The organism is Micromonospora wenchangensis, assembly GCF_002210435.1.
In the GTDB taxonomy this organism is placed as follows: domain Bacteria; phylum Actinomycetota; class Actinomycetes; order Mycobacteriales; family Micromonosporaceae; genus Micromonospora; species Micromonospora wenchangensis.
Genome location: NZ_MZMV01000012.1, coordinates 1 through 56,483 on the forward strand (window position 1 = coordinate 1; position 56,483 = coordinate 56,483).

Here is a 56,483-nt window from a genome sequence, read left to right on the forward strand (position 1 = left end):
CACGGACGGTGCGCCGGCTCGGGCTGCCGCCGGAGCGGTCCCGGCGGCCACCGTGCCGGCAGCGGACGACGTCGACCCGCGTTCCACCCCGGTCGACCTGTGGACCCCCGCCGCCGAACGGGCCGCGCAGACCTCCCCGGCAGCACCGAACACCGCCGCGCAGGCCTCCCCGGCGGCACCGACCACCGCAGTGCCGGCCTCCCCGGCGGCACCGGGCCCGACCACCGACCCGGCCCCGACCGGTAGCACGCCGCCCGGAACCCCGTCGACGACCGTCGGTGCGGACACCCCGGCGACCGCCGACGAGCCGTTCCTGCCCGCCAACGAGGTCGAGGAGAACCTGCTGGACGCGGTCGGCGCCGGCAGCACCGACGGTTTCCTTTCCACCCTGCTGCTGGCCCGGGTGCTGCTTCCGGTCAACCCCGATTCGGTGGCCGGCAGCCGCCCCGGCGAGCCCGGTTTCCAGTGGCGTACCGGGACGACCGACGGTGAGACGTACGTGGTGGTCTACACGTCCCCGGAACGGCTGGCCGAGCACGACGTGCCGCCGGTCGAGACGATCGAGGTGCGTTTCGTGCAGCTGATCCGGCGGTGGCCGGACCCGGGCTGGGCGTTCGCCGTCAATCCGGGCAGCCCGGTCGGGGCCAAGCTCCCCGGTGAGCAGATCGTGGCCCTGGCCAGCTGGGCGGCCGAGGTCGGGCTCGGTGACGAGGCGGACGTGGAGCCGGTGGCCGCCGCCGAGGCACCCGCCGAACGCACCCGGTACGCCCCGCCGGTCACCGACCCGTCCCGTCCGGTGGTGATGCAGAAGGCGGTCGCCCCGAGCCAACTCGCCTACTACCTGGAACGCGGCTACGACCGGGTCTCCGGTTTCGTGCACCGGGCCGGCGAGTTGGCCCACCTGACCACCCCGGCGGAACTGCACGACGCCCTGGGGCTGGGCTACCCCGATTCGCCCTTCGCCCGCGACGCCGAGGCCACCTACGTGCTGCGCTGGCCCGCGTACCGGCCGAGTCTCTACCGCATCCCGTACGGCGGGCAGAACGAGGCGGCGATGCGGGCCATGGAGGGCTGGGTGATCGAGCGCGCACCGTTCCGGGGCAACGGCTTCGCCCCCGGCGAGAGCAGCGACGTGGTGGCCGAGTTCAAGGTGGACAGCGCCAGGTTGCCGCACGGCGCACAGCTCTGGCGGATCGGCACGGAGGGCACCGAACGGGTGATCGCCGTCCTGGACACCGACGCGCTGGTCTGGCGACGGGTGGGCGAGCCGTGATGCGTGACGGCTACGTGGCCCGCTGGCAGGGACGGGAGTACCAGGTCAGCCCGGACGGCGACCACGTACGGATCTACCAGCCGGAACCCGCCGACGGCTTCGAGGAGGTACGCCCCGGCCGGTACGTGCGGGTCGTGCCGGCGGGTGAGGTCGAGGACCTGGCGTACGTGCGGACCACCTGCACCTGGCAGGGGCAGCCGTTCATCGTGCTCGGTGAGCACGACGGGTGGCTGCGGGTCGAGTACACGGGTGGTCGCTGGCCGGTGGCGCAGGCGATGGGGCTGGAGGTCTTCGACTTCGGCGTCTACCAGGGCTGGGCACCGGCCGGCGAGGTCGCCGAACTGCGCGAACAGCGCGTCTGACCGCCGACCCCGACCCCGACCCGGAAGACCCGGTCCCTGGCACGAACGGGACCGTCGACAGGGGACCGTCGACCCGGCCGGTCGGGTCAGGACTTGGTCCAGCGCAGGATCTCGCCGAGCACCACGTCGCCGGCCTCGACGTGGGGAAAGTGGCCCACCCCGTCGAGCAGCCGCCACTCGTAGGGGGCGCTGACGTACCGGCCGGAGCCCTGCGCGGTGCGCGGCAGGGACGCGACGTCGGCCGCCCCGTGCAACTGGAGGGTGGGGGTGACCAGGGGTTTCTGCATCAGCCGGACGAACCGGTAGCCGTGCAGCCGCAGCACCGAGCGGAAGGCCCACCGGTAGCCTTCCAGCGCGCAGAAGGCGGCCTGCGGGATGAGCATCGCCTCCCGGCAGCGCTGCGCGTACCCGGCGAAGTCGGGGCCGGCCACCCAGCGGGGGCCACCCCAACGGCTCAGCATCTCCTGCACCTCGGCGGCGTCGTTGCGGGTGAGCACGTGCTCGTACCGGGGGAGCTGGAACTTCAGCGCCGGGGTGGAGGCGGCGAACTGGCCGCGCGGGTCGGCGAAGATGGCCGCGCGCAACCGCAGCGGATGGGGCGCGCCGAGCACCACCAGCCGGCGGACCAGGGTGGGGTGGAACGAGGCGGCTGTCCAGCCGATCAGCCCGCCCGAGCCGGCGCCGACCACGGTGGCCGACCGTTCCCCGAGGGCGCGGATCAGGCCGGCGACGTCGGCGGCGAGGGTGTAACCGTCGTACCCCCGGGGTGGTTTGTCGCTGGCGCCGTAACCGCGCAGGTCCACCGCGACGGCCCGGAAACCGGCGTCGGCGACGGCGGGGAGCATCGTGTGCCAGGCCCACCAGTGCTCCGGGAAGCCGTGCAGGAAGAGCACCATCGGCCCGGTGCCCGCCTCGACGACGTGGAACCGGCTGCCGTTCGCGCCGACGAACCGGTGCGTCCACGGCCCCTCGGTGAGGACGCAGGACTCGTCGGTGGGCCCGCCACGCTGCTCGGTCATGGGCACAGCCTAGGACCTCGGCGCCTGTCGATCGCCCCGCCGACCCGAGCGGACGGCCGCACCCGCGTCGGACCGGAGGCCGGCGGGCTGAGCGGACTCAGCGGACGACGCTGATCCGGACGACGCCGACCGGGGTGCCGGGGCCGCAGGCGGGGGGTGGCGCGGCCGGGTCGACGGTGACCACGACGGTGCTGCCGGTGGCGACGGTGCCCAGGCCGGGGCCGTGCAGCGCGTACTCGTGGCCGTCGTCGGTGACCAGGGCGTAGCACGGGCCGTCGCCGCCCCGGGTGATCCGGCCGGCGAGCCGGTCCGGCCGGCGTCGGTCGGTGGGGTGCCGTGGGGGTGCGGTGGGCCGGCGCGGGGCGGGCGGCGGGGCGACGGAGAGCGGTGCCGGCCGGCCGGCGGCCGGGCCCGGCGTCGCCGCGCGGCCGGCGGGCGGTGCCGGTGGGCGACCGGCAGGCGGGTCGGTGGTCGGGGTCCGGTCGTCGGTCGGGGTCGGGTCGTCGGTCACGGTCGTCTCCGTTCCCGGCGCACCCGCCACGGGTACGCGCAGAGCCAGCGTGCCACGGCGGCGGCGCAGCGGCATCCGGCCGGCCCCGGACGGGCCGATGCCCGGGCAGGAGTCCTGCCCGGGCATCGGGTACAGCAGGTGGTGCGCTGATCAGCGGATCAGGAGAAGCGGACCTTCAGCGAGGTGCCGTTCTGCTCCACGACGCGGATCTTGGTGCCGGTGGCCGGGAGCTTGACGCCGTGGTTCGGCAGCTCCGGGTACCAGTACTGCTTGGTGTCGTCGAACAGCGGCTGCGCGGCCTGGCCGCGGACGTACTGCGGCACGCTGTTGATGTGCAGCGTGAACGAGTCCGCCTTCTTCAGGCTGAACGGCGCGTCGTACACCTGGACGCGGGCCCGCCACGGGGCACCGGTCAGGTTGTACAGCGGCTCCGGGTGCGCGTCGATGATCATGTTCCGACCCTCGCCCGGGTGGTCGAAGGTGTCGTTGTCGGCCCACCGGAGGTTCCAGTAGGAGATCAGCAGACCCTCCTGGTACGCGTAGTGGTCCACGTAGTCCGGGCGGCTGTTCGCGTAACCGAAGTAGTACGGGCCGGTCTTGAGGTACTGGTCGTACGACACGTACGACCGGTTGCCGGCGATGTAGTAGTTGTCGAACTTGCGGATGTAGGTCTCGGCCACGATGCTGAACCCGTTCAGGGTCCAGCCGGCGGCACCGGCCTCCGCACCGTCGGTGAGCACGGTCTGCCCGTCGGCGGTGATGGTGATCGCGTCACCGTAGAAGCCGCCCTCGGAGACGCCACCGTCGGTCTGGTAGCGCAGCCGGAACTGCACCACCTTGCCGGCCGCCGCGTTCATCGGGATGTTGACGTCGACCCACTGGCCGTTGCTGGAGCCGTCCAGGGCGAAGCGCCCGGGGGAGATCTCCTTGAGGGCCTTGCCGTTGGCGGTACCCGGCAGGGTGGCCCAGGTCTGGCCGCCGTCGGTGCTGGCCTCGAAGAAGAGGTAGTCGTAGTCCGCCTCGATCGAGTAACGACCCTTCATGGTGAGCGCGGCGCTGGTCTTCCCGGTGAGGTCGATCGTCCGCGTCATCGTGGTGTTCAGGTCGTCGTCGTTGCCGGAGAAGAACTGCTTCGTCCCCTCGAACGGCTTGCCGTTCTGGAAGCTGTACTCCCGCTGCGGCAGCACGACCACGGCACCCTGCGCCTTGTCGGAGTTGTACTCCTGCGGGCCCAGGTTGAGGGTCTTCTGCTGGCCGGCCACCACGACCTCGTAGTCGAGCCAGCCGAGCTGGAGCTTGTTCCACGCGCCGAGGTCGCCGCCCCGCTCGCCGATGCCACCGTCGTTCTTGGCACCGAGCCGGCTCTGGGCCATCAGGGTCCAGTGCTCGTTGTTGTTGTCACCGCTGTTGATGACGTTGTAGTCGTCCGGCAGACCGAGGTCGTGACCGTACTCGTGGTAGAAGACGCTCCGGCCACCGTTCTCCGGCTGGATGGTGTAGTCGCCGATCCAGACGCCGGTGTTGCCGATCTGGGTGCCGCCGGCCGGGAAGTTCGCCGGGCCGGTGTTGCCCTGGTCGCTGGCGAAGGCGTACCACCGGTGGCTCCAGATGGCGTCCTCACCCTGGATCGGGTCGCCGTCGGCCTGGTCGCCGCCGGAGTGGACGATCTGGAAGTGGTCGATGTAGCCGTCCGGCTCGTTGAAGTCGCCGTCGCCGTCGAAGTCGTACCGGTCCCACTGGTCCATCGCCTTGACGTCGGCGGCGATCTGGGCGTCGGTGCGGCCGGCGGCCTTCTGGTCGGCGACCCACTGGTTGGCGGCGTCCCGGACCAGGGCCCAGGTGTTGTTGCAGACGTTCGAGGCGCAGGGGTAGCCGTTGGAACGGCCGTACCGGGCCTCGTTGTACTTCACCTTGACCCAGTCGGTGACCTCGCCCTCGACGCTGTAGCGACCCGAGGACTGGGCCTCGTAGTACTGCTTCAGCGACTCGTCGCCCTGCCCGGTGCCGAAGTACAGCTTCCGGAAGTGGTCGGCGTTGTAGTCGGCCTGCCAGACGGTGGAGTTGTCCACCGCCCGGTTGGGGGCCGGGATCTCGTTGTGCAGCGGCCCGTCGAACCGGGTCGGGCCGGGGACGGCCGGGGCCGTGTCCTGGTCCGGGTAGCTCGGGTGCCGCTCGTTGCCGAACTCCGCGAGGATCACGAAGATCTTGTCGGTCTGCTCGCGGCCCAGCTCGACGTACTGGTCCTGCGTCTGGGCGACGCCCGAGGCCGTCGTCCGGGCGTTCTTGCCCGCAGCCTGGGTCTTGCCGACCTTGACGACCGTGCTGCCGTTGATCTTCTGCGCCTTGGCCTTGCCGGAAAGGACCTCGCTGAGGCCCTCCTGACGCAGCGCCCGCCGCTTGGTTTCGAGCGGGTTGGGCAGATCGTGGTCCGCGTTAGCGGGCTCCGCGACCGACGGGGCGGCCGTCGGGAGCTTCGGCGTCGGCGCGGCGCTGGCGGACGTACCCGTCACCAGACCTGTCGCCGTCAGCGAGAGCCCGAGCAGACCCACTGCGACTTTGCGCACGTGGTACCTCCGGTGTGAGGGAACCGGCCCAACGGGGGTACGGGCCGGCATGGACGTCCCACTAGTGGGACCCATGGTGAACATAGACACTGCTGGGACGGGTGGGAAGATGTCCGCGTCGATTTGTTGCAAGATTTTGATGGGAACGCTTTTCACCGTCACACACCGGATGTTCACCAACGGTCATGAGCAGCGCGGACGGTCCGGTGGAGAATCGTAGTGATGTATTTCGATTCCGTTGCCGGGATGCGGGAAACAGTGGGCCGCCGGCTTGTCCACCGACGGCCCACCGTTCACCGATCAGTCAGTTACTGACCCTTACCACCGCATCGCCGGGCGTACCCGGCGCGCGACTTCAGTACTTCGCCGGAGTGATCCGGACGACCGCGTACGAGTTGTCCGGCGCGGCCGACTCGATCTTGATGGACACGCCGTTGCGGACCTTCGAGTCCGACGGGTTGCCCGTGCCGAGCACGATCGCCCCACCGCCCAGGGTCACCCCGTAGTAGTCGGTGGCCGGCGTGCCGTCCGGGTTCACCACCCGGGTGGTGTACGGCTTGTTGCCCCGCGACGGGACGACCACCGAGGCGTCGTTGTCCCGGGCGTACGGCGAGCCGTCGCGGATCTCGATGCCCGGGTACCAGCCCTTGGCGTCGTTGAAGCCCGACACCGGGCGCTGCCGCCCGAACTTCGTGCAGTACGCGCTGTACGGCTCGTCCGCCGCCTCCAGGCACTCGGTGAACGGGTACGTCGGGTTCAGCGAGAACGCCGCGTTCGACGACTGCGGCCGGCTCGGCAGGTTGTCCAGCACCGACGGGTCCTTCGCCGCCGCCTCACCGGTACGCCGCAGCGGGTCGTAGTGCGAGTCCACGATCAGCAGCCCGCCCTTGGACCCGTAGCTGGGCAGCGCGGTCATCTGCCCGGTGACGTGGTTGACGTCGCCCAGCATCGTGTCCCGGTACCAGACCAGCATGCCCGGCGCGTTGTACGAGATCCGGTCGACCTTCCACGCCTCGTGCGAGTAGATGGTGTCGTAGGCGTACTTCAGGCCCATGTCGAAGCCGTCGAAGTTGCGCCACTCGGCCAGGTAGTACTGCGCCTTGGTCTGGGTGCCCGGGTCGATGTGCCAGCCCGCGCCGGTGGTGTCGGTGAAGGTGCCGACGGTCTGCGTCCAGCCGTTCGTGCCGCCCTCCACGTCGTCGCTGAACGTGGTGGCCCCGCCGCCGGTGACCGACAGGTCGTCGACGAACCAGCCGCGCTCCTGGAACGCCTCGTCGGTGGCGTACCGCAGCCGCACCTGCACGGTCGTCCCGGCGTACGCCGACAGGTCGACCCAGTCGTGCCGCCAACCGGCGGTGCTGCCGGTCAGGCCGTACTTCTTGTTGCCGAAGTCGACCATGCGGCCGTTCGGGTCGGCGTAACCGTCGTTGGTGGAGACCAGCGCGCCGGCCGCGTCGTAGACCTTCTGCTCGGCCCAGGTGGCCCCGCCGTCGGTGGAGACCTCCACGAAGCCGTAGTCCCAGTCGTCCTCGATGACGTAGTTGTTCCACATCCAGAACTTCGCGTCACCGGCGGCCGGGACGGCCACCTGCCGGCTGAGCCTGACGTCGGCCCAGGCCTGGTCGGCGCCGCTGTACCACATGCCGGTGCCGCTGTGCGGCTGGGCGAGGGTGACCACCTTGTCCGGCAGGTCGATCTTGATGCCGTCCTGGGTGCCTACCGGGGTCCGCGAGGTCTGCCCGAGCGTCGCCGTCCGGGTCCGGGTGCCGGGGGCGATGGTCAGCGGATCGGCCCAGCCCAGCACCCACTTGTCCCAGATGCCCATGTGGGTGGGCAGGGCCTGGAAGATCTCACCGGTGTGCGAGCCGGACGCCATCAGGTCCCAGAAGTCGACGTCCGAGTCGGCGTTGCCCGAGGTGTCGTAGAGGTCCGGCAGGCCCAGGTCGTGACCGAACTCGTGGGCGAAGACGCCGACCCCGGCGTCCTCCGGCTGCACGATGTAGTTCGACACCTTCAGGTTGGTGCCGGGGATGGTGTAACCGCCGGCGACCGTGGAGGAGTGCGCCCAGACCGCGTACACGCCCTGGTCGCCGCCGCCCCGGGACTTGCCCTGACCGGCGTGCACCAGCACCAGGTGGTCGATCACGCCGTCCGGCTCGTTGACGTTGCCGTCGCCGTCCCGGTCGCCCTGGTCCTCGATGTCGTAGTCGGCCCACGGGAAGTTCGGGTCGGCCGCGGCCAGCGCGTCGATCGCGTCGGTGGCGAGCCGCCCCGCGCCCTGCGGGTTGTCCGGGTGGCCGTTCATCGCCTGCTGCCGGCCGGCGACCCAGGCGCCGGTCTCGTCCTGGAAGCAGCGCGAGGCCGCGTACCAGCCCTCCGAGTGCGGCACGCTGATCCACGGGCTGGCCTGCCCGTCCACCGTGTACGCGCCCTTGGACATCTCCAGGTACATGTTGTGCATGGTGCGGCCGGACAGGTCGATGCCCTTCTTGCCGTCCGGTCCCTTGAGGTCCTTACGGACCCGCTCGGTGATGCCCTGCTTGGTGTAGAGCATCTTGTCGAAGTGGGCCGGCGAGAAGTCCGGCACCCACATCGAGTTGTTGTCCTCGTGCGGCAGGGTCGCCGGGTTGGGGATGTTGTTGTGCTTCGGTCCGTTCTGGACGGTGCCGGGCACGCAGGTGCGGTCCTCGAACACCGTCTTGGGGACCATCACCCCGGTGAAGTCGTCGTTGGCCTGGTCGTTGAACTCGACAAGCAGGGTGAGCAGCTTGGCCGTCTGGGTGCTCTTGGCCTTCTTGAACGCGCGCGGGCTCTGCCCGGTGCGGATCGCCCGCGCCTCGTTGCGGGCCAGTTCCCGGGCTGCCAGCGGGTTGCCGCCGGCAAACTTGCGGTCGTACGCGCGCGCCTCGTCCGCCGCCGGGGTACGGATCCCGTCGGCGCCCCGGACCTCCTTACCCGCGGTGTCCGGCTGCACCTCCGGCTCGGCGTAGTTGAGGTAGTGCTCGTCGGCCCCGATCCGGGTCGGTGTGGCCGGCCCGGCAGGTTGGGCCGCCGCACTGCCGGTCACGGTCAGTGACGAGGCGACGAGAGCGAGGGCGGGCAACGCGACGAGGAGCCGTCGACGTGCCCTGGTGGACGGGAGAATGTTCATGCCACTCCGTTTCTCGGGCATGGGAAAGGGATCGCCGGTGAGACCTGCGTCGAGCCCAGTCGATATCGCTGAACCTAAATGAGAAGGGTTCGCACCCGGAAGGGGGTGCCGGTGCCTCTGCCCGTTCAGCCCGAGTCGGCTCGGCCTACCGACCGATTCGTACCCCTAAAAAGACGGTGGGTGCCGGCCCTCGCGGACCGGCACCCACCGTCGGGTACGGCTGTCGTTAGTCCTCGTCGGACTTCCCACCGCTGAGCCCGGAGGAGATCAGCTCCATCACCGAGGAGTCCTGGAGCGTCGTCACGTCACCCAGCGACCGGTTCTCCGCCACGTCCCGCAGCAACCGGCGCATGATCTTGCCGGAACGGGTCTTCGGCAGCTCCGGCACCAGCATGATCTGCCGGGGCTTGGCGATCGGGCCGAGCGTCTTCGCCACGTGGTTGCGCAGCTCGGCGATGAGCTGCTCACCCGCCTCGCCCGCGGTGTCGGCGGTGCCGCGCGGGATGGCGAACGCGACGATCGCCTGCCCGGTGGTCGGGTCGGTCGCGCCGACCACCGCCGCCTCGGCCACCGCCGGGTGCGACACCAGCGCCGACTCCACCTCGGTGGTGGAGATGTTGTGCCCCGACACCAGCATCACGTCGTCGACCCGGCCGAGCAGCCAGATGTGCCCGTCGTCGTCCTTCTTGGCCCCGTCCCCGGCGAAGTACATCCCCTCGAACCGGGACCAGTACGTCTCGATGAACCGGTTGTCGTCGCCCCAGATGGTGCGCAGCATCGACGGCCACGGCTCGCGCAGCACCAGGTAGCCGCCGCCACCGTCGGGCACCGACTGGCCCTGGTCGTCCACCACGTCGGCGACGATGCCCGGCAGCGGGGTCATCGCCGAACCCGGCTTGGCCGCGGTCACCCCCGGCAACGGGGAGATCATGATCGCGCCGGTCTCGGTCTGCCACCAGGTGTCCACGATCGGCAGCTCACCCCGGCCGACGTGCTGGCGGTACCACATCCACGCCTCCGGGTTGATCGGCTCGCCGACGCTGCCCAGCAGGCGCAGCGACGACAGGTCGAAGCCCGCCGGGATGTCCTCGCCCCACTTCATCATGGTGCGGATCAGCGTCGGCGCGGTGTAGAGGATGCTGACCTTGTACCTGTCGACGATCTCCCAGAACCGGCCCTTGTGCGGGGTGTCCGGGGTGCCCTCGTACATCACCTGGGTGGCGCCGTTGGCCAGCGGCCCGTACACGATGTAGGAGTGCCCGGTGACCCAGCCGATGTCGGCGGTGCACCAGTAGACGTCGGTCGCAGGCTTCAGGTCGAACACCGCGTGCGCCGTCCACGCGGCCTGGGTGAGGTAGCCGCCGGTGGTGTGCAGGATGCCCTTCGGACGGGCGGTGGTGCCGCTGGTGTAGAGGATGAACAGCGGGTGCTCGGCGTCGAACGGCTGCGCGACGTGCTCGGCCGACGCCGTCTCGACCGTCTCGTGCCACCAGTGGTCCTTCGCCGACCAGCCGACCTCCTCGCCGGTGCGCCGGACCACCAGCACGTGCTCGATCGACGGGCAGTTCGCCACCGCCTCGTCCACCGTCGGCTTCAGCGCCGACGGCTTGCCCCGCCGGTAGCCGCCATCGGCGGTGATCACCACCTTGGCGCTGGCGTCGGAGATGCGGTTGCTCAGCGCGTCGGCGGAGAAGCCGCCGAAGACCACGCTGTGGGTCGCGCCGATCCGGGCGCAGGCCAGCATCGCCACCGCCGCCTCGGGGATCATCGGCAGGTAGATCGCCACCCGGTCACCGGCGACCACACCCAGGTCGGTCAGCGCGTTCGCCGCCTGGCAGGTCAGCCGGTGCAGGTCGGCGTAGGTGAGGGTGCGGGTGTCGCCCGGCTCGCCCTCCCAGTGGATCGCCACCCGGTCGCCCAGGCCGGCCTCCACGTGCCGGTCCAGGCAGTTGTACGCCACGTTGAGCTGGCCGCCGACGAACCACTTCGCGAACGGCGGGTTCGACCAGTCGAGCACCTCGTCCCACGGCCTGGCCCAGGCCAACCGGCCGGCCTGCCGCTCCCAGAAGGCGAGCCGGTCCGCGCCGGCCTCGTCGTACGCGCCGGCCGTGACGTTGGCCTGGGCGGCGAGTGCGGCCGGCGGCGGGAACTGGCGCGTCTCGTTCAGCAGGTTGGCCAAGGCCTCGCTCATCCGGTGACTCCTTCGTCGGTGACCTGCGTCTCTACCCGGCCGAGGTTAGTCCGGGCAGCTCGGGACCGCGACACCCCCGGTGCCGTCCGGCGCGCTCAGCGGCCGTCCCGGCGCGCTCGACGGCCCGGATTCCCGCCCTGATCAGGAACGGACGCGACCCCCCGGGCGGTGCTGATCTTGGACGTCGGCGGGTCGGTGCCGGGCGGGGTGGCGTACGCCCGGCGGCGGGTGGCGTCCGGCCGGGGTCGTCCGGTCGCTAGCGTGGCGGGGTGACCACCGATCCGCTCGCCCCGCTGCTCGCGCTCGCCGACATCGCCCCCGCCGTCGAGCGGGCCCGTGAGCGGGTCGACCAGGCGATGCGGCACCGCGCGCTGCGCCGCCACGGCGGCCAGGTCGCGGCCGAGGTCGGCCTGCGCAGCGCGGTGGCCAGCGCCGCCCTGGAGGGGTACGACCACGAGCGCGAGGCGGTCCGCGCCGGCACCGTCACCGAGCCGGTGCTCCAGGGGGCGCTGCGGGTGGCCGGTGCGTTGCCCGGGTTGACCGAGCTGTGGCCGAAGGCCCCCCGGCAGGCACTGGCCCGGCTGCACGTCCTCGCCGCCCGGGACGTGGTCGCCGAGGCCGAGCTGGGGCGGCCGGTCGCCGACCCGGTGGTGGCCGCCCGGCTCGACGGGCTGGCCGGCCTGGTCGCCGGCGGGACGACGGTCTCCCCGCTGGTCCTCGCCGCCGTGGTGCACGGTGAACTGCTCAACCTGCGGCCCTTCGCCGGCCCGTCCGGGGTGGTGGCCCGCGCCGCCGCCCGGCTGGTGCTGATGTCCCGGGGGTTCGACCCGCGCGGCCTGGTCGCCGTCGACGTCGGCCACCGGGAGCGGCAACCCGAGTACGTCGGCGCGGCCGGGGCCTTCGCCACCGGCACCCCCGACGGTCTGCGCTCCTGGCTGCGGCACTACCTGACGGCCGTGGAGGTCGGCGCGGACCAGCTCACCGTCGTCGGCGACGAGATCATCGCCGCCGCCTGACCGGGTTCCGTCCGCGCCTTCCGACCGGTGCCGGGTGCGTGGTCAGTCCCGGCGGGCGGCCCGGTTCACCCGGGAACGCAGCGCCCGCCGGGCCACCGGCCCGAGGTCGTCGACGATCTCGATGAGCACGGCGAGCTGGTCGAGCGCCGACATCGCCTGCCGTACGCCCGCCCGGTCCACCCCGTCGTAGAGTTCCAGGCCGACGAACGCGGCGCAGACGGCCCGGGACAGGCCGGGCACGTCCGCGATCTCGGCGAAGGGTGAACCGGCGAGCAGCCGGCGCAGCACCGACTCGATCTCGTCCACCCAGAGTTGGAGCGCGGCGGCGGTGGGCGCGGCGAGCCGCTCGTCGGTCTGCGCCCCGGCCAGCATCTGGGCCAGGAACGAGACGTTGCCCAGCTCGCGCTCCTGCTCGTGCAGCTCCTGCCCGACGGCGAGCAGTTCCCGCAGCGAGCCCACCCCGGCCAGCCGGGCCGACCAGTGCGCGAGCCGGTCGGCCGTGCTGGCCCGGCAGGCCGCCGTCAGGAGGTCGTCGACCGTGCCGAAGTGGTAGAAGACCAGCGCCTGGTTCACCCCGGCGGCCGCGGCGATGGTGCGGGCGGACACACCGGCGATGCCGTGCGTACGGATGGCGGTGATGGCGCCGTCCAGGAGTCGCTGCTTGGTGCCGGACATCGTCCTCCTCGGGGGCCCGCCGGATGCGGCGGTGTGATCATCGCATCGGTCACCAGTTGCGCCAGCCAACCGATCCCGGGCAGCCGCAGGACCCAGCCGACCACCGCCCACCCGAGGTGCAGGTGCCCCAGCGCGGCGGCGACGGCGGCCACCCCCCGTTCCGACCGGCCGTCGCCGTCGGTGTACGCCGCCCGCCACAGCACCCCCTCGGCCTCGGTGGCGGGACGTACCAGCAGGCCCACCGGGTGGCGACGGGCGACGAACCGCCAGGTCGCGGCGCACGGGCCGCAGGTGTCGTCGAGGAACAGGACCGCCGCCGGCCCCACGTGGTACGGCCGCCGACGCGGCCACCAGTTCCGGACCTGCCGCCGGTACGCGCGCCACGCCCCGCCGTGCCGGTCGGCCAGGTCGTGTTCCTCGTGCGGGCGGGCCACCGCCACGCTGAAGGCGACCGCCACCACCGCCGCCAGCACCAGTGCGGAACTGCGGGTGAGCGCGGCGGTGAGCAGCACCAGCGCCACGGCACCGGTCTGCATCGGGTTGGCCAGGTAGGCGTACGGCCCGGTGGTGACCAGCCGTACGGGCGGATCCCACGGGTACGGCGTGCCGTCGCCGTGGGTGACGAACTCGCGGACCGCGGCGAGCGCCGGGGCGGCCAGCACCAGCGCCACCTGGGCGAGGAGCAGCAGGGCGGGCCGGGGCAGTTCGGTCACCGCCGCCCAGGACCCGTCGCCGACCTCGAAGGCCAGGCTGGGGACGAGCCACAGCAGCAGGGCGGTGAAGACCCCGACCTGGAGCAGCGCGCGGGCCGCCAGGTGCCGCCGGTCGGCGCACCAGCGGCCGAGCAGTTGCGTCGGCAGGGCCACCACGAGCAGCCCGACCAGCTCGCCGACCAGCCAGTCCGGGCCGAGCCGGACCAGCGGGTGCAGCGCGGGCATGGCCACCGCGTCGACCCAGAGCAGCAGGCCCAGCGCCACCGGCAACGGCAGGGTCCGGCGCAGCAGCACGGGCAGCGGACCCCAGAGCACGGCCCAGCCGATCCAGAGGTCGACAGGCATGCCCCGGTAGCTTCCCCGGACCGGGATGAACGTGTACCAGCCGGCGCGCCGGGCCACCTCGTCGAGGGCGGCGATGCCGATGCCGGCGGCGAGGAAGGCCAGCAGCGCCGCCGCCCGACCGGCGCGGCTCCGGTCGACCCGGGCGGCGGCGAGCACGGCCAGCAACGGCACCGCCAGGCTGAGGTAGCGGGCGGCGATCATCGCAGCGCCATCATGTCCAGCAGGTGTCCCGTCCCCGCGCCGAGCAGTGCCTGCTGGATCGGCCCGAAGTACCAGGAGGGGTCGAGCCCCCGGGTGTAGTCCACCCGGATGCGTACCTCGGTGTGCCGCTCGTCGACGGCCCGCCAGCTCAGCGTGGCGTGCCGCCAGCGGAACCAGCGCGCGGTGATCGAGCTGTCCTCGACGAACCGGAACCCGACCCGCTGCACCCCCACCGTCTCCACCTCGGCGAGGAGGTGGCCGCCGGGGCCGTGCGCGCTGCCGTGGTAGCCGAACATCCACCTGTCACCCGGGTCGAGCCCGTCCCCGCTGACCTGGCCGGGCGTGGGCACGCCGAGCAGCCGCAGCGGCACCGAGCGCACCGGTACGGGGCGGGGACCGGCGGCGAGTCGGGCGGCCACCTGGTCGGCCGGCAGGGCCACCACCCGGGCCACCTCGACGGACTGGTCGGGTGCCAGCCGGGGAGCCGGTCCGCTGCCCTCCAGCCCCGGCAGGAGCAGCAACGGCACCGCGATGACGGCGTACGGGCGGGAGGCGTCGCGCAGCGCGCGGATCAGGGCGGTGGTCCCGTGCGACACCGCGTAGACCAGTGGGGCGGCGAGGACGACGCAGACCGCCCCCTCGTGCAGCGCGACCGCCGCCAGCAGCAGGGCGATCGTGGTGACCACGAAGACCCGGCCGTGCGCGGTGCGGCCGGGCAGCAGGGCGAGGGTGGCGGCGAGGGCCGTCGGGAGCAGCACGAAGAGCAGGGCGCTGTCGGCCCGCCCGTCGAGCACGGTGGCGACAAACACCACCATGCCGAAGGCCGAGATCAGGCCGGCGAGCACCCAGTTCGCGGCGGTCCGCCGGGGCGGTCGATCCTGCTCGTTCATCTCTACCTCCCGATTTTGAGCACCTGCTCAAAATCGAGCATAGGCTGATTTGAGCGATCGCTCAATCGGGGGTACGCGGGGGTCTTGCCGGGGGGTCCGGGCGGCCGGAAGGGTCTGGGGCGGTCGTGGTGGGTCAGGAGGCCCGAAGGTCAGGAGATGGTCGCGGTGGGGCGGGCGGCCTGAACGGGCGGGGGCGTCAGGCGGCCTGGACGGCGCGGGTGCGGCGGTGCCGGCCGTACCAGGCGATGCCGATCGCCACCCCGACGCCGACGCCGAGCGCCGCCGCGGCCACCGGGACGGCCGGCCGCTCCCGCAGCCGACGGCCCAGCGGGATCGGGTGCCGGAACTCCAGCACCGGCCAGGCGTTCTCCACCGCGAGCCGGCGCAGTGCCCGGTCCGGGTTCACCACGCTCGGATGCCCCACGCACTCCAGCAACGGCCGGTCACTGTACGAGTCGGAGTAGGCGTACGAGTCGGCCAGGTCGTAACCCCGGGCGGCGGCCAGCTCGTTGACCGCCTCGACCTTGCTCGGACCGGCCGCGTAGAACTCCACCTCGCCGCTGTAGCGGCCGTCCTGCACGCTCATCCGGGTGGCGATCACGTCGGTCACCCCGAGCAGCGCGCCGATCGGCCGGACCATCTCCTCACCGGAGGCGGAGACCAGCACGACGTCCCGGCCGGCCGCCTGGTGCTCCTCGATCAGCGCGGCGGCCTCGGCGTACACGTAGGGGTTGATCAGCTCGTGGAGCGTCTCCGCGACGATCTGACGGACCTGTTCCACCCGCCAGCCCTTGCAGAGTGCGGCGAGGTAATCCCTGGTCCTGGCCATGGTCTGCTCGTCGGTGCCGCCCAGCCGGAACATCAGCTGCGCGTACGCCGACTTCACGACGTCCCGTCGCGTGATCAGCCCGTCCCGGTAGAACGGCCGACCGAATGCCAAGGCGCTCGACTTGGCGATGACGGTCTTGTCCAGATCGAAGAAAGCGGCACTTCGGCCCACGGCGGGCAAGTCTAGTCCGACGCCCCAGGGTCGGCGGGTGCCCTGGGGTCAATACCCCCTCGACCTGCGGGAGCATTCCGCCCACGAATGCTCAACGTGATCGCAGTCACACTCTCCGATCATAATTTCGCAATGAGTGGGGTCGACAGCACTCGACGTGAACAGTCCGCTCGGGCAGACTTGTCCCCACGACAACGATTCATGTGCCGGAAAGCTGAGAGACCCTCGGCGGTCGCACCCCCCGTGACCGCCGGGCCGGTTCGGCTCAACCCCCCCGGAGCCGAACCATTCGACGACCCCCGTCTCCCCCCGACGGGGGTCGTCCCTTTCCCATGGAAGCGCTCCCGGCCAGTTCACAGGTCGTCATCTTCCTTGTCGAGGCGGTGTGCCGATGGCGTTTCCTCGGCCGGAGGCAGCAAAAAGGCAGCGGAGCCGTCGAACGCCTCCAGGACGCGCGCTGCATAGTCGCCCGGGGTGTGGGTGTACCGGTTGAGCGTCGTCGACGCCTGTTCGTGCCCCATGACCCGCTGCACCAGATTGATCGGGACACCGTCGGTGACCAGCCAGGTGGCGTAGGCGTGCCGCAGGTCGTGGAAGCGCATCCCGCCGGCGGACCTGGCCGCCACACAGGCGACGGCTTCCCGCTCGGTGGTGAACTCGGCCGACCACTCGACGCCTTCCTGATCGGTCCAGACCGCGCGGTACCGGTGCGGGCCCGTGGCGACGACCTGGCCGAGCAGGCCGGCGCGGACCAGCGACGGCAGCCAGACCCGACGCCGGAAGTTCGACCGCCGCAGTGGCCGTCCCACCCGGTCACGGAAGACCAACGTGCGCGGGTCCGGGTCGTCGGTGGCGGCCCGCAGCTCGCGGAGCGCGGACAGCAGGAAGCCGGGTAGCGGTACGGTCCGGACCCCGGCGCGACTCTTCGGGTACGGACGCAGCACGATCCCGCCGTGGGTCTCCTCGGCCACCTGGACCACGCGCAGCGATGCCCGGTCGAGGTCGACCGACGACCACGTCAGCCCGGCGCACTCACCCCAGCGCAGCCCGGCCCCGGCGGCGGTGGAGACGATCGCCCGGTGGCGGGGTGGCACGGCGGGCAGTAGCCGACCGAGAAAGTCTTCCCGGCTGATCGTGACCGGCTTGACGTCGCGGGACCGGTCGCGTGGCAGCTTCACGCCCTCGGCCGGGTTGGTGGCGATCAGCCGTGCCTGAACCGCCGTCCGAAGGATCATCGAGAGGAGTTGGTAGCACTTGGCCACGGTGGTGGGGGCGAGATCCCGACCGAGGCCGCTCACCCACTCCTGCACCGACATGAAGTCGACTTTGCCGAGTGGCCAGTCACCCCACTTTGGCAGGACGTGCGTGCGGAGCATGGACACGGTCCGCTCGGTGGTGCGCGCCTCGACGGTCCGGGTGGCGAGCCACTGCTGAGCGAAGTCACCGAAGCGGGTACGGCCGGCGTGCGGGTTGACGTAGGTCCCCCGGTTGAGGCTTCCCTCGACCTCGGTGAGGTAGACGTTGGCCTCCCGCTTGGTGCGGAAGCTCTTGGACTTCTGCCCGCCGGCAGGGTCGCGCCAACAGGCGCGGTAGGTGCCGGCCGGAGTCTTGCGGACGAAGCCCATCAGCGCCTCCGCCCGTGCTCGGTGCCGGTGGCGGCGGCCGGTTCCTCGGTGACGCCGTCGAGCCAGGTGTGGAAGCGGGCGCGGGGAATCAGCCAGCGACCACCCAGGCGGGTCGCCGGGATCGTGCCGTCCCGAACGAGGGCGTACGTACTGCCCAGCGAGATGCCCAGCAGCTTGGCGACCTCCCGGACGGTGTAGGTGACCGGCCCGACGACGGTGACCCCGGTACGCGGGACGAGCCGGACGACGGGACTCGGGCGGGCGGTGGTGCTCATGACGGATGACCTCCCCAGGTCTGTTCGGATTGGACGGCAGCCGGCGTGATGCCGGCCGGGGTGGTGCTGAGTTCGTGGGCGAGTTCTTCGCGGCCGGTGGCTTGTCGCTCGCGAGCCATGGCGGCGGCGGTGTTGGCGAGGAGGGCGTCACCGGTGGTGTGCCAGCCGACGCCGGCGAAGGTGAGGGTGCCGACGATCAGGGTGGTGTCGTCGTGCTCGTCGACGAGCTGGCCGCCGGTCGGGTGCGCGTGGTCCTGGCCCTCGTGCTGCCGGTGTTGGCGGCGGGTGTCGCGCAGCAGTTGGAAGGTGACGGAGTACCGGCGGGCTTTAGTGAGGAAGTGGCCGCCGAAGCCGAGCATGTGCGCCCAGCGGCGCAGCCGGGCGTAGGGGTTGGTCGTCGGTCTGTTGGCCGGTTTGGTGTCAAGGGCGGCTTGACGGTCGGCGACGCAGACGGGGCAGGCGGCGTACCGGGTGTGGGTGCCGCAGTCGGGGCACTCCCAGCGATCGACGAAGCCGGGCCGGGGCCGGTGGTCGCGGGGCCGTTGCCAGAGGGGCACGGGGGTGCCGGTGGGTTGGCCGATGCGCCAGCAGGCGTCGACGAGGCGGGCGGTGTGGTCGCCGTCGGGGTCGGCGTGGTCGCCGATGGTGTCGGCGGTGAGCCTGACGGAGCGGTGCCCGGTTACCTCGGTGCTCTTGGTGGCGTACTTGGCAAGGTAGCCGGCAACCATGCTGTCGGTGACCTCGCCGTGGCCGTTCAGCGTGATGGGTCGGATGTCGAGCTGCTCGCCCCAGGCGATCGGCCAGCCGTCGGGCCGGTCGGGGTGGGTGGGGGTGGCGAACGCGACCTGCGCGGCGGCGTGGCGGAGCGCGTCGACGAGGTCGGCGGTGGTGAACGCGGCCGGTGGTGGGACGACGGCGGCCGGGTCGTCGGGGTCGACGCCGTCGAGGCGGACGAGGGCGTGGAAGTGGACCGCGCCGCGTGCCTGGAACTCGGCGGCCTTGCCATGGGACAGCCGGACCGGTGGGACGGTGCGGGTGTTGCCGGCGGCGGTGACGACCTGGACGCGGGGAATGCCGCGGTGGCGGGCGAGTTTGGCGAGGTGTCGTTCCGCGGCCTGCTTGGTGCGGTGCCACAGCTCGCCCGAGAAGAGGTTCCAGACGACCTGGTGATCGTGGTCGTAGCAGTCCAGGCACAGCGGTTGACCGAGTGTGGCGTCTCCGGGTTCGTGCCTGGCCCAGCAGACGGCGGGGCGGCCGTGGGGGCAGCGGCCGGCGGCCGGGTCGGTGGCACGGCGGGCGTGGCAGGGGTCGGGACGGCAGTCGCAGCGCTTACGGTTCCGGCAGGTGTGCTTGCGGACCGCCCGGACGTGGACCGGTCCGAACGACGGTGCGGTGAAGGTGGGGAACACCGCCGGGTGTTGGTTGACGGTGTCCGGTACGCCCTTGCCGCCGACGAGGCCGGCGCGTAGGAGTTGGTAGGCGTCGCGTTGGTAGGTGTGGGCGCAGGAGGGGCAGACGGTGGCGCGTCGGTTGCCGCAGGCGGTGTAGATGACCGCGTCGGGCATGGCGTCGGTGTGCCGCTGATCGAGAACCCGGCCGGTGGTGGGGTCGACGGTGAGGAGTTGGCCGGCGAGGCGGATGGGGCGGGTGCAGCCGGCGGCGGCGCGGACGTGCTCGATCCAGCCGAAGTAGTCCGGTCGGGTGGCGCGTTCGAAGGCGGCCCCGGCGGCGGTGTAGTCGTAGATGGGTGGGACGTCGGCGTTCGAGCCCACCCCCCGGGCCGAAGCGCGGGGGGTGAGGTCCAGCGTCGAGCCCATCAGGCCGCAGTCCCGTTGGGGGTGCGGGTGGTGATGGTGCGTTCCGTGACGATGACCCGGCAGGCGCCGCATTGGCGCTTGGTCGGTTCGTGCCGGTGGCAGGGGATGCGGGTGGTCTGTTCGCCGCAGCGGACGGTGACCGGTGCCCGGCAGGGTCCGCCGGGGATGACGTCGACGACGGTGCGCCGGATGTCGTACGGGTGCCCGTCGGGGTAGACGGGGCAGGTGTGGGTGGCGTGTTCGATGTCGACGATGACGATGGTCATTGGGCACCACCGGTCAGGGTGATGAGGAGCTGCCCGGCGACGGCCGGAGTGACGTCGAGCCGGTCGGCCAGCTCGCCCGGGGTGATGGGTGCTCCGGTGTTCTGCTCGTGCTGAACGGCGGCGAAGCGGGCCATGGGCAGCAGGTGGGTCGGGACGTCGACCGGCTCCGGGGCCAGCATGGTGGCGGGTTGCGGCGCGACAGGCGCAGCGGCGACGGGTTCCGGCTCGGTGGGCCGGGCGACCGTGATGGGTGCCGGGTCGGTGGTGATGGCGGCCGGCGGTGCCGGTTCGGTGGTGACCTGCTCGGTCACTTGGACGTGGATGGGTTCGGCAGGCTCGGCGGCCGGCGGGGTGGGGTTGTCGCTCTTGACGGGGGCGAGGACGAGTTTCACCAGGGCCATGAAGGCCAGGGCGGGTACGGCGGACAGGAGCCACCCGGACAGGCCGGGTTTGGCGACCGCGAGTTGTGCGGCGAGGGAAAGGCCAGCGGCGGCGATGAGCAGGAACAGCGGGTAGCCGATGGAAGCGCCGAGCCGGCGGCGTCGGCGGATGGTCAGTAGGCAGGCGATGGGGACGAGTTCGGAGATGACGGCGTTGGCCCAGCCGAACCATTCGCCGGTGCCGGTGGGGGAGTTGGCAAGGGTCCAGTCCTTGACATGGGTGAACGAGGCCGCTCCGGCGAAGCCGGCGACGGTGATGAGGATGAGGACCAGGACGACGCCCTCGATGCGGGGGCCGGCGGGTTGACGGTTCATCGGACACCGCCCATGTAGGCCATGGCGATGCCGATGAGCAGGATGACGGCGAAAGTGATCAGGACGCCCATTAGTGGCCTCCGTGGCAGTCGAGGCAGCAGCCGTAGCGGCGTGGGATGTAGTAGGGCTGCACCAGGCCGCACGTCTGACAGGTGCGGCGGGCGCGGAGCGCCTTGGTGATGGCTTCCCGTTGGGCGGGCGAGGCGGTCCGCTTCGGCTTGGCGAGGTCGAGGCGGTAGAGGTAGGCGACGCGCTTACCGCGACGCCAGAGGACCTGGCAGGCGGGTTCCTGCCCGGCGGGCCGGAGGCCGGCGGCGCGCAGTTGCCGCCGGGTAGCAAGGCCGTCGGGGGCCATCCGGTACGGATAGGTGGGCATGCCGTAGCGGCTGCCGGTCGGGTCGTAGAAGACGGTCATGAGCGGTCTGCCCAACGCTGTTGGGCGGCCTGGCGGGAGATGCCGAGGCGGGAGCCGATCTCGGCCCAGGAGTAGCCGAAGGCCCGCAGGCCGATGACGGCGTCACCGATGGCCCGGTCGAGGTCGGCGGAGAGGGCGACGAGGTCACGGAGTGCTTCGACGTCGCCGGTGGCGACGCGTCGGCCGTGGGCGCGGATGATGCGCCGGGTGAAGGCGGCGAACTGGTCGTTCTCGACGACCTCCCGACGCTTCTGCCGGGGAACGGATGGCGTCAAGGACGCCTTGACGGTGCTCACCGGTTCTCACCTCCGGCGGTGTGGAGGCGGTCCCACTCGGTGGCGGCGGCCTCAAGGGCGGTGACGACCTGCTCGGCGGTGCGGGTCGGGTCGTCGTTCCAGGAGTAGGGGGAGGTGTGTTCGTCGAGGAGGTAGCCGTCCTCGTCGACGAAGAACACGGGCGCGGTGGCGTCGAGGTGGTCGACCAGCACGTCGAGAGCGGTCACGTAGTCGGCGATGGTGTCGCCGTCGAGCTGGGCGAACTGCTCGACCGGGCGACCGGCGCAGGCGATGCGGATAGCCCCGGCGGCGCAGGCCGGCGGGGTGGGGATGTCGGTGGTGGGGGCGTAGTAGGTGCCCTGGTGCCAGCCGTGCCGGCGCAGGTAGAGGGCAGCCATCCGGAGCAGGTCAGCAGGGGTGACCGTTCCGGTGGTGGGTGGGTTCTGGGTAGCCTTCACGGCAGCCACGTCCTTTCAGAAGGGCTTGGTGGGAGGTCGGCGGAACCGGTCTGCTTTCCAGGGCTTGAGCCGGTTCCGTCGGCCGTTCAGTTGGTGCGGAGCCGCAGGTAGCGGCGGAATCGGGTGGGGTCGTCGGGCAGCGGCACGGGCGCGGAGGCGAAGGCGAGAATCCCGTGATCGGCGGCCAGCTTCAGGAGCGTGGCGAGTTCGGCGGGCGTGCCGACGACGAAGCGGTTGACGTATCGGGTGGTCGGTCGCGGGGCGCGACGGGCGTGGATGCGCTGTAGCAGGCTCATGCGGCGGTCTCCCAGTCGACTCGGGCTCCGGTGGGTGCGGATAAGCGGGTGGGGCGACGGGTCCAGGTGGCGTAGTCGGCGATGCCGGCGATCTGGGCGTCATCGAGGTAGGCCACCTTGATGCGGCGAGGGGTGCCGCCTTCGGCGATGAGGTAGGCCGCGCCCTGGTTGGTGGGGGCGATGTCGGTGGCGGTGTAGCCCTGCTCGGCCCAGCCGTGACCGAGGACGATGTTCGAGCTGTTGGGGGTGGTGCAGCGGAACGCGGCGCGGTAGCCGAACAGGTCCCGCAGGCTGGTGGGGATGATGTCGAAGGACGGCCGCTGGGTCGCGGCGATGACGGGGATGCCGGCGGCACGTCCCCGGGCGACCAGGTCGCGGAGCAGGGCGACGAACTCTTCCTGCTCCTGCTTGCTGCCGATGGTGGCGGAGTAGAAGGCGATCTCGTCGACCAGCACCGTGATGACGGAGAGTCCGTCGAGGGCGGTGACCTTGCGACGCCCGTGGGCGCGTAGCCAGGCGTAGCGGTTGTTCATCACCGTTTGCAGGCGTCGTAGAACGTCGAGGGCGGCGGTGATGTCGGGGCCGATGAACGCGTCGGCGCAGTCCTCCCACTGACCCAGCTCGACGAGCTTGCCGTCCAGCAGTACAAGGCGGGAGTCGACGGAGAGCGCGGCGTGAGCGGCGATGGTGTTGAGGAGGCCGGACTTGCCTCCACCGGGTTCACCCCCGGCGAGGAGGTTTCGGTAGGCCAGGGTGATGTAGACGTGCTGGCCGAACTCGTCGATGCCGATGAAGATCGGGTCGAACATCGACAGGCCAGGCCCCACCGGAATGCCGGCGGTCGGGGCGGATGCCGTAGCCATGGGTGCCCTCCTTGGGCGTTGGTGGGCGCGGGAAGCCACACGAAGGAGCCCGTAGGGCTCCCCGCGTCCGGGTCGGGAAGGGGTGGGATCAGAGCCAGTCGGAGAGGTCGTCGGCGTCCGACGACGGCGCGGGGGCCGGCTTGCTGCCGTTGGCCGACGTGGCGGCCTGCTTCTTGGGCTGGACGGGCAGGGTGATGGTGGGGGCCTGGACGTCGGGCAGGTCCAGGGCGGTGGGGATGACCGGCGTCGGCCGGTCGGTGGCCGGGGCGTCCGGGTCGATGACGTCGGCCAGGGGAGACGTGACGGTCGCGGTGAGCACCTCGCGGCGTTTGATGTCGAACCGCAGGTACGCGGCGTTGCCATCCGAGGCCCGTTCGACCAGGACGGATGAGGCGTGGCAGGTCACGGCGATCTTGTCGAGGCGGCCTTCCAGGTCCGCCAGGGACAGGCCGGGCCGCAGGTAGACCCAGACCCGCTCACCGACCGGGGTCGGCGTGGCCCAGAGGATCAGCGGGAGGGAACCCGACTGGTTGGCGATGATGAACTGCGCGAAGCACACCCGCAGCCGGTGGCGCACGATCAGGCACCACACCCAGGCGACGACCTGACGGCGCAGAGCAGGAACAGCAGCCGGGACGCCGAGGACGACGGCGACGACGGCCAGGGTGACCGGGGTCGGAGTGTGGGTGGCGAGCTGCACCCAGCCGGTGAGCAGTAGCACGGCCAGGACGATTTCCGGGGTCCACCACCAGAGCAGCCGCAGTACCGGCCAGATGCGGACCAGGAGCCAGGCCAGCGCGCCACACGGGACGCTGACGGCCGCGCCGATGAACAGCGCGATGATCGGGTGTACGTAGGCAGCGGCCACCACGGCAGCGAGTACGCCGATGATGACCGCAGTGAGGATGAACGCCATACGGGCGTTCCGGGCCGACGACCGGTGAACCTTGGCCTCGATGACCGTCACGGTTCCGGTTGACTTCCGCCCGAACGAGCGGCGAGGGCTAGACTTGGACATGACACGTCCTCCCAAGCGATTGGGCTGGATGGGTTGGAGAGCACGGGGTCGGCAGGTGTAGGAGCCAGTACCGGCCCCGCGCTCGAAATCACTCAGGCCGCCGCAGCAGCCGATGGGCTCAGATGCAGGCGATGAGCAGCGCGGACACCCACAGGCAGGCCGCGTGTAGGGACTGGTCCGCCAGGTACATGCCACAGATCGGGGCTTGACGGTCGGCGAAGTCGGCGCTTCCGGTGTGGATGAGCAGCCACCGCACCGGCCAACGCCGGTCGAGGATGGCGTGGGAGACGGCGGAGAAGCCGACACCGGCAGCGAGCCCGACACCCGTGACGGGCAGGTCGAGCGCGACGATGGCGATGGTCAACATGACCACCACCACGAGGTGATAGGCCACGATGTGGCCCAGCAGGTGACGCCAGCCGTCCCAGCCGGGAGCGGCCTTGTGGGCGGCCTGCTTGTCGGACTGACCGAAGACGTGATCGGCCACCTGGTGACCGGCGTAGAAGGTCGCCGCAACAACGGCGAACACGATGGCGGAAACGAGCATGACAACCACTCCCAACGACAATGGGCAGACGGGTTGGATGGCAGGCGGGGTCGGCAGGTGTAGGAGCCAGTACCGACCCCGCGCCATATCGAGAGGGCAACCGCAGGTTGCCGAGGGCCGGGAGAGTAGGAGCCAGAAACGCTCCCGGAACCTTGGGCGGATCAGATCAGCGGACCGTCAGGCCGCTTCGTGCGAAGACACCAGAGGCTCACACAGCACGGTGAGCGAAGAACCTCACTTGGCCGCCGAGGCACCAGCCTTCGGCTTCAGCGAGATGGCACGGAACGCGACGCCGTTACGCCCGTTGGTCGCCCACGGAATGGCCTCCAACTGCTCGACAGCGACGAGCTGTCCCACCGTCACGCCCGGCTTCTCTCCCGCCGTGGTGATGGTGATGATCTCGCCACCGGTCTCGTCGAGCACGAAGACCTGGGTGGACCACATGAGCCGGCCAGTGTTCTTCTCCGACCGCTGGTTGCCGTTCTGGTCGTTCTTCGGCTCCGGGTCCCTCGTCACCTGAACCTGCTTGCTCTGGGTGTCCACGTACAGCTTCACAACAAACCTCCTGTGTCTCGGGCCAGGTAGTGAGCTTGTCCCCGGTGGACTTTCTGCTCTTGGCCTCTGCGGTAAAGACTCCCGGAAAGCGGGGGACAACCCATCCGATGGGCTGGACGACTATGGGACGTCTCGGCTACTTTGTAGTCGTCCTAAAGTCGTCCCTTGAGGAGTGTCCGATGCCGAACGACCGGCTACGCGATGCCATCCTGCGCAACGGCCTGACTCCCGTCGCCGTGGCGGAGCGGATCGGGGTCGACGCGAAGACCGTGGAACGCTGGATCACCCAGAATCGGACGCCGTACCCGCGTCATCGGCACGCCATCGCGGCGATGGTGCGCGAAGACGTCCCCTATCTCTGGCCGGAGGCAGTGACCCCGGAAAGGGCATCGAAAATCGGGCAGAGCGAAATGGTCCAGCTCTACTCCCGGCGTTCCTCGGTGCCGAACGACCTGTGGCGACGACTGATCGAACGGGCCGAGCAGCGCATCGACGTACTGGCCTATGCCGGCCTATTCCTCGTGGAGCAGGACCCGATGCTTGTCGACGTCCTGCGTCAAAAGGGCCTTGACGGCGTAACGGTGAACATCCTGCTCGGTGATCCGACCAGCGCCGCGATCGAACGAAGGAGCGTCGAGGAGGGTGCGCCCGGCGTGATGGCCGCGAAGATCCGCCAGGTCCAGGGGTACTACAAGCGGCTTGACGATGCGCCCGGGGTGAACGTGCTCTACCACGACACGACCCTCTACAACTCGATCTACCGCTTCGACGACGAAATGCTGGTCAACATGCACGTTCTCGGTTTCCCGGCACCACACGCGCCGGTCATGCACCTACGCAAGCTCAACGGCGGCGATCTGTTCCGCACCTACTCCGACAGCTTCGATCGAGTCGTGTTGGCCTCGAAGCGCCGACCCGGCGACGAGGTGGCAGCCTAGAGACATGGCGAGAACCGAGCACTACCACGACCCGAACGCACCGAAGGCCAACAGCATCGTCGTCGCCGTCTCCGTTTTCGTCCGGGACGAGCAGGCCCGGGTGCTGCTCATCCGGCGCACCGACAACGGTCTGTGGTCCCTGCCCGGTGGTGGCCAGGAGATCGGCGAAACGGTCGCCGAGACGGCGGTCAGGGAAACCCGCGAGGAAACCGGCATCAGCGTCGAGGTGGCCGGGATGGTAGGCGTCTACTCCGACCCCGGTCACGTCATCGAGTACTCAGACGGCGAGGTACGACAGCAGTTCTCGCTCTGCTTCCGCGCCGTACCGGTCAGCGGCACCCCGACCCCGAGCGACGAGTCACACGAAGTCCGGTGGGTTGCCCGTGACGAGTTGGCCGCGCTCGACATCCACCCGTCGACCCTGCTCCGCATCACCCACGGCTACGAGGAACGCCCCGAGCCCTACATCGGCTGAGCGACGCTGCCCGCAAGCCGGCGCTGAGTCCTTTGCACGGCGGCGACCATCTCCGGTTCCGCCCGACCGATGAACCGGGTCACCAGGTGCTCCGGCCCATACCGTGACCTGATCTCCGCCAGCCGCTCCAACACCTCGAAGTCCTGGCCGTCCGGCCCGGTCGTCATGTCCGAGAAGCAGAGCCCGTCGGTCACTGCGGTTTCCTCCCGAGCGAACTCGGCGGCCAGGACCTCACCGAGCCCACGTTCCTCCGCTTCCAGCCACGCGCAGGAGTGATGAGCCACCAGTGCGGCAATCCGCTCGTTGAACCGCTCACGCCGCAACCATCGCCCACCGTCGAGGGAGTGAAAGCCGGTGTTGACCAGGTCGGGGCTGTAGCCCACATCATGCAGCCACGCCGACGCTACGAGCACCGCGCGATCTTCGACCGGGACCGCCGCACTGATCCGGTCCGCCTTGGCGGCCACCGCCTGGACGTGACTCCACCGACGAGGCAACGGCGTCTCCAACAGGCGTCGCGCAACTTCCCGAGCGGTATCGACGAGGTCGGCCATCCCGCCAGGGTACGGAGCGACCCGGTCCCCGCACCATCCCGTGTCCAGTCACCGACGGCCGGGGCGGCCGGCTGCCGGCGATGTGGTTCAAAGTTTCTGTACGTCTTCAAGGCGGCCCTGAGCGGGCCGCACGCGCCGCCGCCTGGGCGCGCGTCCGTCGCTTCGCTGGCGCTCCGACTCCGGCCACGCAACACGCCCGGCGGCTGGCGCGGAGGGCGGGTAGCCCGGTGGGCCGCCGCATGACGACAGGTCGTTGTCCGGTGGGGTGGTGGGCCGGCAGCCGGCCGGGCCGCGCGGCGAGCACCGCGCGGCGTAGGAGAGCGGACGCCGGGTCCGTCGGCGGCTGCCAGGTGGTGAAGGGGTGGCGGTTACTGCGCCTCCGGCGGGGGCGCTCCGGCTCCAGGATGGCCGGGGGTCCGTCGGCGGCTTGCGGTCGGTGGGTGGTGGCGGTGGGAGCCATCCCGCCTGCCGTCGACCCGGGCGAGCCGAGCAGACCACCGCCCGACCCGCCAGCGTCCGTACGGGCGTCAAGGCCGTCTTGACGTGGCGGGCCGGGCGGCCGCCCGCTCCCCGGAGGGCGGGTCGACGGCAGACAGTGAGGATGGTGGGGTGGGTCGCCGGGTTGGTCTGACTCACCGGCAGACCGACGCTTGCTGTCCTGATCCCGATTCGTCGGCCGGTCCGGTGGCCCCGCCCACTGCATGTCACCGGTCAGGCGGCGTGACTTGATAGGAGCCTGTGCGAGAGGCGCCCACCACTGTGTTGTCCGATCGCCTGACCGGTGACGTGTCCACGTGTTCTCGACACGACCGAGAAAGGCGGACCTCACCAGCATGGCAGCGAAGAAGCGATCGGTCATCGGTGGTGTCGACACCCACCGGGATGCCCACCATGCGGCGATCATTGACAGCACCGGCGGTCTCCTGGCGGATGCCGAGTTCCCCGCGACCAGCGACGGCTACGCAGACCTGCTGGCCTGGATGCGGTCCTTCGGTCGCCTGGTGGCGGTCGGGGTCGAGGGCACTGGTAGCTACGGCGCTGGCCTCGCCCGCCACCTGGGCAGCCACAAGGTACCCGTCGTCGAGGTCGACCGCCCGGACCGCAGGACCCGCCGAGCCAAGGGCAAGTCCGACCCCATCGACGCCATCGCCGCAGCCAGGGCCACCCTCGCCGGCACCGCCATGGGCATCCCGAAGACCCGCACCGGTCCAGTCGAGGCCATCCGCGCCCTACGGGTCGCCCGCCAGGGCGCGGTCAAGGCCCGAACCGCCGCGATCAACCAGATGCGGGGCCTGGTCACCGCTGCCCCGGAAACCCTCCGGGCCAAGCTCACCAAGCTCAGCGCCGCTGTTCTGGTCAACCGATGCGCCACCCTCACCGCCGACCTGAAACGACTCCACGACCCGGAACAGGCCACCGCTGCGGCGCTGGTCGGGCTCGCTCGCCGGGCGCTCGCTCTGACCGAGGAGATCCATGTTCTCGACCGGCAACTGGCACCGCTGGTCCGCCGGACTGCACCTCGCACCAGCGCCCTATTCGGCGTCGGCACCGACGTCGCCGCCCAACTCCTGACCACTGCCGGCGACAACCCCGACCGGCTCCACTCCGAGGCCGCACTCGCCCACCTCTGCGGAGCAGCACCCATCCCCGCCAGCTCCGGACGGGTGCGCCGCCACCGCCTCCACCGAGGAGGCGACCGCCACGCCAACCACGCCCTACACACCATCGCCCTCTGCCGCCTGCGCTACGACGAACGCACCCGCGCCTACCAGCAACGACGCATCACCGAAGGCCTCAGCAAGCAAGAGATCCTACGCTGCCTCAAGCGCTACATCGTCCGCGACGTCTACACCGCCCTCCGCGCAGACTTCGCCGCCCTGACCACTTGACCTCCATAGGAGCATCGGGATGACAGGTTAGGTAGGAAGAAATATCTTGACTCAGATATTTCCCAAGACATAAGATAGTGCCTATGACGAGCACTTACGAGGAGCTTAGGGACGCCGTCGAAGACGCGGGCGGCCTGTACGTGACGAACATGGCGGAGCTGCGAGACATTCGCGGAGCCGGGCGGCTGTCGACTGGAATCTGCGCCGCGATCAGTGATGACCTGGCCTCCCATGGCTTGGGCCACATCCCTTCTGAGCTGCCCACCAGTCAGTGGCATGAGGCTCGCATCTATCGGCTCGGCAGTTCCATCGCTTCCGTGGTGAGCGCCATCCTCGACCCGTCAGAGGCGGGAGACAAGACGCTCCGCAACCTCGCAGAGGACAACCCCCGCGAGATCCTGCAACGCATCCGAGAACTCGTCAGCGAAGCTTGAGCGGCTAACTCTGGCCGGCCGAGAGGGTGACCAACTGAGTGACGACCGGGGTGGGCGATGCCGGACGGCGGTGGACGTTCGCGGACTCCTCCGGCAGCTCAACCTGGTTACTCGCCCAGCTTCTCGACGGCTGATCGTTCCTTTGGGGCGCAGAAGTTAAGTCTCCGCCAAGACGACGGCGGAGACTTAACTTCATGGGAGTATCCGTGATCGCGAAGGCCCGTATGTGGTTACTGCGATGCCCCGGCCGCTCGTGTGTTGCGCCGGTCGATGCCTTTCCGTGCCTGTTCGGGCAGGAGTTGAAAGAGCTGATCAAGGTGCTTTGGCCGAGAGATCATTTCTTCCACAACCATGTTGATCAGTTTAAACAGGGACGGAACCAGGTTCGGATCATCTTCTAAGCTAATCTGCCCCGGATGCACGGCGTTGTTGCCCACGACTCGCACGATGTCCATTGCCCTGTGGACGCGTGGATCTAACCCCGAGCCGACAAGCTTCCCGATCTTTGCGTCTAGGGTGCCGGCCCCTGGCTCTAGTTCATCGATGAGGATTTGCAGGGCGAGCCGCAGAAGGCCAGCGGCGCTACGAGGCGAGCGCTGAGCCACCGCCCTCGCTTCTTCGTAAATCGCCGCCACGTTCGACGGCATGTCGGTATGCGGTGGCAGCCCAAGCACGAACTGGGGGAAGACCAGCATCCAGCTTGCGCCATGCTCAGGCATTACCCAGACGGCAGGGGTTGAGCAGCGCTGGCAGACTGTTGCCTTCAAGACCGGGTAGACGTTGACAACAGCATCGATAGCCACGTCGGCGGTCTGCTGGTGTGCGAAGACGCCACACGTTGGCTGGGGGCAAACGAAGCGATCTTCATAAGGACTGGGATCTGGTGCCACATCACCGGAGGCGTTGTCGGCAGGGGTGTCTGGGGGCACGGTTGGCTCCTATGACGTTGAGCGCGCACATTGTGTGGGGCTAGGCCGTTGTCAGGCCGTCGCAGGCTAAATGTTTGTGACCAACGACGACCACTGGTGACGACGTTTGTCCAGATAACAAGGCGTGGTCGGCCCGATGACCAGGCCGGCCGGCACCTTCTTACCTGTAGTTGGTGAACTGATGAGGTTGCCCACCCGTCTCGTACTGCTGCTCATCCTGTCTGGTCCAGGCCAGGAACGCCGATCCTGTCGCGTTGCAGCCGATGGCGTAGACGGTGGCCAAGACGCCAGAGGCGATCTTGCGAGCTGCTTCACCCATGGTCAACCTCCTCTTCTTCGCTCGTCCCGCTGAACGAGTAGGGCTTCTGCGGCCGTCTAGCAGGTGCTTCAGCAGGGGAGCGACGAAGGTCAGAAGACCAACGACTACGAACGTTAGGCCCGATTCGAACAGGCCGCCAGACCCAGACCAGACAGGACGAGGCCGACCTAACGAGTATAGGTCGGCTGTCTCTCCAGAACGGCACCCGGCTACCTCATCGGCGGTGGACGGTCGCCAGCAACGCCGCCGGACGGCGGCACACCGACGAGCACTGGCAGGGACGAGTCTCCGAGCGTGCAGCCGTTGCGAACACGTGTGGACGCGACGCACAGAGCTTGTAAGCGAGGCGTCAGGCAGCGAGGCAGCGAGAAGGCAGCGCGAGCGTCGGCAGGGACCGACCCTCATTGCGAACCACCGGGATCCTGCACCTGCTCGCCGACGCGGGCTGCCAACATCTGGCCCCGGACGACAGCTTGAGACCGCATCCCCCCGACGGGGGTCGTCCCTTTCCCCGGGAGCGCTCCGGTGATTGACCGCTCGGGAGGAAACAGCCCCGCCCCCTGTTCGGGAACGGGGCGCGGGGCCGCTTCGCTAGCGAATCGTCGCTCCTGTCGCGGTGGCGAATTCGGGAACGACGACAGCGGCTGCCGGGCCGGGCTCCGGCGGGTGCGTTGAGTCGACGCGGTCGTGGCCCTCGTCGTCCCCCCTGTGCGGCCCTTCAAAGTCCCGGCCCCGACGGGTTACAGTCAAGCCGACTCCTTCCGTTGCACGCGGTCGAGTCGAATGCGGCGTCCGGTTGCAGCCGGGCGCCGCTGTGCTGTGGCGGCGCTGTGCCGATCGACCGGTCAAGCATCCCGCGTGCGGCGGTCTAGCACAAGACCCGCGATTTGTCTGTCGGGTGGCTGACAGTCCGTCCTTTGAAGAGATCCTGCTCAGCGGCTGTCCGCAGGAGATGCGGAACCGGATGACCGGGCTACCGCACCACCGCCCGCATCGTCGTGCGGGCGGGCAGGAAGCAGGCCAGGGCCCGGCCGTGCCGGTCGGTGACCACCCACGGGTGCCCCACGTACGTCTGCTGGCGGTAGGACCGGCCCGCGTCGAGCGCCTTGTACTGCCGGCGCTGCCCGTGATAGTCGAGCCAGTAGACGACGACCCGGGAGCCACGGGCGTTGACGAACTCGACGTACGTCGAGGGACCGTTCGAACTGGACCGCAGCGAGTGTTCCTGCCAGCCCGGCAGCGGGGTCAACTCGGCCGGTCCGGGCGGGTTCGTCGGTGGCTTCGGCGTCGGGCGGGGCGCGGTGGTCGTCGGGGCCGGCCGGGGCGGCGTGGTGGTGGGGGCGGGGCGGGACGTCGTACCCGTGGCGGGTTTCTGCGGCTGGCGGGGCGGTGCCGGTGGCGGCGCGGCCGGGGTCGCGGCGCGGGTGGCCAACGAGGCGGGTGCGCGCGAGTAGTCGGCGACCGGGGTGGGGCTCTCCACGGCCGCGAGGTCCGGGCCGTCGGCGATCCACGAGGGTGTCGTCGGGAGGGCGGCATCGTCCCGCTTCGGCCCGGACCACAACGGCGACAACGCCAGGACGAGGCTGGTGACCAGTCCGAACGCCACTCCGGCCAACAGCAGGGTCCGTCCGATACCGGCGGCTTCGACGGCGTGCACGGGGGACGGCAACGGGTCGCCCGGTGACCCGGACGTCGGAACGTCGATCAGATGCCGACCGGCCGGGGGAACGAGGTACGGCGGCAGCGTCTGGCGGTACCGGGGTGCCGGCAGCCAGCCACCGATGCGCAGGGTGGGGGGTGTTTCGTCGGATGAGTCGGCCATGGCCCCGTTTCCGAGAGCGGCGGATGCCACCTTCGCGGTGGCGGTCACGATTATCGGCGTACGAGGCGGTATGCCGTCAATCACTCGGGCGGGGTGAACGGGACATTTTTTCGCGTTCCTCGTCGGGACGGCACCGCCGCCGCCGGCGTCGTTCGGTCGTCCCGGCCCTCCGGGCGGCGCGCTGGACCTACCTCCGGTGCAGGTCATCCCCCTCCTGCCGGGTCGACGGAGGCACTGAAAGGCCGACCCGGGAGACCCCGACGGCCAGCCCGGCCCGCAGTCCCGCCACCGAGGCGGCATAACAGATCACCGGCGGTGGCGGAGGTTGTCCACAGCCTCTCCCGTTGTCCACAGGTGAGGTGACGCGGGCGGCGCGGACCGGAGAGAACGGCGCAGGGTCTGTCCCAGCAACCCCGAGCGCTGGAGGCCGTGATGCCACCCCGTACCTCCCTTCCGCCGTACCGACGACTGCCGCTGCTGGTCACCTCCGACGGTGACCTCCTCGACGAGTTGCTGCGGCTCGCCGCGGCGGGCGGCACCGAGGTGGAGGTGGCCGCCGATCCCGCCGCCGCCCGGTCCCGCTGGCTCCCCGCGCCCCTGGTCCTCGTCGGCAGCGACCAGGCCCAGGCCTGCCTGCGGGCCCGGTTGCCCCGACGGCCCCGGACGGTGCTGGTCGGACGGTCGGGGGAATTCGACCCCGGCTGGGAGATCGCCGAGTTGATCGGCGCCGAGCATGTCGCCACCCTGCCCGCCGCCGAACCGTGGCTGGTCGACCGGTTCACCGAGTGCGCGCCCGGCGGCGAACCGGCGGCCCCGGCCCGGACGGTCGCCGTGCTCGGCGGTCGGGGAGGGGCCGGGGCGAGCGTCCTCGCGGGTGGCCTGGCCGTCACCGCCGCCCGCGCCCGGCTGCGGACCCTGCTGGTCGACGCGGACCCGCTCGGCGGTGGGCTCGATCTGGTGCTCGGCTGGGAGGACCTGGACGGGCTGCGCTGGCCCTCGCTCACCGACGCCGACGGGAGGGTCGACCCGCCCGCCCTGGTCCGTGCCCTGCCGCACCGGGGCGACCTGGTCGTTCTCTCCTGGGACCGGGGCGAGCCGCTGGCCCTGCCCGCTCCGGCGATGGCCGCCACCCTCGACGCCGCCCGCCGGGGCCGGGACTTCGTCGTCGTCGACCTGCCGCGCCAGCTCGACGACGCGGCCGTGCTCGCCCTCCAGGCCGCCGACCAGGCGTACGTGGTGGTGCCGGCCGAGCTGCGGGCGACCGCCGCGGCGGCCCGGGTGGTCGCGGCGACGGCCCCGCACTGCGCCGCCCTGGGGGTGATCGTCCGGGGTCCCGCCCCCGGCCGGCTGCGGGCGGCCGAGGTGGCGCGTGCCCTCGGGCTGCCGCTCGCCGGCACGCTGCGCCCCGAACCGGCCCTGTGCCGGGGGTTGGAACGCGGCGAGGCACCGGCCGCCGCCGGCCGCGGACCGCTCGCCGCGCTCTGCCGTCAACTGGTCACCGAACTGACCGGGCTGCCCGTGCCGGGTGCGGCGTGACCGGGCGACCCGAGGAGTTCGCCGCCCGGGTCCGGCAGCGGATGGCCGACACGACGACGCCGGTCACCCCGGCGGCGATCGTTTCCGCCGTACGCGCCGAACCGTCCGCCGCCGTCCTCGGTGACACCGCCGTGCTGCGGATCGCCGACCGGGTGCACGACGATCTGGTGGGTGCCGGGCCACTCGCCCCGTTGCTCGCCGACCCGGAGGTCACCGACGTACTCGTGAACGGGCTCCGGGTCTGGGTCGACCGGGGTGCCGGGCTGCACCAGGTGGCGGTGCCGCTCGGCACGGTCGACGACGTACGGCGGCTGGCCCAACGGCTCACCGCCGCCGCCGGTCGTCGGCTCGACGACGGCTCGCCCTGCGCGGACGCCCGGCTGCCCGACGGCACCCGGTTGCACGCCGTGCTGCCTCCGGTGGCGACCGACGGGCCCTACCTGTCGCTGCGCACCTTCCGGCACCGGCCGTTCACCCTCGACGAACTGGTCCAGCAGGGCACCGTGCCGCAGCCGGTCGCCCCGGTGCTCGCCGGGGTGGTGGCCGCCCGACTGGCCTACCTGGTCACCGGCGGCACCGGCTCGGGCAAGACCACCCTGCTCAACACGATGCTCGGCCTGGTGCCGACGACGGAACGCATCGTGCTGGTCGAGGACGCCGCCGAACTGCACCCGGTGCACCCGCACGTGGTCGGTCTCCAGGCCCGCACGGCCAACGTGGAGGGCGCGGGCGTGATCGGGTTGAGCGAGTTGGTCCGGCAGGCGTTGCGGATGCGTCCCGACCGGCTGGTCGTCGGCGAGTGCCGGGGTGCTGAGGTCGTCGATCTGTTGGCCGCGCTCAACACCGGCCACGACGGTGGGGCGGGAACCCTGCACGCCAACACCCCGGCCGACGTGCCGGCCCGACTGGAGGCGCTCGGGCTGCTCGGCGGACTGCCCCGGGCGGCGCTGCACGCGCAGGTCATCGCCGCACTCCAGGTGTTGGTCCAGGTGCGTCGGGGCCCCGACGGCCGGCTGCTGGAGTCGATCTGCCTGCTGCTGGCCGGGGGCCCCGACCGGCTGGTGACGGTGGTGCCCGCCTGGGTACGCGGCCAGGGCGTCGGCCCGGCCGGGCCCGGTCTCGCGAACCTGCTCCGCGACCGGGGAGTGCCGGTGCCGCCCCTGCTGCGGGCCCCCCGGCCCGGTACGACGGGACGGCCATGACGTCGCCGCTGGTGCTGGTCGCCGCACTTCTGACCGGTGCGGCCCTGGTGGTCGCCTGGCCGGTACGCAGCAGTCGACGCCGACGCCACAGCCTGTTCCCCGCACCGCGACAGCCCGGGGCAGAGCCTGTCGACCCCCACCTGTCGGCGTCCGGTCGACGGCTGCTGCACCGGCTGGTGTCCGGCCCGCCGAGGCGGATCCTGCTGCTGGCCGGTCTCGTCGGTGCCGGTACGGGTGGCCTCGCCGCCGGGCCGGTCGCCGCCGTCCTCCTGGCCGGCTACGGGATGCTCGGGGCGCGTGCCGTGCACCGGCGGCGGCTGGCGGGGCAGGTCGGCCGGGACCGTCGCCGCGACCTGGACCGGCTCGGGGCACTGGCCGCCGACCTGCGGGCCGGCCTGCCCGTCCCCGGCGACGTCGCGCCGAACCAGGAACCCGGGGCGGCGCGACCGGGCGACGACCCGGCCGGGACGAACCGGCTCGCCCGGTTGACCCGGTCGGCGGTCCGGCTCGCCGACCGGACCGGAGCGCCTCTGGCCGAACTCCTGGAACGCGTCGAGGCCGACGGGCGGGCGTTCGACCGGGGACTGGCCGGTGCCGCCGCCCAGGCGGCAGGGGCCAACGCCACCGCGCTGCTGCTGGCCGCGCTCCCGCTCGGCGGCATCGCCCTCGGCTACGGCATCGGCGTCGATCCGCTGGCGGTGCTGCTGCACACCCCGGTCGGGGCCGGGTGTGCCCTCGCCGCGATGGGCCTCCAGGCCGGCGGGTTGCTCTGGGCCGAGCGACTGGGCACCGTCCCCACCGGAGGCGGGTGATGTCCCCGACGCACCTGTCGGCCGGTTGCCTGGTCCTGGCCGCGCTGCTGGTCGCGGTGCGCGGCAACCGCGCCGGCCGGCGGTGGAACGGCCTGACCGGCCGGCGTGCCGACCGGAGCCGGCCGGGCTGGTGGCCGGACCGGACACGACTCGGAGCCGTCCTGGCGGGTGTGGCGGTCCTGCTGCTGGTGGGCGGTTGGCCCGGGGTGCTGGGCGGCGCGTTGACCGCCCCGGTGGCGGACCGGTTGCTGCGACGGATCACCCCGCCCGCCGTGCGGGAGCGTCGGGCACGGGAGGCCGCCGACCTGCCGCTCGCCGCTGACCTGCTGGCCGCGGCGATGCGGGCCGGCGCACCGGTGGACCGGTCGGTGCTCGCGGTGGCCGACGCCTTGGACGGTCCACTGGCCGTCCGACTCGCTCGGATCGGGCGGACGCTGCTGCTCGGCGGCGACCCGTCGGAGGCGTGGGCCCACCTGGCACCGGTGCCCGGAGCTGACCGGATGGTGGCTGCCGCACTGCGCTCGTCGCGCAGCGGGGCGGCGTTGGCCGGTGCCCTCGGTCGCGTCGCCGACGACCTGCGGGCCGACCGCTCGACGGCGGCGGAGGCGTCCGCCCGGCGGGCCGGCGTGCTGATCGTGTTGCCGCTGGGCCTGTGCTTCCTGCCGGCCTTCATTCTCGCCGGCCTGGTGCCGGTGATCGTCGCCGTCCTCGGCGACGTGCTGTGACCCAACATCGAGAAGGGAACGAGCGATGCGCAAACTCCTCACCCGCCTGCGCGGGGACGCGGGGATGAACACCGCCGAGTACGCCGTGGGCACCCTCGCCGCCGTCGCCTTCGCGGGCATCCTGCTCAAGGTGCTCACCTCGGGCAACGTGCAGGCGGCGCTGACGGCCGTCATCGACCGGGCGTTGAAGTGAGACCGCGCCGGCCGGCCGGTCGGGACCGGGGCTCGTTCACCGCCGAACTGGCGACCGGCCTGCCGGCGCTGCTCCTGCTCCTGTTCGCCGGAATCACCGCCGTGGACGCGGTCACCACGAAGGCGGCCTGCCTGGACGCGGCCCGGGAGGCGGCGCTCGCCGCCTCCCGGGGCGAGGACGGGACCGACGCGGGCACCCGGATCGCACCCGAGGCGGCGGACGTGTCGATCGCGGTGCACGAGGGTCGGGTCACCGCGACGGTCCGCGCCCCCGTCCGTGCGCTCGGTGCCCGGCTGCCCCGACTCACCGTCGAGGCCGGCACGGTCGCCGCCGTCGAACCCGGCGCACCGCAGCCCGGCACGCCGGAACCGGACCCACCGCAACAGGATGCGGCCGCTCCGGGTGGACCCGGGGTGGGCGAGCCGGGAACCGGCCCGTGAGCCGCGCCCGCCGGCCCCCGCGCGCTACTCACCGATCCGGGATGACGGGTCCCGAGGGGAAGTGGCCCGGTGGCGGCGACCGGGGTGGGGCCACCGTGCTGGTGCTCGCCATCGGCCTGGTCTTCGTGCTGGTCGGGCTGTTCGGGGCGGCGATCGGCGCGGCCCGGCTGGCGCGGCACCAGGCCCGGGTCGCCGCCGACTTCGGTGCCCTGGCGGGGGCCGGTGCGGCGCGGGACGGTGCCGGGGCGGCCTGTGCGACAGCCGACGATTTCGTCCGCGCCAATGCCGCCCGGCTGGTCGCCTGCCGGGCGGACGGGCTCGACGTGGTGGTGACGGTCGAGGTGGCGGTCACCCCACTGCCGGGACTGCGGCGGTACGCCACCGCTACCGCCCGCGCCGGCCCGGTCCGGGGCTGACCGGTCCGGGGCCGAGCGGTCCGTGGTTGACCGGTAAGCCCCGGAGCGGTGCTGAGACCAGCCGGATCGGGCCGGCCCGCCCCGTAACACGGCGGGCCGGACAACTCCGGAACCAGGCGGGCCGCCTCGAAGCAGGTCGGGCCGGCCAACCCGGGAGCAGGAGGGACCGGCCCGACCCGCAACCGGGCGGTGGGTGGCTCAGCGGCCCTGGAGCGCGTCCAGGCCGATGGCCATGGCGATCACGAGTCGCCTGTCGATCTGCGGGTGCGGCACCTCGACGACGTAACGGTCCCGCAGCCCCCACTTCTTGATCACCGAGAACACCGGCTGACCACCGGCGGTGAAGTCGAAGTGGTACGGCAGCCAGGACAGCGAGTCGACGAACCGGCGGAGCAGTGCCACCGGCATGCTGCGCTCCTGGCCGGTCATCGGCGGCAGACCGGCCTGCTCGACGTGCCAGGTCGAGCGGAGCAGCGACTGGGCGAAGTCCTTGCGGAACAGCCCGATCGGTGTGCCGGCGTGATCGGTCACGTCGTACGTGGCACCGAGGTCGAGCCGCTGACGGGCCTTGAAACCGAGCAGCGGGTGCTGCTTGGAATCGTCGGAGTAGATGGTGACCTGCTCCTTGAAGGCGAGCCGCTTCTGCTGCGCGAACGCCAGCAACTCGCCCTCGGTGCCGTCCGCCGCCACCGCCCGGACCTCGTACTGGTTGACCATCATCCGGATCCGCTGCCGGACGTGGAACTGGTGCTGTGCCTGCAAACTGTCCAACTGCATGAGAACTCCTCCGAAGGGTGGGCCGGAGTCTCGCACAACCCCACGACCTGCGCCCGCTGTCGCCGGTCGGCCACCCCCGTCAGCGCCCGGCGTCGCCGGGCGGCCGCCCCACGAGCAGAGCGTCCGCCGTCAGCGTCCGTCGGCGGTGGCCTTGAGCGCCCAGGTGTTGAGCACCTGGTGGATGCCCCGCAGCCGCTCGTTGATCTGGTCCAGGCGTTCCGCCTGGGCCAGGCTCGCCAGGGCGGCACCCAGCGCGATCAACTGGTCGGGGGTGAGATTGTCCTGGTCGATCGTGTAGAGCAGGTCGACGGTCTCGGCGATGGTGTCGGCCACGGCTTCTCCTCCGGGTCGGCATGGACGGCAGGGTCGGCGGTGAGGCGGCACTTCCGATTATCGATGGAAGCGCTCCCATGCATCAATGCCCAGATGTCGTTCCGCTCAAGCACGATCCCGGGAGTCAATGGCGGCCACCCCCACCCAGTGACCGCCGGCCTGGTCCCCGCTACCGGTCGGCCGGGCCGGGCTGGGCGGGCGCGGCGGCGACGGCGGACAGGTTGGCCAGGACCACGTCGAGGACCCGGACCGCGCCCGCCTTGGACAGCGGGTTGTTGCCGTTGCCGCACTTCGGGGACTGGACGCAGGACGGGCAGCCCGACTCGCAGCCGCACTCGACGACAGCGTCCCGGGTGGCGCCCAGCCAGGCCGCCGCCGTCCGGTAGGCCCGCTCGGCGAAGCCGGCCCCGCCGGGGTGCCCATCGTAGACGAACACGGTCGGTGCCCCGGTGTCCGGGTGCAGGGCGGTGGACAGCCCGCCGATGTCCCACCGGTCACAGGTGGCCATCAGCGGCAGCAGCCCGATCGCGGCGTGCTCGGCGGCGTGCAGCGCCCCCGGCACGTCCGCCGGCTCGACCCCGGCCGCCGCCAGCGACTGCGGGGAGAGCGTGAACCAGACCGCGACGGTCCGCAGCTCCCGGGCCGGCAGGTCCAGCGGGCGGGTGTCGATCACCTCGCCCGAGGCGATCCGGCGACGCTGGTAGGAGACCACCTGACTGGTGACGTCGACCTCGCCGAGGAAGAGCCCGACCGGCCCGGCGTCCCGGTACGAGCGGACCGACACCACCGAGAGCGAGGTGACGTCCCGGGCGTGGGTGGACCAGTCCGGCTCCTCGGCGTGCACCAGCGCGCACCCGTCGTCGAGGTCCAACGCGTCGACCACGTACGAGACGCCCTGGTGCAGGTAGACCGCCCCCGGGTGGACGAGGAAGTGTGCCGACCCGCCGTCGACGGTGCCGAGCAGCCGCCCGGTGGACGCCTCCACCACGCAGACCGGCGCCCCGCCCTGGCCGCGCAGGTCGATCTCGGGGCGTTCCCGGTGCCGCCAGTACCAGCCGGTGGGCCGCTGCCGCAGGTCACCGGCCTGCACCAGCTCGTCGACGGCCTCCTTCGCCCCGTCGCCGAACAGTTCCAGGTCGGCCGGGGTGAGCGGGGACTCGGCGGCGGCGCAGGCGAGCTGCGGGGTGAGCACGTACGGGTTGGCCGGGTCGAGCACCGTCGCCTCGACCGGGCGGCCGAACAGCGCCTCCGGGTGGTGCACCAGGTAGGTGTCGAGCGGGTCGTCCCGGGCCACCAGCACGGCGAGCGCCTCGTCGCCGGAGCGTCCGGCCCGACCGGCCTGCTGCCACAGCGACGCCCGGGTCCCCGGCCAGCCGCAGATCAGCACCGCGTCCAGCCCGACCAGGTCGACGCCGAGTTCCAGCGCGTTGGTGGAGGCCAGCCCGAGCAGGTCGCCGTGGAGCAGGGCCCGTTCCAGTTTCCGGCGTTCCTCCCGCAGGTAGCCGGCCCGGTAGGCGGCGACCCGATCGCCGAGGCCGGGCACCGCCTCGTCCAGCGCCCGGCGGGCGTTCGCGGCGACCACCTCCGCGCCGCGTCGGGACCGGACGAAGGCGAGCGTGCGTACCCCCTCGGCGACGGTGTCGGCGAGCAGGTCGGCGGTCTCCCGCAGCGCCGACCTGCGGACCTGGGTCAGGTCGTCGGCGACGGCCCCGACGTCGGCGGGCGGCGGCAGCAGCGGCGGTTCCCAGAGCGCGAAGGTGACCCCGCCGCGCGGCGAGGTGTCCTCGGTGACGGCGGTGACGGGCACGCCGGTGAGCCGCCCGGCGGTCGCCGCCGGGTCGCCCGACGTCGCCGACGCGAGCAGGAACACGGGGGTACGCCCGAACTGGGCGCACCGGCGGCGCAGCCGACGCAGCACGTGCGCCACGTGCGAGCCGAAGACGCCCCGGTAGGTGTGGCACTCGTCGACGACCACGTACGTCAGCCGGCGCAGGAACCCCGACCAGTGGGTGTGGCCGGGCAGGAGGCCGTGGTGCAGCATGTCCGGATTGGTCAGCACGAACCGGGAGTGCCGGCGGATCCACTCCCGTTCGGTGCGCGGGGTGTCCCCGTCGTAGGTGGCGGGGCGTACCCCGTCGAGGTCGAGACCGGCGACGGCGCGGAGCTGGTCGGCGGCGAGGGCCTTGGTGGGGGCCAGGTAGAGCACCGTGGCCCGGGGGTCGGCCAGCAGCGTGGCCAGGATCGGTAGCTGGTACGCCAGGGACTTGCCGGACGCGGTGCCGGTGGCCACGACCACGTGCCGCCCGGCGTACGCCAGTTCGGCGGCCTCGGCCTGGTGCCGCCACGGGGCGGCCACGCCGCGTCGGGCGAACGCCGCCCGTAGTTCCGCGGGAGCCCACTGCGGCCAGGGTGCCTGCTGCCCGGCGCGGGCCGGCACCCGCTCGACGTGGGTGACCGGGTCGACCGGATGCCTGGTGCGCAGCCGGTGCAGCAGCTCGGCCGGGCCTCGCCCGGTGCCGGGAGCTGCGGTGGCGGTGGCTGCGGGGTTCACGTCCTGCACTCTCGCACTGGTGTTCGGTGCTGAACAACCGGGCCGGTGGGTATGGAGGAGCCGCCGCCGGTGACCTCGCCGGGCCGTCCGGCGGGGATGGTTAGATGCCCAGGAGAGTTTACGGCTCTCGGAGGAGGACTGATGGAGCTGTCGCTGGCGACCCGCACCGTGGGGGAGCACACGGTGCTCGAGGTCGGCGGTGAGGTGGACGTCTACACCGCACCCCGACTGCGCGAACGGCTCCTGGAGTTGATCGACGGCGGTGCCCGGCGGGTGGTCGTCGACCTGGGGCGGGTGGACTTCCTCGACTCCACGGGCCTGGGTGTGCTGGTCGGGGCCCTGAAGCGGCTGCGGTCGGCCGGGGGTTCGTTCGCCCTGGTCTGCGACAAGGAGCCGCTGCTGAAGATCTTCCGGATCACCGCCCTGGACCAGGTCTTCCCCCTGCACCCGACGGTGGACGCGGCGATCGCCGCCGACCCCACCGTCTCCGGCGCGTGATGGCGACGGTCCGGCTCTCCTTCTCGCCGGCGCCGGTGCACGTGCGTACCGCCCGCCTGGTCGGTGTGGCGGTGGCCCGTCGGGCCGGGGTCCGGGAGGACCTGCTCGACGAGGTGCGGCTGGCGATCGGTGAGGCGTGCACCCGGGCGGTCGCCCTGCACCACCAGTACGGGTTGCCGGACCCGGTGCTCGTGGAGATGTCCGACTCCGGAGCGTATTCGGTGCGGGTGGTGGACCGGGCGCCGATCGAGGCGGGGCTGGGCCTGGCCGCGTTGAACGCCGACGAGTTGGCCAACGAGGCGTTGACCGACGAGGCGCTGACCACCGGCGTGGGCTTCGCGCTGCTCGCCGGTTTCGTGGAGGACCTCCAGGTGCGGCCGGTGGCCGAGGGGGTCGGGACCGAGGTCCGGATGGTGTGGCCGGTCGGCCGCTGATCCTCACTGTGCGTATGCGAGGCCGTGACCCCTGGTGGGGCGCGGCCTCGTAGTGTTGATGGCCTCCTATATCAGATTTTTCCTCATAACACAGTTACGGAGATCATCCGGACACGGTGTCCCCCAGGTGTGACCTCCAACACTGGCCGGGGCTACAGTCTGTTGGTTGTCAGTACGTGATCGTTCCCGCAGCCAGCGGATATGGATGTTGATCATCTTCCGTCGGGGCGGGTCGGAGCACGTGCGCCACCGCATCCAGGCGTCGGTCATACGTCCACTGGCCGGCGCGACAGTGTTCGGTACAGGAGGACATAGATGTCCGGGACCTTGGCCGCCGAAGGCGGCGCGCTGTCCCTCACCGGAGAGAACGTGACGTACGTCGTCATCGCCGCGGTCATCGCGCTGGTGGCACTCGTCTTCGCCGCCGCCTTGACCAAGGCCGTGCTGGCAGCCGGTAAGGGCACCACCAACATGCAGGAGATCTCCGGCGCGGTGCAGGAGGGCGCCTCCGCCTATCTGCTCCGGCAGTTCAGGACGTTGGCGATCTTCGTGGTCGTCGCCGTCGTGCTGCTCTTCCTGCTGCCGGTGCACGACACCGACGGCAGCGAACTGGCGGTGAAGATCGGCCGGTCCGCGTTCTTCGTGGTCGGCGCCCTGTTCAGCGCGTTCATCGGCGGGGCCGGGATGTGGCTGGCCACCCGGGCCAACCTGCGGGTCGCCGCCGCGGCCCGGGAGGCGGCCGGCGGCCGGGAAGCCGCCATGAAGATCGCCTTCCGTACCGGCGGCGTGGTCGGCTTCCTCACCGTCGGCCTCGGCCTGTTCGGCGCGGCGCTGGTCGTCATGCTGTTCAAGGGCGACGCGCCGACCGTGCTGGAAGGCTTCGGCTTCGGTGCCGCCCTGCTCGCCATGTTCATGCGGGTCGGCGGCGGCATCTTCACCAAGGCCGCCGACGTCGGCGCCGACCTGGTCGGCAAGGTCGAGCAGGGCATCCCCGAGGACGACCCGCGCAACGCCGCCACCATCGCCGACAACGTGGGCGACAACGTCGGCGACTGCGCCGGCATGGCCGCCGACCTCTTCGAGTCGTACGCGGTGACGCTGGTCGCCGCGCTGATCCTCGGCCGCGCCGCGTTCGGTGAGGACGGCCTGGTCTTCCCGCTGATCATCTCCACCATCGGGGTGCTGATCGCCATCGTCGGGGTCTTCATCACCCGGCTGCGCACCTCCGACCGCAACGGCCTGACCGCCATCAACCGGGCGTTCTACCTCTCCGCGGTGCTCTCCGCGGTGCTCGTCGCGGTCGCCGCCTTCCTCTACCTCCCGGCCAGCTTCGGCGAGCTGGAGGGCGGGCTCACCGACGTCGACCAGAACCCCCGCGTGGTCGCCATCGGCGCGGTCGTCATCGGCATCGTGCTGGCCGCCGCCATCCAGGCGCTGACCGGCTACTTCACCGAGACCAACAGGCGTCCGGTGCAGGACATCGGCAAGAGCTCGCAGACCGGCCCGGCCACCGTCATCCTCGCCGGCATCAGCGTCGGCCTGGAGTCGGCGGTCTACTCGGCCCTGCTGATCGGTGCCGGCGTCTTCGGCGCGTTCCTGCTCGGCGGCAGCTCCATCACCCTGTCGCTGTTCGCGGTCGCGCTGGCCGGCACCGGCCTGCTCACCACCGTCGGCGTGATCGTCGCGATGGACACCTTCGGCCCGATCTCCGACAACGCGCAGGGCGTGGCCGAGATGTCCGGCGACATCGACGAGAACGGCGCGCGGATCCTCACCGAACTGGACGCGGTCGGCAACACCACCAAGGCGATCACCAAGGGCATCGCGATCGCCACCGCCGTGCTCGCGGCCACCGCGCTGTTCGGCTCGTACACCGACACGCTGCGCACCGCGTACTCCGACGCGGGTGTCGGGGACGTCGGCAGCGAGATCCTCAACGCGCTCAACGTCGCCAACCCGCGCAACCTGGTCGGCCTGATCATCGGCGCGGCGGTGGTCTTCCTCTTCTCCGGGCTGGCCATCAACGCGGTGTCCCGCTCGGCCGGCGCGGTGGTGATGGAGGTCCGCCGGCAGTTCCGTGAGCTGCCCGGCATCATGGACCGCACCCAGCGCCCCGAGTACGGCAAGGTCGTCGACATCTGCACCCGGGACGCGCAGCGCGAGCTGATGACCCCCGGCCTGCTGGCCATCCTCGCCCCGATCGCGGTCGGCTTCGGCCTCGGCCCCGGCGCGCTGGCCTCCTACCTGGCCGGGGCGATCGGGGCGGGCACCCTGATGGCGGTCTTCCTGTCCAACTCCGGTGGCGCGTGGGACAACGCCAAGAAGCTCGTCGAGGACGGCTCCTACGGCGGCAAGGGCTCCGAGTCGCACTCGGCGACGGTTATCGGCGACACCGTCGGCGACCCGTTCAAGGACACCGCCGGCCCGGCGATCAACCCGCTGATCAAGGTGATGAACCTGGTCTCGCTGCTGATCGCGCCCGCCGTGGTGGCCTGGAGCGTCGGCGACGACCGGAACACCCCGCTGCGCCTGACGATCGCGGTGGTCGCCACCCTGATCGTGGTCGCGGCGGTGGTGTTCAGCAAGCGCAAGGGCGTCGCCATGGACTCCACCCCGGACGGTGGCGGCACCGGCACGGGCAACGACCCGAAGCGGGTCGAAGCCGCCAACGCCTGAGTCACGACGCAGCGGGTCCCCGGTCCCACGGGGGCCCGCCGCGCCGGGCGGCGCACCCGAAACCTGACCTCTGGCGCAATCGCCCGGAGGCCGTACGCTGCAACGCATGCGTACGTGTCGGGCGGGTGACGCCGGGAAGCTCACGGTGGTCCTCGTCACGGTCGTACTCGTCGTGGCCGGATGCGGCGGCGGGCCCGGCCCCCGGGCCTGGGCGGCGTCGGTCTGCGAGGCGCTCACCCCGTGGCGGGCCGAGATCAGCAAGCTCACCAGCAGCACCCACCAGCAGATGACCGCGCAGACCACCCCGGCGCAGGCGAAGGAGAACCTGGTGCGGCTCTTCGGCGGCGCCGAACAGGCGAGCGAGACGGCCCGCCGCCGGATCGCCGACGCGGGCATCCCGGAGACCGACCACGGTGACGAGGTGTCGAAGGGGTTCCGCACCTCCCTGGCGAAGATCAGGGACGCCTACGGCCGCGCCGGGGACACCATCGACGCCCTGGACACCACGCGGGCCGCCGCCTTCTACGACGGCGTCCAGGCCGCGGTGGACACGCTCAACCAGGAGTACGACGCGAGCGCGCTGGACACCGGGCGGCTCAACTCGACAGAGCTCAAACAGGCCTTCGACGAGGTTCCGGAGTGTCGCTGAGGCGTGCCGACCCGCCCGGGGAACCGGGGCGTCAGCTGTCGCTGTTCGGCACCGAGGCGGCCGATCCGTCCGTCGCCGACCTGGCCGGGCTGCTCGCCGGCCCGGGGGAGGTGCACCGGATGGGCCGTACCGCCCGGTTGTCCGTCGGGGTGGACGCGGCCTGGCGCGTGCACGTGCTCGTCGACGAGCTGGCCCGGCGGGGGCTCGCGGCGGGCTGGGAGTCGACCGGGGAGCAGCGCTACGTCGTGCGTACCCCGTACCTGACCACGCTGGCGCCGTTGGCGACGGCCTGGTTGGCCGGTGGGGTCAAGCGGCCACCACCCCGGTTCCACCTGCACGGCCGGCGGCTGCGGCTGTGGCTGGCCGCCGCCGGGGCCGCCGACGACGCCGGGCTGCTGCTGCGCCTCGACCGGCGGGACGAGCCGTGGTGGCCGGTGGTGCGGGCGGCGCTCGCCGTGGTGGGCCTGCCGGCGGCGCTGCTGGAGCCGGAGGCGGGCGGCCCGGCGTACCGGATCGGTGGGCGACGGCTGGCCCGGCTGGCCGAACTGGTCGGCGACCGCCCGCCGGCCGCCCCCGCCGACCTCTGGCCGTGACCGCCCCGCCCCGTCCGGGTCCGCCGCCCGCCGCGACCCGTGGCTCGGGCGGCTATCGACGCAACGGGGGCTGTGCGGTGTCGGAGCGACCGGATGCCGCCACATCGGCCCACTGGAGTCGATCAGCCGAGATGGGCCAGGTGCCCGATCAAGGGTGGAATCGCGGACAGTATGCTGGTCGTCTCACTCCGTGAACACCCGGGTTCGCCCAGGTCGGAGGGCCGGCGTCGTCACCGTGGCCCACTTCGGGGCCTACCCACGGTGTACGGTGGCGCCGTCCGGTCACTGAGGCCGCGCGGCGCCGGCGGTGCCGCCGCGCGGACCCTGTTTGCCGCCCCCGGGGCCCGGAACCAGGGCGGCGCGTTACGTTGGACATCCGGACCGACGGTGGTCCGGCGGGCGCAACACGGCCCGAAACGGGCCTGGAGCAGGAGCGAGGTCGGGGAGAGACGTGCCGAGCAGAGCTGGAACCACCCGTCTGGTCATCGTCGAGTCTCCGGCGAAGGCCAAGACGATCTCGGGCTACCTCGGCCCGGGGTACGTCGTGGAGGCCAGCTTCGGCCACGTCCGGGACCTGCCCCGCAACGCCGCCGACGTGCCGGCCAAGTACAAGGGTGAGTCGTGGGCCCGGCTGGGGGTGGACGTCGACAACGGCTTCCATGCCCTCTACGTGGTCTCGGCCGACCGCAAGCAGCAGATCAGCAAGCTGGTGAAGCTGGCCAAGGAGGTCGACGAGATCTTCCTGGCCACGGACGAGGACCGCGAGGGCGAGGCGATCGCCTGGCACCTGGTGGAGACCCTCAAGCCCAAGGTGCCGGTCAAGCGGATGGTCTTCCACGAGATCACCAAGCCGGCCATCCAGGCGGCGGTGGCGAACCCCCGCGAGATCGACCGGGATCTGGTCGACGCCCAGGAGGCCCGCCGCATCCTCGACCGGCTCTACGGCTACGAGGTCTCCCCGGTGCTGTGGAAGAAGGTCATGCCGAGGCTCTCGGCGGGCCGGGTGCAGTCCGTGGCGACCCGGATCGTGGTCGAGCGGGAACGCCAGCGGATGGCCTTCCGCACCGCGGAGTACTGGGACATCCTCGCCACCCTCGCGGTGGTGGACGCGGGCGAGGGCCCGCGCAACTTCAACGCCACCCTGGTCGCGCTCAACGGTGACCGGGTCGCCACCGGCAAGGACTTCGAGCCGACCACCGGCCGGGTGCGGCCCGGCGCGGGCGTGGTGCACCTCGACGAGAGCGGCGCGCGGGGCCTGGCGGCCCGCCTCGACGGGCGGCCGTTCACCGTCACCCGGGTCGAGGAGAAGCCCTACCGCCGCCGCCCCTATGCGCCGTTCATCACCTCCACCCTCCAGCAGGAGGCGGCCCGCAAGCTGCGGTTCTCGTCGCAGCAGACGATGCGCACCGCGCAGCGGCTCTACGAGAACGGCTACATCACCTACATGCGTACCGACTCGGTGAACCTCTCCGAGACGGCCATCGCGGCGGCCCGCCGGCAGATCGTCGAGCTGTACGGCGAGCGCAGCGTGCCGCCGGAGCCGCGTCGCTACACCGGCAAGGTGAAGAACGCGCAGGAGGCGCACGAGGCGATCCGCCCGGCGGGCGACAACTTCCGCACCCCCGGCGACGTGGCCAAGGAGCTGTCCGGCGAGGAGTTCAAGCTCTACGAGCTGATCTGGCGGCGCACCATCGCCTCGCAGATGACCGACGCGGTCGGCTCCAGCGTGTCGGTGCGCATCCGGGCGGTCTCCGTCGCGCAGGAGGAGGCCGACTTCGGCGCCACCGGCAAGACCATCACCGACCCGGGTTTCCTGCGTGCGTACGTCGAGTCCAGCGACGACGAGAACGCCGAGGCGGAGGACGCCGAGCGTCGGCTGCCCACCCTGGTCAAGGACCAGCCGTTGACCGCCGACGAGCTGGCCGCGCAGGGCCACCACACCCAGCCGCCGTCGCGCTACACCGAGGCGTCGCTGGTCAAGGCGCTTGAGGAACTGGGCATCGGCCGCCCGTCGACGTACGCGTCGATCATGCAGACGATCCAGGACCGGGGCTACGTCACCAAGCGCGGCCAGGCGATGATCCCGACGTTCCTGGCGTTCGCGGTGATCGGGCTGATGGAACGGCACTACCCGCGCCTGATCGACTACGACTTCACCGCCAGCATGGAAAACGAGCTGGACGAGATCGCCGGGGGCGACCACGCCGCCGTCGACTTCCTCACCGCGTTCTACTTCGGCAGCAGCAACGGCACCGGCGACCAGGCCATCGCCCACGCGGGCGGGTTGAAGAAGCTGGTCACCGAGAACCTCAGCGAGATCGACGCGCGCAGCGTCAACTCGATCCCGCTGCACACCGACGACGAGGGGCGCGAGGTCGTCGTCCGGGTCGGCCGGTTCGGGCCGTACCTGCAACGGGCCCTGCCCGGCGAGCAGCCGGCACCGAAGGCCGACGGCGAGGAAGGCGGTAGCCAGGGTGACCGGGCGCCGATCCCGGAGGGGCTGGCCCCCGACGAGCTGACCCCGGAGAAGGTGCACGAGCTGTTCCTCGGCGGCGGCGGCGAGCGCAAGCTCGGCGACGACCCGGCCACCGGGGAGCCGATCGTGCTCAAGTCCGGCCGGTTCGGCCCGTACGTCGCCAGCGGCGAGCGCAAGTCGTCGCTGCTGCGGACGCAGACCCCGGACTCGCTCACCCTCGACGAGGCGTTGAAGCTGCTCAGCCTGCCCCGGGTGATCGGGGTCGCCCCGGACGGCGCGGAGGTCGTCGCCAACAACGGCCGCTACGGCCCGTACGTCAAGCGCGGTGACGAGTTCCGCTCGCTGGACTCGGAAGACAAGATGTTCACCGTCACCCTCGACGAGGCGCTGGCCCTGCTGGCCGCCCCGAAGACCCGTCAGCGTCGGGCCGCCGCGCCCCCGCTGCGCGAGATGGGCGTCGACCCGCTGACCGAGAAGCCACTGGTGATCAAGGACGGCCGGTTCGGGCCGTACGTGACCGACGGGGAGTTCAACGCGTCGCTGCGGCGCGGGCAGACCCCGGAGGAGCTGACCATCGAGCAGGCGTCGGAGATGCTGGCCGAGAAGCGGGCGAAGGGCCCGGCCCCGAAGAAGGCGGCGAAGAAGGCCCCGGCCAAGAAGGCGACCGCCAAGAAGGCCACGGCGACGAAGGCCACCGCGGCGAAGAAGACCGCCGCCGCGAAGTCCACCGCCACCAAGCGGACCGCCACCGCCAAGACCGGCACCGCCGCCAAGGCGACCACGGCGAAGAAGGCCCCCGCCAAGAAGGCCGCCCCCCGCAAGGCCACCACCGCCGCCGAGTAACCCGTCCACCGGCCCCGCCGGCTCGATCCGGTGGATCTTGGAGGGGAATGGCCCCTCCGGGGGCCGATTCCCTCCAAGATCTACCCGTTGTCCACAGGGGCTGCGCGCGACGGGTGCGGGTGGGCAGTGTGCGGGGGTGACGGTTCGAAGGGGTACGGGGTCCGGTCCACGGGTACGGGCGGGTGCGGGGCTCCGGCGGGCGCTTCCCGCCGACGACGCGGACGAGTTGACCTGGCTGCGCTTCCGACAGGAGGACGTGATCAGCCTGGCCCAGGCATCCCGGTACCTGTCCCGCAAGGCGATCCGGCACCGGGTGGAGACGGGACGGTGGCGGCAGGTCCACCGGGCGGTGTTCGTGACGCACAACGGTCCCGTAGACGCCGGACAGTTCCGTTGGATCGCCGTGCTGGCCGCCGGGCCGCACGCCGTGCTGGGTGGCCTCAGCGCGGCCCAGGCCGGTGGTCTGCGCGGCTTCCGGGCCCGCCCGGTCGACCTGTTGCTCCCCGCGTCGTCCCGCCGCGACGTGCTGCCGCCGGGGGTACGCGTACACCGGACAAGCCTCCTGCCCCCGCAGGACGTGCTCGCCGTCGGGCAGCCTCCCCGTACCAGGCCGGCGCGGTCGGTCGTCGACGCGGCCCAGTGGGCGGCAGGTGACGACGAGGCGCGCGCCATCGTCGCGGCGGCCTTCCAGCAGCGCCTGGTGACGGGCGGGGAGGTACACGAGGTGCTGGCCCGGCTGCCGCGCCTGCGCCGCCGGGCACTGGTGACCGCGACCGTCACCGATGCCGCAGGCGGCTCCCACTCACTCGGTGAGTTGGACTTCCTCGACCTGACCCGCCGGGCCGGCCTGCCGGCTCCGACCCGGCAACAGGTCCGGTACGACCCGGCCGGCCGACGCCGCTACCTCGACGCGTACTTCGCCCCGTGGCGGGTGCACGTGGAGATAGACGGAGGGCAGCATCTCGACCCGGCCCACGCCTGGGCGGACATGCGACGGCAGAACTCTCTCTGGATCGAAGGAGACCGGGTGCTCCGCTTTCCGGCCTGGGCGTTGCGGGCCCGCCCCGACGAGGTCGTCGCCCAACTCCGTGCCGCCCTGCGCGCGGCCGGCTGGCCCGGCTGACCGGCCCTCCCCCGTGCGTCCCCCAGATATTGGAGGGAAAGTGCCCCCGCAGGGGCCGTTTCTCTCCAAGATCGTCGCGGGGCGGGTCAGGGGCCGAGGATGTGGTCGAGGTGGGGGTTGGTGAGGACCCGGCCGGGGTCGAGGCGGGCCCGCAGATCCTGGAAGTCGGCGAACCTCGGGTACGCGGTCGCCAGGGAGGCGGCGTCCCGGTAGTGCAGCTTGCCCCAGTGGGGTCGGCCGCCCAGCCCGGCAGCGACCTCCTCGAAGGCCCGGAAGTACGGCTCGTAGGGCATCCCGACGTACTGGTGGACGGCGAGGTAGGCGGAGTCGCGGCCGTAGCCGTGGGACAGCCAGATGTCGTCGGCGGCGGTGAACCGCACCTCGACGGGGAAGAGCACCTTGAACGGCAGCCGGTCGACGAGGCGGCGCAGTTCCGCCAGCGCCTGCGGCAGGGCGGCGCGCGGGATGCCGTACTCCATCTCCACGAAGCGGACCCGGCGCGGGGTGCAGAAGACCGTGTCGGAGCGGCCGGTGTAGGTGCGTTCGGTGAGCGCGCGGGCGGACACCGCGCTGATCGTGGGCACCAGCGTCGGTACGGCCCGACCCAGCCGGCAGGCCCCGGCGAAGACGGTGTTGGCCAGGAAGTCGTCGTCCAGCCAGCCCCGCCAGCGGGGCAGCGGCCGGTCGTCGGCGGGCACCCGGTCGTTGGTCTTGAGCTGCACCCGGTCGGTGTACGGGAACCAGTAGAACTCGACGTGGTCGTGCCGGCCGATGAGGCCGGACAGGTCGCCCAGCACCTCGTCGAGCGGGGCGGGGCGTTCGTGCGCGCGCAGGGTGAACGCGTCGACGCAGCGCAGGGTGACCTCGACGAGCACGCCGAGCGCCCCCAGGCCGACCCGGGCGGCGGCGAAGATGTCCGGGTGTTCCTCGGCCGAGCAGTGCAGCACCTCGCCGGTGCCGGTGACCAGGGTGAGCGCCTCGACGAAGGTGGACAGGCAGCCGTACGCGGCACCGGTGCCGTGGGTGCCGGTGGAGATCGCCCCGGCGATGGTCTGCGCGTCGATGTCGCCCAGGTTGGGCATGGCCAGGCCGTGCCCGGCGAGCAGCGCGTTGAGCGCCCGCAGGGTCGTCCCGGCGGGCACGGTGACCAGCCGGGCGTCCCGGTCGACCCGGACGCCGGTGTCGAGGGCGGACAATTCCATCCGCCGGCCGTCGGCCAGGGCGATGGGGGTGAACGAGTGACCGCTGCCGACCACCCTGATCCGCTCACCCGCGCCCGCCGCGTCCAGGACCGCCTCGGCTATGTCCTCGACGGTGGTAGGGCGCAGGATGGCGGTGGCGACGCTGCGTTGGTTGCCCGCCCAGTTGGACCAAGCGGTGGTGGTACCGGCCATCGGCGCTCCTCGACATGAACGTGAACTGACTTCATATCAGGAACGTTGTGCCTGGTAAATACCGCAATCGAGGCCCGCTCGTTGTACCGGTAGTCACGGCCTCGTGACATGTGGATATGTTCTTCCGTCGAAGGGGGGTGGCGTCGAGTGTCCACACCAGCCGCCACGACCGGGCCGCTGCGCCGCGTTCCGGTGCAGGGTCGAAGTGTCGCGCGCGTCCAACGGATGTTGGACGCCTGTGCCGAGCTCGTCGACGAGGTGGGGTACGAGGGGTTGACCACCACGTTGCTCGCCGAGCGCGCCGAGGTGGCGATCGGGTCGGTCTACCAGTTCTTCCCGGACAAGCGGGCGATCGTGCAGGCGTTGACGCTGCGCACGATGGAGTCCTACCTCCAGCGGCTCGACGAGCGCTTCGCCTCCGACGACCTGACCCACTGGTGGGACGGCGTCGACGCGGGCATCGACGAGTACATCTCGATGCACCGGACGGTCCCGGGCTTCCGGACCCTGCACTTCGGCGACGTCGTCGACCTGCACCTGCTCGACGAGCAGCGGGACAACAACGGGGTGATCGCCGACCAGTTGGCCCGGGTGCTCACCGAGCGGTTCGGCATGGCCGACGAGCCGCGCCTGCGGTTCTGCCTGGAGATCGCCGTCGAGGCCGCCGACGCCCTGATCAAGCTGGCGTTCCGCCGCAAGCAGGAGGGCGACGAGCGGGTCCTCGCCGAGGCCAAGGCGCTCATCCGGGAGTACCTGCACCGCCACGTCGAGGCCCCGGCCGAACCCGCCGCCCAGCCCTGACCGGCCGGCCGGGCCCACGAACCGCCCCGGAACCGGCCGCAGCCGGTTCAGTGCCGTCCGTGGGTGGCCCGGGAACCGGCCACGACGGGCGGGTCAGAGGAAGGCGTGGCCCTCGCCCCGGTAGGTGGGCACCGTGGCGACCACGGTGTCGCCGTCGACCAGGTGCAGATCGTTGACCCGCTCGCAGAGTTCGCCGGCCTTGGCGTGCCGGAACCACACCCGGTCGCCGATCCGCAGGGCGGCCGCGGCGGCACCGGTGAGCGGGGTCTGCACCTCGCCCGCGCCCTCGGTGCCGACCAGTTCCAGCCCGGCCGGCAGCCACGGCCGCGGCAGCCGGCTCGTCGCCGCCGGCCCGGAGGCGATCCAGCCGCCGCCGAGCACGGTGGCGATCTCCGGCGTCGGCCGGCGGACCACCGAGCAGGCGAAGAACGCCGCCGGGGTCGGCCGCCAGGCGCGGTAGGCGTCGAACAGCGTCGGGCCGTACAGCCCCGAGCCGGCGGTGACCTCGGTGACCGAGGGGTCGGCGCTGGTGGCGGCCACGCTGCCGGTGCCGCCGCCGTTGACGAACTCCAGGTCGGCGTGTTCGCGGACGGCGGCGACCGCCGCACCCCGTCGGGCCAGCAGTTCCCGGTACGACCCGCGCTGGGCGATCCGGATCGCGGCGCTGAGCGCGGCCTGTCCGGGCGGGGCGTCCCCGAGCCCGGCGATCTGTGCCTCGTACGACATCAGGCCGACCAGCCGGAAGCCGGCCCGGCGGGCGACGGCGGCGGCGAGCGCGCCGGCGGCCCGGGCGCTGTGCACCGGTGAGCGGCGCACCCCGACGTGCACCCGGCCGCGCAGGGGCCGCCAGGAGGCGTCGAGGTCGAGGCAGACCCGCAGTTCGGGGCGGTGGCCCGGGGCGCACACCGTGTCGATCAGGTCGAGCTGCTCGGTGCTGTCGATCATGAGGGTGACCGCCGCGGCGAGCTGGGGGTCGCCGGCCAGGGTGGCGAGCGCCCCCCGGTCGGCGGTGGGGTACGCCACCAGCGCGTCGCCGGTCGCGCCGGAGCGGACCAGCCAGTTCGCCTCGGCCAGGGTGAACGCCATCACGCCGGCCCAGCCGGCCTGGCCGAGCGCCCGGTCGAGCAGGTCGCGGGACCGGATCGACTTGCTGGCGGCGCGGACCGGCTTGCCGCTGCTGCGGGCGGCCAACGCGGCGGCGTTGGCGTCGAAGGCGGTGAGGTCCACCACGGCGTAGGGCGGGTCGAGGTGGGCGGTCGCCTTGTCGAGGCGTTCGCGCAGGGTGTCGCTGTCGATGGCCACGAATGCACGCTAACTGTCCGGACGGCAATGCGAAATACCCTCACGTCCTACCGGGCTGCGGTCGGTGGCATCCGCGGCCTAGGCTCGGCGAGCAGGAGAATGTCGCCGGTGGGGAGGCTCCCACCGGGTCTAGAGTGTTGCACCGGGACTGCCCAGTGTTGGGCCGGCGCGTGGAGGTACGGCCATCGAAAGCCAGCAGAACGGCGAGTCGTCCGGCGCGTCGTCGTCCGGGCCCGCCGCAGCCGCCGCCCAGACCGACCGGTCCGGCGCGGCGGCGATCCGGTCGGTGCTGCGCATCCGGCCGTTCCGGCGGCTCTGGATCGTGCTCGGTGCAGCCTCCTTCGGTGACTGGCTCGGCCTGCTCGCCACCTCCGTCTTCGCCGCCGCGCAGGTCTCCGGCAGCACCGCCCAGGGGGCCGCGTTCGGTGGCGTGATCGCGATCCGGCTGCTCCCGGCGCTGGTGCTGGGGCCGGTGGCCGGCGTGCTCGCCGACCGGTTCGACAGGCGCTGGACGATGGTCATCTGCGACCTGCTGCGGTTTCTGCTGTTCGCCTCGATCCCGCTGGTCGCGCTGCTCGGCGTCCGGGGCGGCGTGGTGGTCGGCTGGGCGGCGATCGCCACCTTCCTGATCGAGTCGATCACCCTGCTCTGGATTCCGGCCAAGGAGGCCGCGGTCCCCAACCTCATCCCGCGCGCCCGGCTGGAGACGGCCAACCAGCTCACCCTGATCACCACGTACGGCCTGACCCCGGTCGCCGCCGCGATCGGCCTGGCGGCGCTGGACGGCAGCGTGCGCGGGGTCACCGGCGGCGAGATGCCGAGCTGGGCCGAGCCCGCCCAGCTCGCCCTCTGGTTCAACGCCCTCTCCCGGCTGGCCACCGCGCTGGTGGTGGCCTTCGGCATCAAGGAGATCAGCCAGGCCCAGGCCCGGGAGCGGGGCGAGCGCGCCGAGCAGGGCATGTTCAGCCAGTTCACCGAGGGCTGGAAGTTCATCGGCCAGACCCCGCTGGTGCGGGGGCTGGTGCTGGGCATCTTCGGCGCGTTCGCCGGTGGCGGCATCGTGATCGGCACCGCCAAGTTCTTCGCCGCCTCGCTCGGGGCCGGTGACGCCGCGTTCTACATGCTGTTCGGCGCGATCTTCATCGGCCTGGCGGTCGGCATCGGGCTCGGCCCGATGATCGTGCGGGACATGTCCCGCCGCCGCTGGTTCGGCATGAGCATCGTGCTGGCCAGCGCCTCCGTGCTGGTGCTGGCCTTCGCCATCCACCTGTCGATGGCCATCCTCGGCGCGATCATGGTCGGCGCGGGCGCCGGCATGGCCTTCCTCGCCGGCACCACGCTGCTCGGCGGCGAGGTCGCCGACGAGGTACGCGGCCGGGTCTTCGCCGTGGTGCAGATCGGCACCCGACTGGTGCTGATCCTGGCGATCGCGCTGAGCAGCCTGCTGGTCGGGGTCGGCGGCTCGCGTCAGCTCACCATCGCCGACCTCGGCATCTCGGTCTCCTCCACCCGGCTGCTGCTGCTCGCCGCCGGCCTGGCCGGCATCTTCGCCGGGATCAGCGCGTTCGGTCAGATGGACGACAAGAAGGGCGTGCCGGTCCTGGCCGACCTGTGGGGCTCGATGCGCGGCCGGCCGCTGATGCCGGCCGAGCCGTTCGTCTCCAACGGTCTCTTCGTGGTCTTCGAGGGCGGTGAGGGGGCCGGCAAGTCCACCCAGCTGGAGAAGCTCGCCGCCCGCCTGCGCGAGCAGGGCCGGGACGTGGTGGTGACCCGGGAGCCGGGCGCCACGGTCGTGGGCGAGCGGATCCGGGCCCTGGTGCTGGAGGACTCCGGCGCGGACGCCCCGTCGCCGCGCGCCGAGGCGCTGCTGTACGCCGCCGACCGGGCCCACCACGTCGCCACCGTGGTCCGCCCCGCCCTGATCCGGGGCGCGGTGGTGGTCAGCGACCGTTACGTCGACTCGTCCCTGGCCTACCAGGGCGCGGGTCGTACGCTGCCGGTCGACGAGGTCTCCTGGCTCTCCTCCTGGGCCACCGGTGGGCTCAAGCCCGACCTGGTGGTGCTGCTCGACGTCGACCCGCGCACCGGCCTGTCCCGGGCCGCCGCCCGCAACCAGGGGGCCGACCGGCTGGAGGCCGAGTCCGTGGCGTTCCACGAGCGGGTCCGCTACGCCTTCCTCGACCTCGCGGCCAACGACCCGAAGCGTTACCTGGTGCTCGACGCGGCCCGGCCGGTCGACGAGATCGCCGGCCAGGTCGGCCGCCGGGTGCAGG

The 56,483-nt window shown here is 71.8% G+C and carries 53 protein-coding genes (1 of these 53 running past the window's edge); 23 read left to right on the forward strand and 30 right to left on the reverse strand.

Translation table 11 applies throughout. The annotated features are described in order from the left end of the window. Positions 1-1,273 (forward strand): SseB family protein (locus tag B5D80_RS09410; protein WP_211291446.1); only part of this gene is annotated, 1,273 nt, incomplete at its 5' end. Further along, positions 1,270-1,635, forward strand: a complete 366-nt coding sequence (locus tag B5D80_RS09415; protein WP_088643428.1) for a hypothetical protein — start codon at positions 1,270-1,272, stop codon at positions 1,633-1,635. The genes B5D80_RS09410 and B5D80_RS09415, both read left to right, overlap by 4 nt. 86 nt (positions 1,636-1,721) lie before the next feature. Here the strand turns inward: B5D80_RS09415 and B5D80_RS09420 are convergent, their stop codons facing one another. From B5D80_RS09420 to acs, 5 genes are all read right to left on the reverse strand, one after another. Beyond that, a complete protein-coding gene (locus tag B5D80_RS09420; RefSeq protein WP_088643429.1) occupies positions 1,722-2,654 on the reverse strand; it encodes an alpha/beta fold hydrolase in 933 nt (310 codons plus the stop codon). A 97-nt stretch (positions 2,655-2,751) separates the two neighbouring features. Beyond that, entirely contained in the window at positions 2,752-3,165 is a 414-nt protein-coding gene (locus B5D80_RS33315) for a hypothetical protein (RefSeq protein ID WP_158224157.1), read from the reverse strand. A gap of 158 nt (positions 3,166-3,323) precedes the next feature. Then, positions 3,324-5,714, reverse strand: a complete 2,391-nt coding sequence (locus B5D80_RS09430) for an immune inhibitor A domain-containing protein (protein ID WP_088643431.1) — start codon at positions 5,712-5,714, stop codon at positions 3,324-3,326. A gap of 370 nt (positions 5,715-6,084) precedes the next feature. Further along, a complete protein-coding gene (locus B5D80_RS09435; RefSeq protein WP_245854392.1) occupies positions 6,085-8,880 on the reverse strand; it encodes an immune inhibitor A domain-containing protein in 2,796 nt (931 codons plus the stop codon). Between the two features lie 226 nt (positions 8,881-9,106). Then, positions 9,107-11,071: an acetate--CoA ligase gene (gene acs, locus B5D80_RS09440; RefSeq protein ID WP_088643432.1), complete on the reverse strand. Its 1,965-nt coding sequence runs from the start codon at positions 11,069-11,071 to the stop codon at positions 9,107-9,109. A 269-nt stretch (positions 11,072-11,340) separates the two neighbouring features. On the opposite strand from acs, the gene B5D80_RS09445 reads away from it, so the two are divergent. Then, a complete protein-coding gene (locus B5D80_RS09445) occupies positions 11,341-12,087 on the forward strand; it encodes a Fic family protein (RefSeq protein WP_088643433.1) in 747 nt (248 codons plus the stop codon). A gap of 42 nt (positions 12,088-12,129) precedes the next feature. Here B5D80_RS09445 and B5D80_RS09450 read toward each other — a convergent pair whose 3' ends face one another. The 17 genes from B5D80_RS09450 to B5D80_RS09530 all read right to left on the reverse strand — a co-directional run bounded on the left by B5D80_RS09450 (position 12,130) and on the right by B5D80_RS09530 (position 25,076). Next, positions 12,130-12,762 carry a TetR/AcrR family transcriptional regulator gene (locus B5D80_RS09450; protein WP_088643434.1) on the reverse strand — a complete coding sequence of 211 codons (633 nt, stop codon included), beginning with the start codon at positions 12,760-12,762 and terminating at the stop codon, positions 12,130-12,132. Then, entirely contained in the window at positions 12,657-14,021 is a 1,365-nt protein-coding gene (locus B5D80_RS09455) for a methyltransferase family protein (protein ID WP_088643435.1), read from the reverse strand. Before B5D80_RS09455 ends, B5D80_RS09450 begins: the two co-directional genes overlap by 106 nt. Then, positions 14,018-14,911 carry a hypothetical protein gene (locus B5D80_RS09460; protein WP_088643436.1) on the reverse strand — a complete coding sequence of 298 codons (894 nt, stop codon included), beginning with the start codon at positions 14,909-14,911 and terminating at the stop codon, positions 14,018-14,020. Before B5D80_RS09460 ends, B5D80_RS09455 begins: the two co-directional genes overlap by 4 nt. A gap of 196 nt (positions 14,912-15,107) precedes the next feature. Continuing rightward, positions 15,108-15,911: an HAD family hydrolase gene (locus B5D80_RS09465; protein ID WP_088643437.1), complete on the reverse strand. Its 804-nt coding sequence runs from the start codon at positions 15,909-15,911 to the stop codon at positions 15,108-15,110. Between the two features lie 353 nt (positions 15,912-16,264). Further along, positions 16,265-17,536: a tyrosine-type recombinase/integrase gene (locus B5D80_RS09470; RefSeq protein ID WP_245854394.1), complete on the reverse strand. Its 1,272-nt coding sequence runs from the start codon at positions 17,534-17,536 to the stop codon at positions 16,265-16,267. Further along, the gene (locus B5D80_RS09475) at positions 17,536-17,811 is read right to left on the reverse strand and encodes a helix-turn-helix domain-containing protein (RefSeq protein ID WP_088643438.1); all 276 of its coding nucleotides are present in this window, start codon (positions 17,809-17,811) and stop codon (positions 17,536-17,538) included. The genes B5D80_RS09470 and B5D80_RS09475 overlap by 1 nt, the downstream gene beginning before the upstream one ends. Beyond that, positions 17,808-19,628: a replication initiator gene (locus B5D80_RS09480; RefSeq protein ID WP_088643439.1), complete on the reverse strand. Its 1,821-nt coding sequence runs from the start codon at positions 19,626-19,628 to the stop codon at positions 17,808-17,810. The genes B5D80_RS09475 and B5D80_RS09480 overlap by 4 nt, the downstream gene beginning before the upstream one ends. Beyond that, positions 19,628-19,894, reverse strand: coding sequence for a hypothetical protein (locus B5D80_RS09485; protein WP_088643440.1), 267 nt, complete (start codon positions 19,892-19,894; stop codon positions 19,628-19,630). Before B5D80_RS09485 ends, B5D80_RS09480 begins: the two co-directional genes overlap by 1 nt. Then, on the reverse strand, positions 19,891-20,649 hold the full coding sequence (locus B5D80_RS09490) for a hypothetical protein (protein ID WP_088643441.1): 759 nt from the start codon (positions 20,647-20,649) through the stop codon (positions 19,891-19,893). Before B5D80_RS09490 ends, B5D80_RS09485 begins: the two co-directional genes overlap by 4 nt. 70 nt (positions 20,650-20,719) lie before the next feature. Then, positions 20,720-21,064, reverse strand: coding sequence for an RRQRL motif-containing zinc-binding protein (locus tag B5D80_RS09495; RefSeq protein ID WP_088643442.1), 345 nt, complete (start codon positions 21,062-21,064; stop codon positions 20,720-20,722). Beyond that, the gene (locus B5D80_RS09500) at positions 21,061-21,360 is read right to left on the reverse strand and encodes a hypothetical protein (protein WP_088643443.1); all 300 of its coding nucleotides are present in this window, start codon (positions 21,358-21,360) and stop codon (positions 21,061-21,063) included. The genes B5D80_RS09495 and B5D80_RS09500 overlap by 4 nt, the downstream gene beginning before the upstream one ends. Next, the gene (locus B5D80_RS09505) at positions 21,357-21,797 is read right to left on the reverse strand and encodes a DUF6197 family protein (protein ID WP_088643444.1); all 441 of its coding nucleotides are present in this window, start codon (positions 21,795-21,797) and stop codon (positions 21,357-21,359) included. The genes B5D80_RS09500 and B5D80_RS09505 overlap by 4 nt, the downstream gene beginning before the upstream one ends. 86 nt (positions 21,798-21,883) lie before the next feature. Then, positions 21,884-22,093, reverse strand: a complete 210-nt coding sequence (locus tag B5D80_RS09510; RefSeq protein ID WP_088643445.1) for a hypothetical protein — start codon at positions 22,091-22,093, stop codon at positions 21,884-21,886. Continuing rightward, positions 22,090-22,956: an FtsK/SpoIIIE domain-containing protein gene (locus B5D80_RS09515; RefSeq protein WP_088643446.1), complete on the reverse strand. Its 867-nt coding sequence runs from the start codon at positions 22,954-22,956 to the stop codon at positions 22,090-22,092. The genes B5D80_RS09510 and B5D80_RS09515 overlap by 4 nt, the downstream gene beginning before the upstream one ends. A gap of 88 nt (positions 22,957-23,044) precedes the next feature. Continuing rightward, a complete protein-coding gene (locus B5D80_RS09520) occupies positions 23,045-23,974 on the reverse strand; it encodes a hypothetical protein (protein ID WP_088643447.1) in 930 nt (309 codons plus the stop codon). 118 nt (positions 23,975-24,092) lie between these two features. Continuing rightward, the gene (locus tag B5D80_RS09525; RefSeq protein ID WP_088643448.1) at positions 24,093-24,521 is read right to left on the reverse strand and encodes a DUF3307 domain-containing protein; all 429 of its coding nucleotides are present in this window, start codon (positions 24,519-24,521) and stop codon (positions 24,093-24,095) included. Positions 24,522-24,755: 234 nt separating this feature from the next. Then, complete coding sequence (locus B5D80_RS09530; protein ID WP_088643449.1) at positions 24,756-25,076, reverse strand: hypothetical protein; 321 nt, start codon at positions 25,074-25,076, stop codon at positions 24,756-24,758. Positions 25,077-25,255: 179 nt separating this feature from the next. On the opposite strand from B5D80_RS09530, the gene B5D80_RS09535 reads away from it, so the two are divergent. Together B5D80_RS09535 and B5D80_RS09540 are read left to right on the forward strand one after the other, a co-directional pair. Beyond that, the gene (locus tag B5D80_RS09535; protein WP_088643450.1) at positions 25,256-26,014 is read left to right on the forward strand and encodes an XRE family transcriptional regulator; all 759 of its coding nucleotides are present in this window, start codon (positions 25,256-25,258) and stop codon (positions 26,012-26,014) included. 4 nt (positions 26,015-26,018) lie between these two features. Beyond that, a complete protein-coding gene (locus tag B5D80_RS09540; RefSeq protein ID WP_088643451.1) occupies positions 26,019-26,489 on the forward strand; it encodes an NUDIX domain-containing protein in 471 nt (156 codons plus the stop codon). Here B5D80_RS09540 and B5D80_RS09545 read toward each other — a convergent pair. Continuing rightward, on the reverse strand, positions 26,477-27,043 hold the full coding sequence (locus B5D80_RS09545) for an HD domain-containing protein (RefSeq protein ID WP_088643452.1): 567 nt from the start codon (positions 27,041-27,043) through the stop codon (positions 26,477-26,479). The two genes, B5D80_RS09540 and B5D80_RS09545, sit on opposite strands and share 13 nt — an antisense overlap. Positions 27,044-27,876: 833 nt before the next feature. Between B5D80_RS09545 and B5D80_RS09550 the strand changes: the two genes are divergently transcribed. Both B5D80_RS09550 and B5D80_RS09555 read left to right on the forward strand, forming a co-directional pair. Continuing rightward, positions 27,877-28,932, forward strand: a complete 1,056-nt coding sequence (locus tag B5D80_RS09550) for an IS110 family RNA-guided transposase (RefSeq protein WP_088643453.1) — start codon at positions 27,877-27,879, stop codon at positions 28,930-28,932. Positions 28,933-29,015: 83 nt separating this feature from the next. Next, a complete protein-coding gene (locus B5D80_RS09555) occupies positions 29,016-29,366 on the forward strand; it encodes a hypothetical protein (protein ID WP_088643454.1) in 351 nt (116 codons plus the stop codon). A 230-nt stretch (positions 29,367-29,596) separates the two neighbouring features. On the opposite strand, the gene B5D80_RS09560 is transcribed toward B5D80_RS09555, so the two are convergent. Next, the gene (locus B5D80_RS09560) at positions 29,597-30,295 is read right to left on the reverse strand and encodes a DUF4145 domain-containing protein (RefSeq protein ID WP_144081625.1); all 699 of its coding nucleotides are present in this window, start codon (positions 30,293-30,295) and stop codon (positions 29,597-29,599) included. Between the two features lie 1,292 nt (positions 30,296-31,587). Then, on the reverse strand, positions 31,588-32,436 hold the full coding sequence (locus tag B5D80_RS09565) for a VHL beta domain-containing protein (RefSeq protein WP_144081626.1): 849 nt from the start codon (positions 32,434-32,436) through the stop codon (positions 31,588-31,590). Positions 32,437-32,868: 432 nt separating this feature from the next. On the opposite strand from B5D80_RS09565, the gene ssd reads away from it, so the two are divergent. From ssd to B5D80_RS09600, 7 genes are read left to right on the forward strand one after another with little or no spacing between them, the layout of a single operon-like run. Next, positions 32,869-33,972, forward strand: a complete 1,104-nt coding sequence (ssd, locus tag B5D80_RS09570; protein WP_088643457.1) for a septum site-determining protein Ssd — start codon at positions 32,869-32,871, stop codon at positions 33,970-33,972. Next, entirely contained in the window at positions 33,969-35,174 is a 1,206-nt protein-coding gene (locus B5D80_RS09575; protein WP_088643458.1) for a TadA family conjugal transfer-associated ATPase, read from the forward strand. Before ssd ends, B5D80_RS09575 begins: the two co-directional genes overlap by 4 nt. Then, the gene (locus B5D80_RS09580; protein WP_245854396.1) at positions 35,171-35,986 is read left to right on the forward strand and encodes a hypothetical protein; all 816 of its coding nucleotides are present in this window, start codon (positions 35,171-35,173) and stop codon (positions 35,984-35,986) included. Before B5D80_RS09575 ends, B5D80_RS09580 begins: the two co-directional genes overlap by 4 nt. Beyond that, positions 35,986-36,711, forward strand: coding sequence for a type II secretion system F family protein (locus tag B5D80_RS09585; RefSeq protein WP_088643459.1), 726 nt, complete (start codon positions 35,986-35,988; stop codon positions 36,709-36,711). The genes B5D80_RS09580 and B5D80_RS09585 overlap by 1 nt, the downstream gene beginning before the upstream one ends. 25 nt (positions 36,712-36,736) lie before the next feature. Further along, complete coding sequence (locus B5D80_RS09590; protein ID WP_088643460.1) at positions 36,737-36,904, forward strand: DUF4244 domain-containing protein; 168 nt, start codon at positions 36,737-36,739, stop codon at positions 36,902-36,904. Then, entirely contained in the window at positions 36,901-37,344 is a 444-nt protein-coding gene (locus B5D80_RS09595; RefSeq protein ID WP_088643461.1) for a TadE family type IV pilus minor pilin, read from the forward strand. The genes B5D80_RS09590 and B5D80_RS09595 overlap by 4 nt, the downstream gene beginning before the upstream one ends. Positions 37,345-37,385: 41 nt before the next feature. Next, complete coding sequence (locus tag B5D80_RS09600) at positions 37,386-37,760, forward strand: Rv3654c family TadE-like protein (protein ID WP_088643462.1); 375 nt, start codon at positions 37,386-37,388, stop codon at positions 37,758-37,760. A gap of 198 nt (positions 37,761-37,958) precedes the next feature. Here the strand turns inward: B5D80_RS09600 and B5D80_RS09605 are convergent, their stop codons facing one another. From B5D80_RS09605 to B5D80_RS09615, 3 genes are all read right to left on the reverse strand, one after another. Further along, positions 37,959-38,537, reverse strand: coding sequence for an LURP-one-related family protein (locus B5D80_RS09605; protein WP_088643463.1), 579 nt, complete (start codon positions 38,535-38,537; stop codon positions 37,959-37,961). A 129-nt stretch (positions 38,538-38,666) separates the two neighbouring features. Then, entirely contained in the window at positions 38,667-38,870 is a 204-nt protein-coding gene (locus B5D80_RS09610) for a hypothetical protein (protein ID WP_088643464.1), read from the reverse strand. A 169-nt stretch (positions 38,871-39,039) separates the two neighbouring features. After that, entirely contained in the window at positions 39,040-41,421 is a 2,382-nt protein-coding gene (locus B5D80_RS09615) for a DEAD/DEAH box helicase (protein WP_088643560.1), read from the reverse strand. A gap of 141 nt (positions 41,422-41,562) precedes the next feature. On the opposite strand from B5D80_RS09615, the gene B5D80_RS09620 reads away from it, so the two are divergent. The 7 genes from B5D80_RS09620 to B5D80_RS09650 all read left to right on the forward strand — a co-directional run bounded on the left by B5D80_RS09620 (position 41,563) and on the right by B5D80_RS09650 (position 50,713). After that, positions 41,563-41,919 (forward strand): STAS domain-containing protein, encoded by a 357-nt coding sequence (locus tag B5D80_RS09620; protein ID WP_088643465.1) that lies wholly within the window; start codon positions 41,563-41,565, stop codon positions 41,917-41,919. Continuing rightward, positions 41,916-42,353: an ATP-binding protein gene (locus B5D80_RS09625; protein WP_088643466.1), complete on the forward strand. Its 438-nt coding sequence runs from the start codon at positions 41,916-41,918 to the stop codon at positions 42,351-42,353. The genes B5D80_RS09620 and B5D80_RS09625 overlap by 4 nt, the downstream gene beginning before the upstream one ends. Before the next feature lie 315 nt (positions 42,354-42,668). Further along, positions 42,669-45,029: a sodium-translocating pyrophosphatase gene (locus B5D80_RS09630; protein WP_088643467.1), complete on the forward strand. Its 2,361-nt coding sequence runs from the start codon at positions 42,669-42,671 to the stop codon at positions 45,027-45,029. Between the two features lie 106 nt (positions 45,030-45,135). Continuing rightward, positions 45,136-45,678 carry a hypothetical protein gene (locus tag B5D80_RS09635; protein ID WP_088643468.1) on the forward strand — a complete coding sequence of 181 codons (543 nt, stop codon included), beginning with the start codon at positions 45,136-45,138 and terminating at the stop codon, positions 45,676-45,678. Continuing rightward, the gene (locus tag B5D80_RS09640; protein WP_421485135.1) at positions 45,669-46,271 is read left to right on the forward strand and encodes a hypothetical protein; all 603 of its coding nucleotides are present in this window, start codon (positions 45,669-45,671) and stop codon (positions 46,269-46,271) included. Before B5D80_RS09635 ends, B5D80_RS09640 begins: the two co-directional genes overlap by 10 nt. A 451-nt stretch (positions 46,272-46,722) precedes the next feature. Next, entirely contained in the window at positions 46,723-49,590 is a 2,868-nt protein-coding gene (topA, locus tag B5D80_RS09645) for a type I DNA topoisomerase (RefSeq protein WP_088643469.1), read from the forward strand. A gap of 136 nt (positions 49,591-49,726) precedes the next feature. Then, on the forward strand, positions 49,727-50,713 hold the full coding sequence (locus B5D80_RS09650; protein WP_245854398.1) for a DUF559 domain-containing protein: 987 nt from the start codon (positions 49,727-49,729) through the stop codon (positions 50,711-50,713). Positions 50,714-50,799: 86 nt separating this feature from the next. On the opposite strand, the gene B5D80_RS09655 is transcribed toward B5D80_RS09650, so the two are convergent. Further along, a complete protein-coding gene (locus B5D80_RS09655; RefSeq protein WP_088643471.1) occupies positions 50,800-52,107 on the reverse strand; it encodes a D-arabinono-1,4-lactone oxidase in 1,308 nt (435 codons plus the stop codon). A 147-nt stretch (positions 52,108-52,254) separates the two neighbouring features. Between B5D80_RS09655 and B5D80_RS09660 the strand changes: the two genes are divergently transcribed. Beyond that, positions 52,255-52,908, forward strand: a complete 654-nt coding sequence (locus B5D80_RS09660; RefSeq protein ID WP_370516982.1) for a TetR/AcrR family transcriptional regulator — start codon at positions 52,255-52,257, stop codon at positions 52,906-52,908. Positions 52,909-53,001: 93 nt separating this feature from the next. Here B5D80_RS09660 and B5D80_RS09665 read toward each other — a convergent pair whose 3' ends face one another. Then, on the reverse strand, positions 53,002-54,210 hold the full coding sequence (locus B5D80_RS09665; protein WP_088643473.1) for an amino acid deaminase/aldolase: 1,209 nt from the start codon (positions 54,208-54,210) through the stop codon (positions 53,002-53,004). Between the two features lie 277 nt (positions 54,211-54,487). Here B5D80_RS09665 and tmk point away from each other — a divergent pair, with 277 nt between their 5' ends. Further along, positions 54,488-56,483, forward strand: the 5' portion of a protein-coding gene (gene tmk, locus B5D80_RS09670) for a dTMP kinase (protein WP_425437184.1). Its footprint extends 116 nt past the window's final position; the window shows 1,996 of its 2,112 coding nt (coding positions 1-1,996); its start codon is at positions 54,488-54,490; its stop codon lies off the right edge, out of view.

What these genes read in the sequence shown, in the direction of transcription:
- B5D80_RS09475 (WP_088643438.1), bottom strand. Translation starts at nt 17,811, where the DNA reads ATGAGCACCACCGCCCGCCCGAGTCCCGTCGTCCGGCTCGTCCCGCGT.
- B5D80_RS09485 (WP_088643440.1), bottom strand. Translation starts at nt 19,894, where the DNA reads ATGACCATCGTCATCGTCGACATCGAACACGCCACCCACACCTGCCCC.
- B5D80_RS09620 (WP_088643465.1), top strand. Translation starts at nt 41,563, where the DNA reads ATGGAGCTGTCGCTGGCGACCCGCACCGTGGGGGAGCACACGGTGCTC.
- B5D80_RS09455 (WP_088643435.1), bottom strand. Translation starts at nt 14,021, where the DNA reads ATGATCGCCGCCCGCTACCTCAGCCTGGCGGTGCCGTTGCTGGCCGTG.
- B5D80_RS09520 (WP_088643447.1), bottom strand. Translation starts at nt 23,974, where the DNA reads ATGTCCAAGTCTAGCCCTCGCCGCTCGTTCGGGCGGAAGTCAACCGGA.
- B5D80_RS09515 (WP_088643446.1), bottom strand. Translation starts at nt 22,956, where the DNA reads ATGGCTACGGCATCCGCCCCGACCGCCGGCATTCCGGTGGGGCCTGGC.
- B5D80_RS09600 (WP_088643462.1), top strand. Translation starts at nt 37,386, where the DNA reads ATGACGGGTCCCGAGGGGAAGTGGCCCGGTGGCGGCGACCGGGGTGGG.
- B5D80_RS09460 (WP_088643436.1), bottom strand. Translation starts at nt 14,911, where the DNA reads ATGAACGAGCAGGATCGACCGCCCCGGCGGACCGCCGCGAACTGGGTG.
- B5D80_RS09510 (WP_088643445.1), bottom strand. Translation starts at nt 22,093, where the DNA reads ATGAGCCTGCTACAGCGCATCCACGCCCGTCGCGCCCCGCGACCGACC.
- B5D80_RS09470 (WP_245854394.1), bottom strand. Translation starts at nt 17,536, where the DNA reads ATGGGCTTCGTCCGCAAGACTCCGGCCGGCACCTACCGCGCCTGTTGG.
- B5D80_RS09565 (WP_144081626.1), bottom strand. Translation starts at nt 32,436, where the DNA reads ATGGCCGACTCATCCGACGAAACACCCCCCACCCTGCGCATCGGTGGC.
- B5D80_RS09630 (WP_088643467.1), top strand. Translation starts at nt 42,669, where the DNA reads ATGTCCGGGACCTTGGCCGCCGAAGGCGGCGCGCTGTCCCTCACCGGA.
- ssd (WP_088643457.1), top strand. Translation starts at nt 32,869, where the DNA reads ATGCCACCCCGTACCTCCCTTCCGCCGTACCGACGACTGCCGCTGCTG.
- B5D80_RS09590 (WP_088643460.1), top strand. Translation starts at nt 36,737, where the DNA reads ATGCGCAAACTCCTCACCCGCCTGCGCGGGGACGCGGGGATGAACACC.
- B5D80_RS09450 (WP_088643434.1), bottom strand. Translation starts at nt 12,762, where the DNA reads ATGTCCGGCACCAAGCAGCGACTCCTGGACGGCGCCATCACCGCCATC.
- B5D80_RS09525 (WP_088643448.1), bottom strand. Translation starts at nt 24,521, where the DNA reads ATGCTCGTTTCCGCCATCGTGTTCGCCGTTGTTGCGGCGACCTTCTAC.
- B5D80_RS09480 (WP_088643439.1), bottom strand. Translation starts at nt 19,628, where the DNA reads ATGGGCTCGACGCTGGACCTCACCCCCCGCGCTTCGGCCCGGGGGGTG.
- B5D80_RS09605 (WP_088643463.1), bottom strand. Translation starts at nt 38,537, where the DNA reads ATGCAGTTGGACAGTTTGCAGGCACAGCACCAGTTCCACGTCCGGCAG.
- acs (WP_088643432.1), bottom strand. Translation starts at nt 11,071, where the DNA reads ATGAGCGAGGCCTTGGCCAACCTGCTGAACGAGACGCGCCAGTTCCCG.
- B5D80_RS09420 (WP_088643429.1), bottom strand. Translation starts at nt 2,654, where the DNA reads ATGACCGAGCAGCGTGGCGGGCCCACCGACGAGTCCTGCGTCCTCACC.
- B5D80_RS09580 (WP_245854396.1), top strand. Translation starts at nt 35,171, where the DNA reads ATGACGTCGCCGCTGGTGCTGGTCGCCGCACTTCTGACCGGTGCGGCC.
- B5D80_RS09495 (WP_088643442.1), bottom strand. Translation starts at nt 21,064, where the DNA reads ATGACCGTCTTCTACGACCCGACCGGCAGCCGCTACGGCATGCCCACC.
- B5D80_RS09545 (WP_088643452.1), bottom strand. Translation starts at nt 27,043, where the DNA reads ATGGCCGACCTCGTCGATACCGCTCGGGAAGTTGCGCGACGCCTGTTG.
- B5D80_RS09635 (WP_088643468.1), top strand. Translation starts at nt 45,136, where the DNA reads ATGCGTACGTGTCGGGCGGGTGACGCCGGGAAGCTCACGGTGGTCCTC.
- B5D80_RS09555 (WP_088643454.1), top strand. Translation starts at nt 29,016, where the DNA reads ATGACGAGCACTTACGAGGAGCTTAGGGACGCCGTCGAAGACGCGGGC.
- B5D80_RS09655 (WP_088643471.1), bottom strand. Translation starts at nt 52,107, where the DNA reads ATGGCCGGTACCACCACCGCTTGGTCCAACTGGGCGGGCAACCAACGC.
- B5D80_RS09535 (WP_088643450.1), top strand. Translation starts at nt 25,256, where the DNA reads ATGCCGAACGACCGGCTACGCGATGCCATCCTGCGCAACGGCCTGACT.
- B5D80_RS09540 (WP_088643451.1), top strand. Translation starts at nt 26,019, where the DNA reads ATGGCGAGAACCGAGCACTACCACGACCCGAACGCACCGAAGGCCAAC.
- B5D80_RS09585 (WP_088643459.1), top strand. Translation starts at nt 35,986, where the DNA reads ATGTCCCCGACGCACCTGTCGGCCGGTTGCCTGGTCCTGGCCGCGCTG.
- B5D80_RS09435 (WP_245854392.1), bottom strand. Translation starts at nt 8,880, where the DNA reads ATGAACATTCTCCCGTCCACCAGGGCACGTCGACGGCTCCTCGTCGCG.
- B5D80_RS09490 (WP_088643441.1), bottom strand. Translation starts at nt 20,649, where the DNA reads ATGAACCGTCAACCCGCCGGCCCCCGCATCGAGGGCGTCGTCCTGGTC.
- B5D80_RS09550 (WP_088643453.1), top strand. Translation starts at nt 27,877, where the DNA reads ATGGCAGCGAAGAAGCGATCGGTCATCGGTGGTGTCGACACCCACCGG.